The organism is Bacillus sp. AFS031507 (assembly GCF_002584635.1).
GTDB lineage: Bacteria > Bacillota > Bacilli > Bacillales > Cytobacillaceae > Neobacillus.
In genome coordinates this window covers 139,212-196,315 of record NZ_NUOW01000024.1, presented here as the reverse complement: position 1 = coordinate 196,315, position 57,104 = coordinate 139,212, and the positions used below count along the sequence as shown (strand labels likewise).

Genomic DNA, 57,104 nt, shown 5'->3' with positions numbered 1-57,104 from the left:
ATAGAACACTGATGCTTAATCTGTTGGATGCCTTTGCTAGGGATCCAGAGTTTAGAACAACTACAGAGTTAATTATTGCAAGAGATTCTACAGCAGAGGAAATAGTTACTACTCTGACTATTCTCGATAAACTGCCTGTCACCAAAGTCACAAAAGAAATCAAATCTACTGAAGCTATGAAGGGGGAAAATATAAGTGTAAGTATAGATGATATCATTGATGGAATTGTCGACAGTGGGAAAGAGCCTATTCTAAACGGTTATCGACTAATTGGTCAAAAAGAAGAAGCCAATAAAGCAACTAATTTGCAAAAAACAACAACCCATGCTTTCCTCTCAGCTGATGGCTTAGCGGTTATTAAAGAGGGTGCATTGATCGGTTGGATAGAGAGTAACAAGGCTCGTGGAGTGATCTGGGTCTTAGATAAAGCGAAGAGTACCGATATCACACTTAAGTGGAAGGGGAAGAAAAACGCCATTAGTATGGTGCCAATTAGATCAAAAACCAAAGTTTCAACCATCTTTAAAAATGGGAAACCTGTAATAAATATTAAAATTGAGAATGAAGGCTGGATTAGTGAAGCGAATACAGCAATAGAATTGATGGATCCAAAAACGATTGGAAAAATTGAAAAGTTAGCTGAAAAAGAAATTAAAAAGGAAATACAGTCTTCTGTAAAGGAAGCCCAGAAACTAAAGTGTGATATCTTCGGGTTTGGTGATAATGTACATAAAGCTAATCCTAAACTATGGAAGAAGCTTAAAGGGGATTGGAACGATTATTTTGCAGACCTAGAAGTGAATGTTAAGGTAGATTCCTATGTGCGGCGCGAAGGGGTTCGGACAAATCCGTTTTGGTCAGACATTAATAAATAATGCGGTATAAGGAGGGGGGACAATCGTGCATGGAAAAGGCAAAAATAAGTGGATCCCAATTGTTCGTTCTGATCGTTTTGTTTGAAATGGGTAGTGCGATTCTTCTTGGTCTCGGAGCAGAAGTGAAACAGGACGCCTGGATTGCTATTTTGTTCGGTTTAGCTGGGGGAATCATTGTCTTTTTTATTTATTACCGCTTATATATGTACTATCCTGATCTGCCCTTAACTAGTTATCTTCAAAAAATTTTAGGAAAATGGTTTGGCAGGTTTATTGGGTTATTATATATTGTCTATTTTATTTATATTGCGTCAAGGGTATTGCGAGATTTTGGAGAGTTATTAACCACAACGATTTATAATAGCACTCCGCTATTTGTTGTCAATTCCTTAATGATCCTTGTTATTATCTATGGGATCCATAAGGGGTTTGAAGTTTTAGCCCGAGTTGGAGAAATTTACTTTGGAGTTGTCTACCTGACGGCGATTTTAGGCATGCTGCTAATTACCTTTTCGGGTTTAATTCATTTGAGTAATCTAACCCCGATCTTAGAGCATGGATTGAAACCTGTTATTAAAACATTTTTAACCACAACCCTCACCTTTCCCTTTGGGGAAATGGTGGTCTTTACGATGCTGCTCCCATTTTTAAATGATAAAAAGAATGCCAAAATAGTTTGTTTGGGTGGGATGATATTAGCGGGTATAAATATTACAATAACTGCTGTAATAAATATTTCTGTTTTGGGTGCAGGTCTCTTTCAGCGGTCCACTTTCCCCTTATTAACCACAGTAGGAAGAATCCAAATTGCGGATTTTATCGAACGTTTAGATGTATTATTTATGCTCTATTTAATCATTGGTGGTTTCTTTAAAATTTCCATTTATTATTATGCTGCAGTGGCCGGGGCTGCTGATATCTTTCAATTTAAAAACCAACGTAAGCTGGGGTTTCCAATTGGAATGATCGTTTTATTTTCATCAATAACGATTGCATCTAATATTGCAGAATTTCTCAAGGAGGGGCTCGTTATTGTGCCGATTTATTTGTCTTGGCCTTTTCAAATCATCATCCCCTCTATCTTACTAATCATTGCTTTTTTTCTTAATAGGAAGAAACAAACTAGCTCTGCTTAAATAAATAACCCTGTTTAAGGGGGGACAATCGTAGATGGAAAAGGCGAAAATAAGTGCAACCCAATTGTTCGTCCTGGTCGTATTGTTTGAAATGGGAAGTGCTATTCTTGTGGGGATTGCATCAGATGCAAAACAGGATGCTTGGATAGCCATTTTGCTCGGTTTAACTGGCGGTATCATGATCTTTTTTATTTATTACAAATTATATATATATTATCCTGACCTGCCCTTAACGAGTTATGTTCAAAAAATAACTGGAAAGTGGCTGGGACGTTTTATAGGATTATTATATATAGTCTATTTTATTTATTGTGCATCAAGGGTATTGCGAGATTTTGGAGAGTTATTAACAACGACTATTTATAATAGTACTCCGTTATTTGTTATCAATAGCTTGATGATTATTACCATTATCTATGCAATCCATAAAGGGTTTGAAGTCTTAGCCCGAGTTGGCGAAATTTACTTTGGGGTTGTCTACCTGACGGCGATATTAGGAATGATGTTAATTACCTTTTCTGGGTTAATTCATTTGGGAAATCTAAAACCAATCTTAGAGAATGGGTTGAAACCAGTAATAAAAACATTTTTAAGTCAAACCATCAACTTTCCTTTTGGAGAAATGGTCGTCTTTACGATGCTGCTCCCGTTCATAAATGATAAAAAGAAGGCTAAAATAGTCTGTTTAAGTGGAATGATATTAAGCGGAATAAATATTACTATTACAGTTGTAGTAAATATTTCTGTTTTGGGTGTGGAACTCTTCCGTCGATCCAATTTCCCCTTATTAACCACAATAGGGAGAATCCAAATTGCCGATTTTATCGAACGTCTCGATGTATTATTTATGCTCTATCTAGTTATTGGGGGTTTTTTTAAGATTGCAATCTACTATTATGCTGCAGTTGCTGGTGCTGCGGATATCTTTCAAATTTCAAACCAACGTAAGCTTGGGTTTCCAATTGGAATGATCGTCTTATTTGCATCCATTACCATTGCATCTAATTATGCGGAACATATAAAGGAAGGGCTAGTAATTGTACCCACTTATTTACATTGGCCTTTTCAAATCATCATTCCTTCCGTGTTATTAATTATTGCTTTTTTCCGAAATCGGACGAAAAAGAAAAGCCCGTCATAATAGACGAGCTAATCCTAGTTGTTTTCCACTTTTTCAGGTATAGAGTGCTTAATTTTCTTAAGGTCCTTTTGCTTGACCGGTAAGGAAATTTGAACAGATGTCCCTTGTTTTTTCTGGCTTTCAAAACGGATGGTTCCCTGATGTGATTGAACAATCTTGAAACTAACCGTTAAACCTAACCCGGTCCCTTTTTCTTTAGAAGAGTAGAAGGGTTCTCCAATTTTCTCTAATCTCTCTTTTGAAATACCGCAGCCAGTGTCTTTAATGGTAATTAACACATGACTTTGTTCTAATTGCTCTAGAACAATAGAGACTGTTCCACCATTTTGGCTTGCTTCAATCGAATTTTTAATCACATTGATAAACAATTGCTTGAGTTGATTTGGTTCGCATTCAATCCATATGTCGTTTTTTGGAAAAAGAGAATCAATTTGAACATTATATAAACTGGCTTCGGTGTTTAATAATGAAATGACATCCATTAAAAGCTTCTGAAGATCTGCTTTGGTATATTTTAATAGCTGAGGTTTTGCCAATAACAAAAGCTCACCAACAATGTCATTGATACGATTTAATTCGTCGAGCATAATTTGATAAAAAAATTGATGCTTCTCATCTTCCATTTGTAAAAGTTGGACAAATCCTTTTAATGACGTCAGCGGATTCCGAATTTCATGGGCAACGCTGGCAGATAATTCACCAACGATTGATAGCTTTTCTGTCCTGCGAAGACGTTCTTCTGCATCCCTTAAGGTGGTCACATCACTGCCATAGCCAATAATTCCAGCGATATTTCCATTAATAATGATCGGAAGGGAAGTACATTGTAAGATAATCCGATTCCCGTTTGCATGTGGTATATCCAGCTCATACATGACCGGTTTTATTTCTTCCACAACAGTGGAAATGAACTTTGGAAGATATCGTTTATACCTTTTCGGTAATAATTGTTTTACATTTTTCCCAATCGCTTCTTCCCGTTTGAAGCCTGTAATGACATCATACTGTGGGTTTAAATTGGTAATAGTTCCGCCTAAATCCATCATATAAACAATATCTGGACTGTATTCAAATAATGACTTATATTGTTGCTGACTCTCTGCTAATTTTAAGGCCATTTCCTTTTTTTCGGTAATATCACGTCCAATGATGACCAAACCTTGTCGACTGCCATCTTCGTGAAATAGTGGTACTTTAATCGTGTCAAATATTTTTACTGATCCATCTGGAACAGTAAGGACTTCCTCTATTCGAGTGATTTCTCGATTAATCCAAGCTTCTTCATCAGAAGTTTCACAAAATCTGAGAGCATCACCGTAAAAGTCTGTATACTCGGCTAATTCCGAATCCTTTTTCCCCCGATAATCGACATTCTCAAGCTGAAACAATTGTAAACCAAATTCATTTGCTTCAATCCATCTGCCTTCACCGTCTTTAAAGTTAACAAAATCAACCATTGAATTGATTAAAGTAGATAGACGTTTCTGATCTTCCTGGGAAACATCTAACTCCTCTTTTTTACTAATGAAGAAATAAATGAACCCTCCAGTCATGGCAACATAAAAGATCTCTTTTGACCTTAACACCAACTCAATAAGTGAAGAAGGCACATATTGTTCGATTACATAATTGGACCCATATATCCAAATAATACTTGTAAAAAAGTAGAGGATGATGATCTTTATTTTATTCATGGAAATCTCCAGTTCTATTCAAGGAATAAAGTTTATTAAAAACAAGGAGTAGTGAGTATTTATTACTCCTTAGTCTATAGTACTAGATAATCCATTATTTTGGAATAATGCAACGCTTGAAATATTAATAACTATAAAAACTTTTGCTACATTATTATCTGATTGCCTACATGGAAAAGGCTTATGGAGTGTATTCCATAAGCAATCTGTTCTTCGATTTCAAGATTTTTAGAAGAGTCTTTTTCCAAGGATAATTAGATCACGTTCAATGCCATCCAGCTCAGCCACATTCGGAAGCTGTGCCCATTTTTCAAATCCAAAACTTGAGAAAAGTTTAATGCTAGGTTCATTATGACCAAAAATAAAACCAAGTAAGGTTTTGATTTGCAGACTTGGACAGGCATCGATTGCTTTTTGGATTAAATATTTACCAAGTTTCCGACCTCGAAAGTCGGGATGAATATAGATACTAATTTCTGCAGTCGCATTATAGGCAGGCCTGCCGTAAAAAGATTGGAAACTAACCCATGCGCAGATTTCTCCTTGGTTTTCTACAACCCATAATGGACGAAAGGTTGATGAATGTTCGTTAAACCATTGAACTCTGTTTTCTACTGATATTGGTTCAAGATCGGCTGTAACCATCCTACTTGCTATGGTTGTATTGTATATATCAACAATTACAGGCAAATCACACATATCGGCATCTCTAATTGTAAAGTCATCAAACATGTCATGTTCCACTCCCGTTTTTTTTCTTAATAGATTTTATGATATCTTTTGGAACAAACATTATCAATATTGTAATAACAAATTACTTAGAAAAAGAAAAACCTTTTCTCGAAATTGCTATTCGAGAAAAGGTCATTTCTAATGACAGTAATTGTTATGCTGCCATTACTCGTTTCTTTGCCTAAACCCAACGGTGGGCCTTGGCATTGCTCCTTAAGATGATCGTGTTGTGCGTCACTTGAGTTTGCCCATTCACTTGTGAATTTTGACGTTTTGGTCGCGTCGTATGTTGGTGAAAGAGCTCTGAGTGCGGATCTAAATGGTCTTTATAACTCATCTAAAATCACCTCATCAAAGGATTTGAAACGACGATATTCAAATGAATATCACTATTATCTTTTGTAAAATGACAGGAAAATAGTCATCAAACTTGAAATTAATGAGAAATCTCTTCAAAAACGTTAATAAAACGTTCACATGCATAGTCATGGAAATGAGTTAAAATGAATACATCGAATGATTGTGATTTAATTCACAAAGCAAATAATTTTTTAACTGCATGTCAAAACAATAAAAGAGGCGAATTTAAAATGGTTAGTTTATCACTTGGCGGACTGCTTCTTCGATTCCTATTGGGAGGTCTTGCTGTAGTTGCCTGTACTGTCGTAGCAAAGAAGTTAGGGGAGAAAGCTGGGGGAATATTTGCTGCATTTCCTGCTGATTACCTGGCAGCATTACTCACCATTGGTCTTGATTTTCACGGCGGTCAGCTTATTACCCATTCGATCATGTTATCTAAAGGAGCCATTTTTGGAATGGCAATCAATATTCTTGTCGCCATCCTCGCAGGCTATCTGCTTCCTAAGATAGGTTGGAAAAAAGGAATCCTCCATGCAATGGCTTGTTGGTTTACTGTATCAATTGTTGTTGTATTCATTACATCTCATTAAATGAAAAAGGTGGACAACATGAATAAAAAAGACTTATTTATTCGGTTTTTACTAGGTGGGGCAGCAGTCTCCCTAAGTTATCTTATAACTATTATTTCCCCATGGAAGATTCTTGCCGGTATTTTTGCCGCTTTTCCAGCCGTTATGCTGACAGCCGTTATTATGGTGGGAATTGCCTCGGGGACTATGAAAGCAACAAATATTGCTAGAGGCTCCATATATGGAATGATTGGTGGAATCATTTGTGTAATAACAGTTTTAATAACATTGGAAACCAGTGAAAATTGGATTTTTAGTATCATTCTAGGTCTCCTATTTTGGCTTGGAAGTTCACTTACCATTTCCACCTTGAGAGAGCGGGCAGCAAGAAAAGTAATTAGTCATGTATAGTTAACAAAAAATTCTTTGGCGCCATTGCTAGAGAATTTTTTTTATTAGGAAAATATTAACTTGTATTATCTGAAAGTTCGGAATAAAATAAAGTTAACATACCAACCGGTAGGTATGCCTACAAACGGTTCAGCATATTATATTTTAACGGCATTAAATTTGATGTTAAGAATAAGAATGGAGTGAATGGTATGTATTTACGATTGACTGATGAACAAAAAATGGTACAAAAAACAATTAGAAGATTCGTAGAAAAAGAACTTATTCCCCTTGAAAACGATGTACTCCGCAATGAACGAGAAGGTAAACCGAGTCTTCCTGCAAGTAAACTAAAAGAGCTGCAACTTAAAGCAAAGGAAGCTGGTTTTTGGGGAATTAACACTCCAGAGGAATATGGTGGTGCAGATCTTGGTCAAATGATGATGGCAATTGTGTTAATGGAAGTTTCAAAAACCTTTGTCCCATTCCAGTTCGGCGGTGGAGCAGATAATATTCTTTACTATGGTAATGAAGAACAAAAGAAAAAATACTTACTTCCGACGATTAATGGCGAGAAAAAGTCTTGTTTTGCAATGACCGAGCCAGGAGCTGGTTCCGATACCAGAAATATCAAAATGACAGCAGTGAAAGACGGCAGTGAATGGGTTCTAAATGGTGAAAAAACGTTTATTACCGGCGGAAACGAAGCGGACTTCGTTATGGCGATAGCGATTACGGATAAAGAACGACATCAATCAACACAAGGCCGCGAAGGGGTTACATGCTTTATTGTCGATCGCGATATGGGCTGGAAATCAGAGTATATACATACAATGGGAGAATGGGGTCCAGCCGGCTTAGTTTTTGATAATGTCCGTGTTCCGGAGGAAAATATCCTTGGTGAATTACACAAGGGCTATAATCTTGGTCTCGAGTGGATTGGGTTTGCACGCTGGGTTGTTGGGGCAAGAGCAGTCGGTGCCGCAGAACGCTTGCTGCAAATGGCGATTGATTATGCCAAGGAACGGGTTACATTTGGGAAACCCATTGCCGAAAGACAAGCAATCCAATGGCAAATCGCAGATTCTGCGGTTGAAATTGAAGCGGCAAGATGGCTAGTCTTGAACGCTGCCTTTACTCTAGATCATGGGGAAGATAATCGACACGTAGCATCGATGGCAAAATTATATGGTGCAAATATGGGCAACAATGTCGTCGACCGTGTCCTTCAAATTCACGGCGGGATGGGGTATACAAGAGAATTACCAATTGAGCGCTGGTATCGTGAAGCCAGACTATGGAGAATTTACGACGGCACAGACGAAATCCAACGAATGATTATCGCACGTAACCTGATTAAAGGTCATGTGAAGATCGGCCAATACGTGTAAGAAAATAAATGTAAGCGCAATCTATAAATTTATTAAACTCAGGAGGAATAGAAATGGCAGGCAGATTTACGGGAAAAGTTGCTTTTGTTACGGGTGGAAGCCGTGGAATCGGCAAAGGGATTGTCGAGCTTTTTGCACAAGAAGGAGCAAAGGTAGCTTTAATAGATTTGAACGAAGAAGCGTTAAGTGAAACAACCAGTGAATTAAAAGAAAAAGGTTATGACGTTTATTCAAAAGTTGCAAACGTGGTTGATGCCGAGCAGGTTGAAGATGCCATGAAAGAGGTTTATGAGGAATTTGGCTCCGTAGATATCCTCGTGAATAATGCCGGGGTAATCCGCGATAATCTATTTTTTAAAATGACTGATTCAGATTGGGAGACCGTTATGGATGTGCACTTAAAAGGATCATTCAATGCGGCCCGTGCTGCTCAAAAATATATGGTCGAAAATAAATATGGGCGTATCATCAATATTTCTTCGACATCAGCACTTGGAAATCGCGGTCAAGCTAATTATGCGGCGGCAAAGGCCGGCTTGCAGGGCTTTACAAAAACACTCGCAATTGAGTTGGGAAGATATGGGATTACAGTAAACTCAGTGGCGCCTGGATTTATTGAAACAGAGATGACGAAGGAAACCGCTGCCAGAATCGGCATTCCATTTGAGCAATTAATTCAAGCGAGTGTGGCACATATTCCAGTCGGCAGAAGTGGCAAGCCAGAAGACATTGCCAATACAGTAGCCTTCTTTGCTGATGAAAAATCATCGTTCGTGAATGGTCAAGTTATCTATGTTGCCGGCGGACCAAAATGTTAATTAGGTGAGGTGAAGATGAATTGTTTAAAGACCAGATAGGCAAACAATCAAACAAAGTTAAAAATGACGTTGAAAGAGGAGCCGTCAAAAAATTTGCGGAGGCGATTGGTGACCTTCATCCCATTTATTTTGATGAAGAAACTGGAAGAAATTCAAGAAACAAAGCCAACATTGCACCTCCTACCTTTCCAAGAACTTTTGATTATGGTGTCATCGAAGGATTAAATCTTCCCAATAAAGGTTTAATCCACGGAGAACAAACATTTCATTACAAGCGGCCATTAAAGGTTGGCGAAACAATTTACTGTTATACCAAAGTAAAAAGCTACTTTGAGAAAAAAGGGAACTTTGGGGAGATGGGATTCCTGGTTGTGGAAAATTACGGCGAGGATCTATCCGGCGCTTTAATTTTTAGCTCATCCTCAACGATTGTCATCTCTGAAGCTGTGAGGAAGGTGTTGGCACGATGAGTATTCTTTCTGAATTACAAGTTGGAGAATCGGTCAAAGAAATTCAACTGGCGCCTGTATCGCGGCTTGACTTAATCAAGTATGCAGGTGCATCAGGAGACTTTAACCCAATACACACGATTGATGATGAGGCGAAAAAAGCGGGATTACCAGGAATAATTGCCCATGGAATGTGGACAATGGGGAACCTTGCAAAGCTTTTTACTTCTTATTATGAAGAAGGCTTTGTACAGGATTACTCGATCCGTTTTAAAGGAATGGTATTTTTGAATGATGTAATTACGCTGAAAGCGACGCTTAAGGAAAAGCTGGATCAAAATTTGCGCTTTACTGTCCAAGCAGTCAATCAACAAGGAAATGAAGTATTAAAAGGTGAGGTATTGTACCGCCAATATTAATTGCATTAAGTAAATTTAGACCCGGCACCAAGAAGAAAAAACCCTTCTTGTTGCTGAACTATAACCCGAATAATGGACACTTAAAAAAAGTCCCTTATTCGGGTTTTTTGTGTCCCCTGGATTAAAACCCGTTTATATTCATTTAGAGGATATAACCGGAGGAAAGTTGGAATGAGTAAAATTATATTTAACGAGATTCAGATTTTGAAAAAAAGTATCCAATAGCTGCTTGTTTTTTGAAGGAACAGGCAGCTTATTCTTTATTGGTAGAATAACTTCTTCACATTGTTGGTGAAGGTGAACAGGTTATTAATGATTAGCGACGCTTTGGATTATTTAATTAATATGTTTTTAATATATTAATGAAAAAATTGACGAATAATTAGATGTTGAATATTATGAAAATTTTGATATCATTATGGGTATCTACATACCAACTGGTTAGTATTTAGTTGTTGTCTGTAAATTTGAGGGATACGCTGGAAGCTTTTCACCAGTTTCGGTTGTCAAAGGGCTCAATGAATAATGACGCTTTTTAATAGGGGGAACGATCAATGAATGTGAAAGAGTTGTTTGATTTAACGGGTAAAGTAGCAATTGTAACAGGTGGCGGCAGGGGACTTGGCCAGCAGATTGCAGAAGGCTTTGCGGAAGCGGGTGCAAATGTTGTTGTTTGTTCAAGAAAATTGGAAGCGTGTAAGGAAGTAAGCAAAGGTTTAAACAGACTGGGTGTGGAGAGCTTCGCCTTAAAATGTGATGTCACCAACCCGGAGGATATTAAGAATGTCGTTGAGCGGACAATGGAACGATTTGGGAGAATTGACATTCTTGTAAATAATAGTGGCGCCTCATGGGGAGCACCGGTCGAGGAAATGCCGCTCGAAGCATGGAAGAAAGTAATGGATGTCAATGTTACTGGTACGTTCTTAATGTCACAAGCAGTTGGAAAAGTGATGCTCGAACAACAATCTGGAAAAATAATTAACATTGCATCGGTGGCTGGTTTAAAGGGCAGTAATCCAAAGTATATGAATGCAATTGGCTATAACTCTAGTAAAGGGGCTGTGATTACTTTTACTAAAGATTTAGCTGTTAAGTGGGGACCTAGTGGCATATATGTAAATGCAATTGCTCCAGGTTTTTTCCCGACGAAAATGTCAAAAGGGCTGCTTGACCAAGGGGGAGAAGCCATTCTTGAAGGGACACCATTAAGGAAATTTGGTACCGATAATGATCTTAAAGGAGTTGCCTTATTCCTAGCTGCACCAGCGTCGGACTTTGTGACGGGAGATATCGTTGTTGTGGATGGCGGGGCCCATGCAATGTAGATATTGTCACCAAAATGAGCTTCGACGATTGAATTAGCAGATTCGCTGATAGAAGTATGAAAATCGCTGATTGAATACAATAATCTACGGATAGAATCCTATTTTATTTAATAAATAGCTCTTAAATGAGTTCTGCCTACGGAAAAAATCAAAACTTATCCTGAAAAATAATAATATTCAAATCCTAGGGGTGAATAGCGTAATGAAAAGAGATGCAGTCATCGTTTCAGCCGTCAGAACAGCGATAGGTAGGCAAGGTAGTGCACTTGCTGGTGTTCCTGCCCATGTATTGGGAGCAGAGGTCATTAAAGAAGCCGTTAAACGCGCTAAAATTAAACCGGAAATCATAGACGATGTTATATTTGGAAATGTCTTATCTGGCGGTGGAAATATTGCTAGATTAACAGCCTTACAGACAGGGTTAGCAATGGAGTTGCCTGGTTTAACTGTTGACCGCCAATGTGGATCCGGACTCAATGCCATCAATCTTGCTGCCCAAGCCATACGTGCCGGGGATGGCGATGTCTATATTGCCGGCGGGACGGAAAGCATGAGCCGGGCCCCGTATTTGATGGATCGACCAGAAAAACCGTTCAGCCCTGCACCGCCAAGTTTCAGAAAATCGCAGCTGTCACCAAAGGAAATTGGTGATCCGCCAATGGGTATAACAGCTGAAAACCTGGTGGAAAAATATCAGATTACAAGAGAAGAACAGGATCAATTTGCCCTACAAAGCCAACAGCGGATGGCGATTGCGATGAAGGAGGGGCGTTTTGATGAACAAATTGTCCCAATCACGATTCCAGTCAAAAAGGGCGAATCATTTATTTTTAAAATTGATGAGCACCCGCGTCCGCAAACGACCTATGAGACTTTGGCGAAGCTGCAGCCAGCTTTTCTAAAAGGGGGTACAGTTACAGCGGGCAATAGCTCGGGCTTAAATGATGCGGCATCAGCACTAGTGATTATGTCAAGAGAAAAGGCAGAGGAATTAAATCTAACCCCTCTAGCAGTAATTCGCGCCTATGCCGTTACGGGTGTAGACCCGAACATTATGGGAATTGGACCTGTTCCAGCTGTAAAAAAAGTGCTCCAAAAGTCAGGATATTCGTTAAATGATATCGACGTCATTGAAATAAATGAAGCGTTTGCGGCACAGGTATTAGCATGTAATCGCGAACTCGAGATGGACCTTGAAAAAGTAAATATAAACGGTGGTGCCATCGCCCATGGACATCCACTCGGCGCAACAGGTGCCATCCTGGTTACAAAAGCAGTCTATGAATTAAAACGATCAGCTGGAAAATATGCGCTGATCACCGCCTGTATCGGCGGCGGACAAGGAATTGCAACGATCATTGAACGCGAATAATTCGTGCTGTTAGGCCTCTCAGGGGTAGTAGAGGCAGACATGCCTCCTACCTTGTTAAAGAAGTAAAAGGGTTTTCATGAAATGACAGCGTTATGAATTTACAAAGTTTGCCGGGGGCGGTTTTGATGGTGAATTTGAAGTGGCCGCTATTGAGGATGGAAAAATTGTCCCTATTAAGTTGAAAAAATAACAGCTCTTAATGATGAATACCCCCTTGATAAATACGTANNTACGTATTTATCAAGGGGGTTCAGGTGATTAAAACATTTTTTGAAAAAAATAAAAATTTTCATTTTTTGGATGAATCGTATTCATATTTCTAGTGAAAGTGAAATATAGTTTTGATAGTGCTTAGGTCTATCCTCCTGTCAAAGTGATAGTTAAATAATGATTTAGAAGGGAGGGGTATTAAATTGTTTAGAATTGTACCGCTTGAATTAGAAACCCATTTTGCTGAGGGGACGGTAAATGCCTTTTTGGCGATTGGAGATTCCGTTACGTTAATCGACACAGGTAACCCTGGGAAAGTGTCATTTCAACAACTTAAAAGCAAACTACATACGCACGGAGTTAAATTGAAGGAAATTGATCAGATTGTCCTTACCCACATTCATATCGACCATGCGGGTGCAATTCCTTACATTTTGGAAGAAATAGATGTGCCAATCTATGTGCATGAACAGGCGAAAGGTTCGATTAATGTTGGTGTGGACGAGTATCAACGAGTGCAGGCTTTTTTTCACCAGTTTTTAACGAACTGTGGTGCCAACCCACTCAATCACATCATCGAACGGCCATTTAAAGAGGAAAAGTGGCGGAATATTACCTATCTAAATGAAGGTGATGTTATTCCTTTAGGTGGAAAGGAGTTTGAGGTAGTTCATGTTCCCGGCCACAGCCAATCTGATATTTTACTATGGAACCAAGAAACAGGCGATACCTTTGCCGGCGACCATTTATTAAAGTCTTTTTCGGTGAATGCCTTTATCGAACCACCTAATCCGGGCGAGGTCAATCGGCCGAGGCCGTTAATGCAATACCGAAATTCGCTTGAAAAAGTAAGCCGACTGCCGTTAGAAATGATTTACCCAGGTCACGGCGAGGCATTTAGCGATCATTTATCCTTGATCAAAACAAGATTACTAGAACAAGAAAAACGATGTGAGCAAATTCTAGCGGTACTTGCAACCGGAGGAAAATGCATCTATGAAATCTGCAAGCAAATGTATCCGCGATTGCACGGAAATACAGTGTTCTTAGGATTATCACAAATACAAGGTCACTTGGATTTACTTGAAGAAAGACAGCAGGTTAGTTATGAAAAAAAAGATTCAGTTGTTATTTATCGTTCGACCTGGCAATAGTGGTAGTCCTGTGCTTTCTAGTGTTCTTTTAGATTTTGGCTGTGTTAAAGGTCATTGTTTATTTTAAAGCCTACGTTGATTGGAGCGGAAGGCGCGAGATCCTCGAAAATGCTATTTCCTTCGTGGGGTGTTGATTCAACGAAGCTTATTCAATAACCTGCGGGAGGCTTCCCGGACCGCCCGCGAATCGCACGCGCCTGGAGCGGAGATCAACAGCCAAGTTTAAAAGAGCCAAATTTTTAAAAAGGGAGCGGATGGTGTGAAGTTGAAAGACCTGCTGGAAACAAATATCGCCGAATTTGGTGAGTATCCTTTTTTATTTTACAAAGAAAAGACGTACACAAATGTTGAAACGAAGCAATACGCGGACCAATTTGCTCGTGGCTTGCGAAATCTTGGAATTGCTAAAGGCGACAGAGTAATTGTTTGTATGCCCAATTGTCCTGAGGTCCTCTTTGCCTATCAAGGGATTACTAGAGCGGGAGCAACGATTGTCCCAGTTATGTTTACTTTGCATCCAAACGAACTTCACTACATCGCACGAAATTCTGGCGCAAAAGCAGTAATTACCTCCTCCGCATTAAGGAGTAATGTTGAATGTTCATTAGAAGGATTACCGGCTAAACCACAGTTAATCGTTGTTGATCTGCCATCAGATGAGCGGGCGAAAAACTTTTATGAACTGTTTGTCCCCGCCGAAAATCAACTAGACGATGGTGGGAACTCAGATGATAAAGCAGTCATTCTATATACCTCAGGTACGACTGGAAATCCAAAAGGAGTGCTATTAACCCATAAAAACTTATATTCTAATGCCGAGAATTCGGCAAAACATAATGTAACCCAGCGAGGAACAACACTTGGTGTCCTGCCGCTTGCCCATGTATATGGCCTGACGATATCAAATATTTGCTTTTTAACAGGCAGCTCTATTGTTATTTTTTCAAAATTTGATACAAAAGAGGTATTTAAGGCGATTGAAAGATATAAGGTACAGACGTTCTCAGCTGTTCCCGCGATGATTCATGCCTTAGTATCGTATCCACACGCCGACCAATATAACACCTCCAGTCTTGAATCAGTTGGAACCGGGTCTGCACCGCTGCCGGTTGCCTTATTGCATGCTTTTGAACAAAAATTTGGCGCAAAAGTGTACGAGGGCTATGGGTTATCAGAGGCTGCACCGGTTGTTACTGCTCATCGCAAAGGGATCGAAATAAAACCAGGCTCTGTTGGAATACCGATTCCTGGGGTAGAGTTGAAAATCGTCGATGAAAATGGCAAGGAAGTTCAAGCTGGAGAAGTAGGGGAGTTAATCGTCCGAGGTGATAGTGTCACGCCCGGCTACTATCAAAATTCGGAAGAAACCAGCCGTGTCTTAAAAGATTCGTGGTTATTTACAGGCGATATGGCCCGGATCGATGACGATGGCTATGTCTATATTGTTGACCGAAAGAAGGATTTAATTATTCGAGGAGGATTTAATGTGTATCCTCGTGATGTCGAAGAAATATTAAATGCTCATGAACAAGTTTTTGAGGCAGCGGTTGTAGGTGTTCCTGATGAACGAATGGGAGAAGAAATGGTTGCCTGTGTCGTGAAAAAAACCGGTGCACAAGTAACTGTTGAGGAGCTAATTCACTATTGCCAGGAGCATTTAGCAAAAAACAAAACACCGCGAAGAATCGTTTTCCTAGAGGCACTGCCAAGGAATGGTGTTGGGAAAATATTAAAGACGCATCTCCGCAAGCAGGCATCAGAAATTGTAATCAAACCGTAAAGGAAAAAAGGAGGAAAACATATATGGAAAAAAGAACCATATTAACAACTAGCAGTCGAGGATTGCTTGAGGATTCTTTCCCGTACCGCTTATTCCAAAAAGCAAAACGGTTAGGAACCTGGAACCCCGCAGATATCGATTTCAGTCAGGACCAAAAGGATTGGCATACGATGAATGCCGAGCAGCGAGCAGATATTTTGCGGCTTATTTCTCAATTTCAAGCGGGTGAGGAAGCGGTTACGTTAGATCTCCTTCCACTGATCATGGCGATTGCGAAAGAAGGTCGTCTTGAGGAAGAAATGTTTTTGACGACCTTTTTATACGAGGAAGCGAAACATACAGAATTTTTCCGTCTAGTTTTGAATGCAATCGGGGAGCGAGGGGACTTATCTCACTTTCATACCGAAACCTATCAGAAGATTTTCTATGAGATTCTCCCAACAACAATGGAACGGCTGATTTCCGACCAATCCCCAGAAGCGATCGCCGAGGCATCCGTAGTGTACAACATGTTTGTAGAAGGAGTATTAGCAGAAACCGGTTATTATTCTTTCTATCAAACATTAGAAACCGCTAATATCATGCCAGGATTACTTGAAGGTGTCGGCAATTTAAAAAAGGATGAGTCCAGGCATATCGGCTATGGGACATTCCTTTTGCAACGGTTAATTTGTGAACATCCACATCTCTTTGATTTTGTGGCAGCCAAGATGGGCGAGCTGACCCCATTAGCAATTAGGCTAAATCAAGAAGGCATCGCGGGAAGGGAGGTAAGTGCATTCGGCGGGGATCCTGCAGATATCATGAACTTTACCTTAAAACAACTTGCAGTCCGAATGGAAATCTTAGCGCGCGCACAAGGCAAAAAAATCGAAGAGATTTATAGATACACAGATAGTGAGTTAGGAGTGCTATAAATGATTTTAGAAAAGGAGGAATTATCATGACAGTAAAGGTTGATGTGCAAACATTTCCCCATTTTATTAACGGAAAGTGGGAGCCTGCTTCCAGTCAAGAAACGTTTGATGTATTGAACCCGGCAAATGGTGAACTTGTAGCTAGAGTAGCAAAAGGAACTACGGAAGATGTTAACCGTGCTGTAAATGCGGCCCGCGAGGCATTTGATCAAGGTGACTGGAAAGACATGAAGCCAAAAGACCGAGCCAAGGTGTTATATGCCATTTCCTATCAAATTGCCGAGTATGCCGAGGAACTAGCATACTTAGAAGCGATTAGCTCAGGTGGAACAGTACGCCGAATTGGCAATAGTGATATTTTGCAAATGATTGACTTGTTCCAAACATTAGCCAATTTTACAGTTGAGTATCCATTCTCGGAAACACTGCCAGTCCCGCCATTCCCAGGACCAGCACATAATTTTATTTGGCGTGAACCAATCGGTGTATGTGCAGCGATTACTCCTTGGAACTTGCCAATGGTGATTGCTACCTGGAAAATTGCACCGGCATTAGCGATGGGGAATACAATTGTGATCAAGCCAGCCAGCTACACGCCTCTGTCCACTTTGAAGCTAGCAGAAATTATTTCAACCGTGGTCCCTCCAGGTGTAATTAACGTTGTCTCAGGTCCTGGTGCGGAAGTGGGCGAAGCTTTAGTTAACCACCCAAAGGTCGATAAAGTGGCATTCACTGGTTCGACTGAGGTTGGCAGACGAATTATGGGACTAGCTGCAGGGACGATCAAGAAAACCACACTAGAACTAGGTGGGAAATCACCTAATATCCTTTTAGAGGATGCCGATCTTAGTATTGCTCTGCCCGGAAGTCTATTTGGAGTATTTCTCCATTCTGGCCAGCTTTGTGAATCTGGGACACGTTTATTTGTACCGGATAAGCTGTATGACCAAGTGATTGCAGGTTTAGTTGCTCACACAAATAAATTAAAGCTTGGGAATCCCCTTGATCCGACCACCGATGTTGGTCCAGTAATCTCGAAAAAGCAAAAGGAAACCATCCTTTCCTATATTAAAGCAGGTAAACAAGAAGGCGCTACCCTTGTCTGTGGTGGCAATGAAGTTAAGGTTGATGGCTGTGAGGAAGGACATTTCATCGAACCAACGATTTTTACAAATGTCACCCATGATATGAAAATTGCCCAAGAAGAAATTTTCGGCCCAGTCCTCTGTGTGATTCGTTATTCAGAACTGGACGATGCGATTCGAATGGCGAATGATACGATTTATGGCTTAGCTGCAGGAGTTTGGACACGTGATGTCAATAAAGCCTACGCGGTGGCTAGAAAACTGCAGGCGGGCGTGGTCTGGATTAATGACTGGCATATGCTCAGAAGTGATGCCCCGTTTGGCGGGTACAAACAAAGCGGAATTGGCAGAGAAATGGGACAGCAATCACTCGATTCCTATACCCAGGTAAAGCATGTCCACACATCGATGTCGCCTGAACTAGAACGACGCAATTGGTATGGAATTCTGTTTGGTCAAAACTAATGAAAAGGTGAGGATGAAAATGAAAACAACCTTATCACAGTTTATGTTACGTACGGGAATATACAGCGGTTCAAACTCAAGGGCGATGGTCCCAAGTCTCTTTGCTGGTCTGGGTGCCAAACGGGTGCTCCTTTTAAGTGATAGAGGACTAGAAGCAGCAGGAATTGTTGAAAAAGTGGCCGATATTTTTTCGCTGACAGGCCATGGCTCTGGTCCAGAACTTGTCGGTCAATTTCTTGATATCAAACAGGATGCCGAAAGCAGCTGCATAAATGAAGCTGTCCGCTATGCAAGAGAAATAGGTGCAGATTCCTTACTTGCCGTTGGCGGGGGCAGTGTTCTGGATACAGTAAAAGGGGTAAAGTATGCGCTCCACAAAGGATTGACTGATATAAAAGAAGCGATCCCTGGAGGTTTGTTGTACGAGTCATTCCCAAAAGCAAATCACATGCCGATTCCCCATATTGCCATTCCGACTACCGCGGGAACCGGTTCAGAGGTATCACCGATTGCCGTTATTTTTAATGAAGAAATTAAAATGAAGACGAATATCATCAATCCGTTTATTAATGCCGATATGGCGATCTTGGATCCAGATTTAACCGTCGGACTACCACCAGTCATTACGGCATTTACTGGATTTGATGCCTTAACGCATGCCATCGAGGCGCTCGCATCACCAACCGCAACAGGTCTAACCGATGCCTATGCCCTCCATGCAATTCGCCTTATTGAAAAAAATCTACCAGTTGCCGTTTTTGATGGTTCGAACCTTGATGCCCGAATGGATTTATTGCAAGCAAGCTTAATGGGGATCACCGCTTTCAGTTTCGCCTTAAATGCGATTCCTGTTCACAATATGGCTCACGCGTACGGGGCCTTGTTCCGAATTCCACATGGCTTAGCAAATGCTGTCTTTTTACCGGTGGTCATGGAATTGGTTCCTGATTTATATCTGCCTAAGGCTGCTGAATTGGCACAAGCTTTGAACGTGGATGTAAAGGGTGATACCCCACAAACAGCGTTAGCAAAAGTGATTGGGAAAATTAAATTGCTTCAGTATAAGGTAGGATTACCGGCTGATTTCAAGCAATTCAACATTAGCGAAGAGGCACTTCAGTTGGCGATTACAGCCGTCATGAAGGACCCAGCTGCACTAAGCTTCCCAATGCCAAAAGAATTAATTGCGGCAATTGGGCAAAAGGTTGTTCCCTTGCCGGTGAAATAGATTTTTAATGTGACCCAGCCAGCGCGAAGACAAGCTGGCTGGGTTTAATAAATTGCTGAATTTAGTTATACATTCCAAAGGAAGAAGCTAGTCGCCAGTAAAGGGAGGTTATCCGCCAGTAAAAGAAGCTAGTCGCCAGTAAAGGGAGGTTACCCGCCAGTAAAAGAACCTAGTCGCCAGTAAAAAGAGGCCATCCGCTAGTAAAAGGAGGTTATCCGCCAGAAAGGGTTGAAAATATGAAAATTACATTTAAAAGATTAACAGAATGCACCGTCCAAGATACGATAACAGCTTGGAATCGGGGGTTTGAAGGTTATTTTGTGCAAATGGAAATGACTGCCGAATTGTTTTTTAATCGATTGGTTAATGAAGGATTATCTTTGAAGCACTCTTTAGTAGCTTATGATGGAGAAGACCCTGTAGCGATTGTATTAAATGGATTTCGTGTGATCGACGGAAAAAAAACTGCATGGAATGGCGGGACAGGAATCGACTCCAAATATCGTGGAATGGGTGTTTCAAATCTTTTAATGGAGGCAGCCATAAAAGTTTACTCCGAAGAAGAGGTCGAGGTTGCCACACTTGAAGCCATTAAGGAAAATGAAAGGGCCATTCGATTATATAAAAGACATGGCTATGAAATAATTAATTCACTTGTTTATCTAAATGGGACTCTAGAGGCTGATCACACTCCCATTCCCTTTATATCTATCCGGCCCGAGCAACTGCCAACTTTCCATTTTTATAATGATAAGGTTCCATGGCAATGTCAGTGGCAGAGTGCTAAGTCGGGTGAGGCACAAATCTATTTCGACGGTAATGAAAAACCGTTAGGATATTCATTATATAAGAGAGTGTGGAACCAGGACGGGCAACTGGAAAAAGTAATCTTATTTCAGCTTGAACTATTCAATGACATTAAAAAGGAAACGATAAAGTCTATTTTCACTTCTATATCTGGAGAACATCAAAAGCCTGTCAACTTTATGACAATTAATTCCATATTATCAAATCCTGTTATCCCATTCTTACTAGATTTAGGCTTTGAGAAAAAAACGGAGCAAGTCCAAATGATAAAAAAAATGTAATTAAAAAAATTTTTTTGAATCCTAATTCATAATATTATATAATTTTCGTTAGGGCCATTCTCATGTAGATTGGGCTTGACCTACATAAATTCATCGGATTAGGAGAAATAAAATGGAAAAAGTACTTATTTTCGGTCATAAAAATCCTGACACAGATACGATTTGTTCTGCAATTGCCTATGCAGACTTAAAAAAACAATTGGGGATGGATGTTGAACCAGTGCGCTTAGGACAAGTAAATGGTGAAACACAATATGCACTGAACCAGTTTAATGCAGAGGCTCCACGCCTTGTTGAAGCAGTTTCGAATGAAGTGAACGCGGTCATCCTAGTTGATCACAATGAGCGCCAGCAAAGTGCAAATGATATCGCTGATGTTCGTGTATTAGAAGTAATCGATCACCACCGGATTGCTAACTTTGAAACAAGCGATCCGTTATATTACCGTTGCGAGCCTGTTGGGTGTACAGCAACGATCTTAAATAAAATGTACAAAGAAAACAACAAAGAAATAAGCAAAGAAATTGCTGGTCTTATGCTTTCTGCGATTATTTCTGACTCATTATTATTTAAATCCCCAACTTGTACACCAGAAGATGTGGCAGCGGCACGTGAGTTAGCTGAAATTGCTGGTGTCGATGCAGATGCATATGGCCTTGAAATGCTGAAAGCTGGAGCAGATGTTCGTGATAAGTCAATTAATGAACTCCTAAGCCTAGATGCTAAAGGATTTGAAATGGGCTCAAGTAAAGTAGAAATTGCTCAAGTCAATGTGGTTGACACGGCAGATGTGCTTGCTCGCCAAGAAGAATTGGAAGCAGCAATCTCTACGATTATCGAAGAAAAGAACTTAGATTTATTCTTGTTTGTGGTTACTGATATCTTAACAAACGATTCAGTTGGTTTAGCTTTAGGAAGCAAAACAGCTGCAGTAGAAAAAGCTTATAATGTTACACTTGCTAATAACATTGCTACCTTAAAAGGTGTCGTTTCACGCAAAAAGCAAATCGTACCTGTCTTGACTGATATTTTTACTAAAGGGTTATAAGAAGAAAGACCGTCCATAGACATTTCATGGACGGTTTTTTCAATCTCCTTTTGATTAGTTGAAAAATAGTATATTAGGAAACCTAGTCAGAATTGATTTGATTCTCTTCTTGCTTTTTATTCATTACGAAGAATGTCAATGGCTGGTCGGAACCGGTCATCAATTTATACACATAGGAAGAGGTAATCTTATATCCGTCATCTATCTTCGTGGCCAAATAATTCGTCCGTTCAAACAGAATGGAACGGATATGATTGATTTGACGGGAAATTTTGTCCATTAGGGCTTCTTGATTGTCCAAGCGCTGTAAAACTCCGCCTTGAAATTCCTCTTGTTTAGTCATTTTTTTCGAAATTTCTTTTTGTAATTCCAGTTGTTTATTCAGTTGAATGGCAAGGTTATGATTAGCATCTTCATAACGCTCCAACCGACTTTGTAAATCATTTAGTTGATTTCCTACATGGTTCCATTGATTGAGGTGTGTTTCTTCTTGATGCTGTGATTGCATACCTAATTCAGATAAAGTTTTTTTGAGCGCAGTATTCGCTTTTTGCTGTTCATAAATTAATTGAGACAGGAAATCCTGTCTTGATATGACTTGATTCGATGCTTGTGGATTTTGTTTGTTTTTATAAACATCTGGATGGTCACTGTTATTAATGAATAATCCCATACCTCTCTCCGCCTTTTTTTGTATTTGGTTGCAATATTTTATGCTTGAAAAACTAAAGAGGGGACATGATTGGGCTGTTGGAAAGGAAAGAGTGCAAAAAAAAAACAACGCTTGGAAAATTCCATGCGTTGTTTCGATAAAATTTTATTTTCAAACAAGAGCCGGTGTTTTCAATACGAATTTTTCTACGACCTTTGCGACACCATCATTCATATTGCTGTCAGTGACAAAGTTAGCTTTTTCTTTAATATCGTCTGGAGCATTCCCCATCGCAACACCTAAGCCTGCAAACTCAATCATTGCAAGGTCATTATAGCTGTCTCCAATTGCGATGACTTCTTCGCGCTTAATCCCCAGCTGTTGAATCAAATGGCTAAGGCTTGTACCTTTCGTGACGCCATGCTCCGTAAATTCTAGAAAGAATGGTTTGGAACGCATGACACTTAACTGACCAGCTAACTCTTGCTGCAGTTTTTCTTCTACATCTGCAAGTTTTGTTTCATCTTCAAGCATCAGCACTTTTACAACAGGTTCCGATACAGCCTCCACGAAACTGCCGACTTCAATTATTTCTAGGCCAGTAATTTCTCCTTCAATATTTGTGAATTGGTTTCCAGCCTCGGTAACAATATGATCCCCAACATACGTATGAATCCAAACATTTTCACGACGACTTACTTCATATAAATAGTGAACGACATCAGGCGATAAAGTGCTGCTAAACAGTTCTTCACCAGTTTGACAGTTAGTAATTTTAGCGCCATTAAAAGAAAGAATAAAGCTGCCGAAATCATTCAACCGCAGTTCTTCAGCAATAGCATACATGGCTGACGTAGGCCGGCCAGAAGCTAACACCACTTTCACTCCTAATTCTTGTGCATCCATAAGTGCACGCTTTGTGCGGTCAGATATTGTGTGGTCGTCCTGCAATAGTGTATCGTCTAAATCAAGTACAATCATTTTATAAGGCATTCTTGAAGTCTCCTTTAAACATATGTCATCTAACTATCTTACTATAAATCTAGTAAAAATACGTCCTACAATTGAATCCAATTCGTTTTGAGCCGAATAATATATTAAGAAATCCCATTAAATAATAGAAGGTGACAAGCAGTGTCTATTTTTAGTTTTTTTAATAATAAATGTGATATTTGCAAAAGAAAGATCAAGCCCATACGAAAATATATTAATGATAAGGGCGAGACCATGAAAGTCTGTGTTCCATGTTCAAAATATGCTGAATGGAGGGCTTTTCGAATAAAAAGATAATAGTAGTTGTACTATTTTTGTACAATAAAATTACTTATAATGGTAAAAAATAATCCATATGAATATAACCATCAAGTTATCGAATAATAGGGAATCGACCTCTCAATTTTATGATGGGAGGTTCTTATTTTAAAAAAAATGTGTAATACTTAAGTGAACGTAAGTTATGAAATAAGGGGTATTGCTATGATTCACAATAAAAATATAAATTCAATACAGGGAAATGAACTTCTTTCAAAAGTAAGAGAAATTGCGATTCAATTCCCAGAAGTAACAGAAGCGGTTGATAAATTTGGGCATACATCGTTTCGTGTAAAGGATAAACCATTTATTATGATGGGGGAAAACGAAGAAGGTGCTTCCTTAGCAATTAAAACACTAAAAACGACCCAACAGTTACTACTAGAACAGCCAGAAAGGTTTTTTAAAACTCGTTATATCGGGCAGCACGGCTGGACTTCATTATTTACCAATCAAGATCTAAATTGGGAAGAAATTGAGGGCTATATCAAAGAAGCTTATTTACAGACAGCTCCGAAGAAGCTTTCAAATGAAGTACTGGAGGCTTTTAAAAGATGAATCGATGCAGTTGGGTAAATCAGGATCCACTATATATTGATTATCACGATTATGAATGGGGAGTTCCGGTCTATGATGATCGCCTGCTATTTGAGTACTTAAATCTCGAAGGGGCCCAGGCAGGACTAAGTTGGTACACCATTTTAAAAAAGAGAGAGAACTACCGGAAAGCTTTTGATAACTTTGAAGCGGAAAAAATTATTCGCTATGATGAAAAGAAAATCGAAGAATTGATCCTTAATGAAGGGATTGTCCGTAATAAGCTAAAAATCAATGCAGTCATTACAAACGCACATGCGTTTTTGAAGGTTGTAGAGGAGTTTGGCTCGTTTAGTAAGTACATATGGACCTTTGTTGGCGGTAAGCCTATTCAAAACCACTTCCGTGAAATGAAAGATGTTCCTGCAATCACGGATATTAGTGATCAATTAAGTAAGGATTTAAAGAAGCGCGGCTTCAAATTTGTTGGCTCGACCATCTGTTATGCGTTTATGCAAGCAACAGGGATGGTGAATGACCATATCGTGACCTGTGAATGTTATCAAAAAGCACATCAAATAATGAACTAATGAAAAAAGCGATTATCTCAATGAAGAGACATCGCTTTCCTTAGGTTGTGTAAAGAAAAATATAAAGATGGCAATTGACAGTAAAAATAGAAATATCTCTGCTTTAGAGGGCTCGAACGTTGGGAGGTCTGTTAAAGACAATATGGCCACTTCCTTCTTAATTAGATTAGAATTTCAGGATCGATTTCAAAATGTTCAGATACAATCCAGCGAAATTGAGTAAAGACTTTTTCTAAATCAGGCAATGTAGGTTCGTGTTTAGGAACTCCAAAAATAGGTCCTGTAATATTAATGCTAAACCTGCCTGGTCCTAAAAAGATACCTGACACATTTGTCTGATCGCTAATCAATAGTATGGCTAATAGGATATCCCCAATGTCCAATAACAAACTCAATGTTTTATTACCTGATTTACCTTCTAAACGGTCTCTTCCAGTTAGCGGCCCACCAACAGATAGGGCAAATCCTCCTGGTTCTATAACAAGTCTAACAACTGTCACTTGACCTGTTAATAATAAAAATGCCGTTATAATATCAATAGTTCGTTGGATAGATATAACTGTTTGTAGGCCATTTTCTAAGTCACAACTACTTTTCAACGATTTCACAACCTACTCAAATTAAACTCTTCATGTACAACAATAATGACAAGGATAGAAATCTGTGCAGCTAAAGGATTTCTTTTGTATATTATGAAATGAATAGAAGGATGCTCCTAATTTTACAAAAATAAAGCCCATCACAACCGTGATGGGCTTTATTGGCAATTAAAATGGCTTGCTTATTACTGTGCAGGTTTATCAAGCGCGAAATCTGATGTGGGCAATGTAATGATCTTGCCGCCAATTTGGACATGAATGGTGTCGTTGAAAATGGCTTTCACAATTCCCTTTAAGGAGATGGTTGAATTGACAGAGATTTTTTTGGATTCAGCTTGGTTTGCCACAATATCAACGCCTTTCGAAAATTGGTAGAAATATAGGAACTTATAGCAAAAAATTAAAATAAAGATACATTAAATTATTCGGAAAAATATTAGAAACTCCTGCTTTGGCAAGTGGATTTTTATAAAAAAATCGGTCATGTCTTGATCTATCTATATTGCAAAGGGGTGTTTAAACAATAATAGCGACTTAACATGAACCGTAGGTCAAGTATCGCATTTTTGAATTTGTCTGTCAACGAAAACATGAACTGTGGTTCAAATTTTAAAATCGTGGTATGATATATTTGAGGTGATAAAATGCCAGACAGTGATGACCTATTAATTGGCGAATTCCCTTTTCTCCCAAAACAGGAACGGGCGCAACAAAAAAGAAATGCACTGCTCGAAAGTGGACAAATTTTGTTTATTTCTAAGGGGTACGAGCAAACTACTGCTAAGGAAATTGCTGCCCATGCAGGTGTTGCTACCGGTACCTTTTATCGTTATTTTTCAGATAAACGCCAACTTTTAATGTCATTATTAGAAGACAAATTAGACAAGCTTCTCCCACCTGAACCTAGTTGGATTTCCCATGATCCAGTATCATTATTAGCATCACTTTTAGAAGCCCATAATAAACGCCTTAATGAGTTAGGGATACAGCGTGTGTTGCCTGAGCTAGTGATGAAAGATCCTGGTCTTGCTGAATTTTTGGGTGACGCACGAAGGAAAATTCATTCGAGAATTTTGTTAGGGCTAAAACAAGCGGAAGAAAAAGGATTAACCTGGGAGGATCTCGATTTAGAAACTGTCGCGTGGGCAATTTTAGTCTTAGTGGAAAATGGTCATGGGAAAGAGGGACAAACTGGGAAAAGAGCGGATTTTCTAGAAATTTCGAAAGTAATGTGCCGGATGGTTTTTCCACCAGATGTGTTACAGCAATTGCAAAATTCGGATGAAATGAATAATCGAAATAACAGCTAGAGAGGAAGTAACTGGTGAACTTTGAACATAGTATTGACATGAAAGAACTTAAAGCCCTTAAGGTTGAACTGACGAGGTTTATGATGGCTTATAAGTTTGCGTTAGACGAAATGAACACTAAAATTAACATTCTTAAAGAAGAGTTTAATTATATTCATGACTATAATCCAATAGAACACGTGAAGTCACGGTTAAAGTCACCGGAAAGTATATTCAAGAAAGTCTATCGGAAAGGCTATGACTTTTCTTTACCAGTCATTAAAGAAAAGATCAGAGATATTGCTGGTATAAGGGTTACATGTTCTTTTATTTCAGATATATATGAATTAAGTAAGATGCTCGCTAATCAAAAAGACATACGAGTGGTTGATTACAAGGATTATATAAAAAATCCTAAGCCCAATGGCTACCAGAGCCTTCATTTAATTTTAGAAATTCCGATCTTCATGTCTGACCGAGTGGAAACAACGAATGTTGAGGTACAAATTCGGACAATTGCGATGGATTTTTGGGCAAGCTTAGAACACAAAATCTATTATAAATATAACAAGGAAATTCCCGGACATATGCTTGATGAATTAAAAGAAGCTGCCACAATGGCAGCAGGTCTTGATCGAAAAATGGAAAGGCTTCACAGAGAAATAATAGAGATAAAGCATGCTGATCAAGAAGAGGAAGTAGAGCACATGTTATTAAACATGCAAAAAGAAAACATTCATATTCCATTTTTAGAACCACTCCGCCCTAAAAAGTAAAATTTCTAGCGGAATAGTTTAACTAGCAGATATTCTTTAGCATTTTATTAACTAATGGAAGCGGTGTCGATATGATAAATGTTCAGGTAAAGGATTTTATGGTTAAAGATGTTATATCAGCTAGTCCAAGTGCTTCCATTAAAGATGTAATGACATTGTTTGTTGGGAAAAAAATTGGCGGTTTACCAATTATCGATGAGAATGGTGTGCTACGTGGATTTGTAACAGATGGTGACATTTTACGGGCAATCAGTCCATTGGATCGTCGGATTCATGATTATTTCTCTCTTATCACATATGTTGCAGAAGAAGACATGGAGAATCGGCTGAGTGAATTGGCTGACAGGGAAGTCATTAGGATTGCAAAAACCCACGGAATATTAACAGTCCATCCTGAAGATGAAATGAAAAAAGTTGTCTCACTATTGTCTAAGCATCATTTTAAAAAACTACCTGTTGTTGATGAGTCTAATCATGTGGTTGGTGTAATCAGCAGGGGAGATGTCATTCGCAGCATTCAAGAAACGATTATTAATGATTGGCAATGATAGTCATGCCAATGAGACAGCCCTTCACATTAAAGTGTAGGGCTGTCTTTGGAAAAAAAATATACTCCTAATGTTCCATAATAATATACTTTATAAAACAAAACTATTGTAGTGGCTTTTCAAGCAGGAGCTCAGATGCTGGGAGGGTAATTATTTTCCCGCCAATTTGAACATGAACGGTATCGTTGAAAATGGCTTTTACAATTCCTTTTAAAGAAATGGTGGAATTAACTGAGATTTTTTTCGCTTCAGATTGATTTGCCAAATTAACCAACACCCTTCAAAATAGTTATGAAAATATTATATATGAAGAAAAGGAAATTAAGCTAGTATAAATAATCAGAAAAGTTAAAAAATATTTTCCGTTTTGTGAACGCAAAAATAATTTATCTTCTATTCTTATGTGGGATGCAAATGATTGGTGAGTATTTTACGCTACTCCCTTTTTAAAAAGGTAAGATGTATTTGTATGATTTCAGAACGACTGCCAATCCGAAGTGGAGGACCCCAAAAACCATAACCGGATGAAACAATGGAATGAAGCTGACTTTTCTGAAGATAGCCCCAATCATTTTCAAATATCCTTTTTGTAATCAGATGATTCGGTGCCATTTGCCCTCTGTGTGTATGGCCTGATAAAAGTAAGTCGACACGATTTTCTTGCGCTTGAGTTATTTCAGCTGGCTGATGATCCATCATAATAATTGGCAGGGATGGATCAATATCTGTTAGAAAAGCTTCAATCGGTAGCCGATTTCGATCAGATTTGTCTTTTCGACCTGCAAGATAAAAGCTGTCGGCTATTTTGAATACTTGATCCAAAAGGATAGTTATCCCGATTCGTTCCATTTCCTGCAAAAACTTTGGAATTCCGCCACCATAATATTCATGATTTCCTAGGACTCCATAGACACCTAAGGGAGCCGATAACTCCTTCATGACATCACCCATTTTCTTTTGAGTAAATGGCTCGGGATCGTCGTCAATGATATCGCCTGGCAGTAAAATGATATCCGGCTTTAGCGCATTTACGTTACGGACAAGCCGGCGAACATGTCGGATGCCTGAAAGTCTGCCAAAATGCATATCAGAGGCCATGGCAATTCGAAGCTCAGTTAGATTGCCCACCTGTTTTGGAATGACAAGTGAAAAAGTCCGAACGACAGGGCTATATGCATTAAACGTTCCGAAGATAAATAGAATAACAAAAGATATTAACACCGCTCCTCCTACCCAATTGATGACTGATGTTGTGGAAAAATCCGCAAAAATGAGAACAAAGGCAACAAGATTGGAAAGAGGCAGGAAAAGGATGGCATATTGGAATAATCCAAACCAATAAGAGCCGATCATTTTAAATAGAGGCACTTTTTTTGTGAAATGTCCGATGATGTATGAATAGGAAATGAGACTAACGACTAAACCGTATATCCATTTATCCTGCAAATCAAATACTGAATGCAGCCAAACCCAGCCGTTCCAACCGATATAAAATGTTATGGCAGAATAAACAATTATGATGGTCATGAAATTTATCAAGTAGCGTGGTTTCATCGATTGCTCCTTTATTGAGGGAATTTTCCTTAAAACATGAAATGTAGTTCAAGTATTGCATGGGCATGCAAGGGCTGTCAATTAATCCAACCCATGTGGTTAGTTTGCTTTTATGTCTTTCATAAATCTTTTGTAGCAACCGTTCCCGTCACTTTCCTGAGGTATGATATAATATTCCCAAAAAGGAGATGGACCAATGTCTAATGAATTAGGGAAGGTAGATGAACTTTTTGATAATACCTGCTGTTCAGATGAAGGCAGCGATCGGAAGAGTCATCATCCGGATAAAGTAAAAAATAATCTTGTTACGAGACTAAACCGGATTGAAGGGCAAATTCGCGGCATAAAAGGCTTAATTGAAAAAGATACATATTGTGATGATGTCATTAACCAGATATCAGCCACACAATCCGCCTTAAACAGTGTCGCCAAAATCCTGCTTGAAGGTCATATGAAAAGCTGTGTTGTCGAAAGAATTCAACAAGGTGATTTTGAAGTCTTGGATGAAGTTCTCGTCACCATCCAAAAATTAATGAAAAAATAATCTAATCTATTGGTGTTCTAAGGACAATCAAAAAATAATATTTTTCGACGGAGAATGTACCCTGGTACATTCTTTTTTATTTTATAGGAAATTAGGTCTCTACTTCTGGTGGAAAGTTAACAAATGTGGCGGTAACAGTTAAGTAGTTTTAGGACATTGTAAAAATTTGAGAATTGTCAATGTACTAACTTTCATTAATATGAAATAGGTAAATCTAAGCAATCTCTTGCTGGAAAGGTACTAATATTAGTATACTTTCCGGCTTTTTTTATTTGGGATACACCATCTTTAAAGAACGTTCCATTCAAAAGGTGAATATAATATTTACAAGGAAGGGTGGGTGCACATGTTTTTCTGTGGGTTAGTTCTTATTGGGATGGTCATTCCATTCATATTAATGAAAATAGATTCTAGATTGGTAAACTGGATCCCTGCGGTATTCTTTTTAGCAGCAGCAATCATAATGGGTGCGAAGGCGGTATTTTATCCAGGTGAAGGAATGGCTGATTTAGCTGAGAGAATCTATTTTATGATGTTTGGATCCGTTGCGATTGGTTCCATTATTGGTGGGACAATCGTTCACTTTATAAAAAGTAAAAAATAAACGCGCTCTTTCCAAAAGATTGTAGATTCTTAAATTCGCCCATAGAAGCACTAGATTCGCCCATAAAACCCAAAAATTCGCTCATAAAGCCCTCAGATTCGCCCGTAAACCTCAAAAATTCGCCCATGAATGGGATAAGTCGTTAAATAAATCATAAATGCCCAAAATCGGGGTGTAATTTTATACTAAATATCATTTTGATGAGGCTCCCCTTGAGTGATAACAACATGATTTACGAAAAAAGCAGAATAAATAATAAAATTTGAATTTCCTTCAAACCGATTGGGATTTATCCTCGTTACCTTTAACGAAGAACCAATAAGAATGAAGGAGTTGCATGTAAATGAAAAAGCGTTTAAAAGTATTACTTGGGATGTCAATTATGTCGATGTTTTTGTTTGGTGCAGTTGCATTCGCAGCAACAGATTTTACACTACTGGGATTTTCTAAAGTGGTCGCAGAAAGGAAGATTGAGGCAGGGGCAGCTGCAAAACTAAGTCACAGCGGAATTAAAATTCAAATTCCCGAAGGAGCTTTTGCCCACGACGTCACGTTTCAAGTGCTTGAAGGGGATAATAGTAAATTCCAAAAGGTGGCTCCTTCTGGAGAAACCGTTATCATGAATTTCGCGTTTAGAGTCATAGATTTAGAGACCGGTCAGATAATAGATAGATTTAATAATAAACAACTCACGTTCAGCTTTAAAGATAAGGATATTAACAAGGGAAGTATTTACTACAATTTCAAAGGTGATGGGACGATTGCAAATAACAATGCACAATCTGTGATCGATGGAAGAACGTTAACTCATCCGGTCGGAGCTGCACCTGTAGGTTGGTTTATTACATCACCAACGGAAAGTATTAATAAATAAGCAATAAGCAACTTATACTTAAATAAAAAGCCCATGATTCTCAGTCTGAGATTCATGGGCTTTCTTCATTTATGTTCCTAGAACCTTTTTGCCACGTGGTTGGGTTCCATTTGCATCTGGTTCGAGTGAAATTCCTATCGCATCAAAAGATATTTCCTTGTTCAATTGGTAGATCAGGTAGCCATTGCCCTCTTTATCCACATGGAAGGTCCCGGCACTTTTTCTGTTTCCATCATCAATGAGCCACACTTGATAAGCCTCAGAGCCCTTGGTATTCGCCAGTCCTTGGGCCTGAAAAACAAGCTGTTTTTTATCTCCTTGCTTGTAAATTAATGCCTGCCCTTGAGCAGAATCTCCTGCAGGATTTGCTGTTTTTAACGCGTATACCTGGATAACCTCGGCTGGAGTTTCCGTTTGTTCCGTTAATTCTGTTACCTGATCTCGGAGATTTATATTGTTCCAAATGACTCCTCCAAAGCAAAAGAGGAGAGCGGCGGCAGCCAATCCATAAAGAGAGGAGCGAATTCGGACTAATTTCTTTTTTGATCCATTTTGATTATTCCTTACAATCACAGTCTGGGAAGTGTTTTCAGGAGGGAAGATGGCGTTCATCACTTCATCCTTTAAATCAACAGGTACCTCCACTTCATCTAATTCATAAGGGAGCATAGTCCACGCCTCCTGCAGATCTTGCATGTCTTTTTGACAAGACGAACAATTCAAAAGGTGCCTTTCCATCCTAATCCGTTCTTCGTTAGTAGTTTCACTTATCAAGTAAGAGACTAATTCATTGGAAAATGAACAGTTGCTATTTAAACTCATATTTTCATTCCCCCATTTCCACGACAACGTGTTTCCGCAAAACCTTCAGAGTCTGATGCAGCCTGCTTTTTATTGTGCCGATTGGTTCCTTATTCATTTCTGCAATTTCACTAAGCGTGTATCCTTCCCAATATAACCACTGGATTAGTTCGATTTGATTTTTTGATAGATATTGATAGGCTTTCTGTATTTGTTCTCGGACGAGCTTGCGTGATAAAATCTCTGCGGGATTGGAGGATTGATGACCGGGAATCTGCTCCAATTGTTCTTGGTCTATTGAGACGATTGCTTGTTCCTTTTTTTCCTTGCGGTGATGATCAATCGTGATATTACGAGTGATTGTTAGAAGCCAATTGACGAAATGTCCCTTTTCCGGGTTATAACCGGTCTCCGTCGTCCATACTCGTGTAAAGACAGTTTGTACAATCACTCTAGCTTTGTCTGCATCCTTTGTTGATTTGATAACGAAGGAGTATACCAGTTTAATATAGCGGTCATATAATTCTTCTAAAGCCGGACGATGCTTAACTTTAATTAAAAGCATTAACTCGGCATCACTCAATTTTTGCATAAAAAAGGCAGTCCTCCTGTTCATTTCCTGATCCCTATACATAAATAAACGAATTTACAAGAAAATCGGTTTTAATTTTATATAGAAATTTTGAAAGATTATTGGTGTCAGGCACCATTTTAGTAAAAAAAATAGACCTCAAGATGAGGTCTTGAAATTTTTATTGAGTAATAGAATTTGATTGTGATATGGAGGTTGACTCCGGTACGCGAAGGAGGAGGATGCCTCCAAAGATGAAAAGAACAATTAAGCTAAACACACCGCTGTTGGTATTTCCGGTTATCTGTGCGGTGAATCCAACAAGGAATGGCCCTAAAATAGCTGCAAATTTATAAAAAATACTATAGAAGCCAAAGAACTCATTGGCGTTTTCTTTTGGAACTAGTTTCGCAAAGTAGGAGCGGCTTAGGGCCTGGATTCCACCTTGGGAGGAGGCAACGAGCATCGCCAAAATCCAAAAATCTAACGTAGTTTTTAAGAAATAAGCATACGTACAAATGATGATATAAACAAAAATTCCAACTAGCAGCATCGTTTTGCCTTTAAATTTATCGGCAAGCTTTCCAAATAAAATCGCGAATGGTGCAGCAACTACTTGTGTCGCAAACAAGATAATGAGTAGGTTAGTGGAAGTTATTCCTAGGTCAGATCCGTATGCTGTAGACATGGTAATAATCGTATTCACTCCGTCAATATAAAAGAAATAGGCAATTAAAAACAGAAATAATGGACGGTACAATTTAATCTTCTTAAATGTTTTAACAAGCTGTTTAAAGCCATTGGAAATGGGATTTGGAACGGATTCTTTATAATAAACCTGTTTTACATTTTTTAGCATCGGAATCGTGAATAAGCCCCACCATAAGGCGGTAATCGCAAAAGCCGCTTTACTTGCAACCGTAACAGATATTGGGAGGATGTTTTGCTGCGATAATATAATCAGAGCAATGCTGATAATAAAGGGGATTGTACTTCCGATATACCCCATTGCATAGCCTTTTGATGAAATCTGGTTCATCCTCTCCTCAGTCGTTACATCGACAAGAAAAGCATCATAGAAAATATTTGTTCCGCCAAAACCAATCACGGTAATCATGTAACAAATTAATAAAAATAGCCATTGATTACTAGGTACGACAGCAAGCAGCAAGGTAAATACAATTCCTAATGAAAAGAAAAAGGTAAAAAATCGTTTCTTAAACCCCTTGAAATCCCCTATACTTCCTAAAATAGGTGCACAAATCGATATAAGCAGGGTGGCAAACGAATTAGCATAGCCCCAATAGGCAGTGGAAGTGGAAGCTTCAAGTCCCGCCTCGGTAGCTGCTGCTTTAAAATAAAGCGGAAAGATTGCGGTTGTGATTAGGATCGAATAAGCAGAGTTTGCCCAATCATATAACGCCCAGCTCTTTTCTTGCTTTGACATCCGACTCATAGATTTTCCCCCTTTTCATTCTTCAACATTTCTTCTATCGTCCTTCCATCTGTCTGGCCTAAATTCACTCCTAGGAGCCTTGCAAATGTTGGACCTTCATCAATGAGACGGATAGAAGGAAGGGTGATTGATTTTATCCCTTTTCCAGCTGCCATAAAAATGGTTCCATAATTTTCTTTCTCAGGTGAATAGCCATGACAGGCCAAGGTGTATTTATGATCCGCGTTTACGTCCTCCTTCGTGATCGTTTTGATGAACTCCTCTTCGAAGTCTTCTAAAAAGAAATATCCTCTTTGGGCTTCAACCATAAAGGAACATGTTCCATCTGCGCCTTTTTCAGCCGCTTGTTCCCCTGTAAGAACGTTTTCAATCCCGTTTTCAGGATCAACATGTAAGGAATCTAGCAATCGTCTTACGGTATCCTGTGTGGCGAAATCTTGTTTGTCTTTAATGTAAATATATGCAGAGCCATCACAACTTTTACAATATGCCTTCCAATTAATTATTTTTCCTTTTCCATTAGTGGTGATCAGATGTTGCTTACGGAAAAGGACATTTAGGTTGATGGCTTTATTTTCATCTAATGCACTATGATCACCTAGTGCAACTACAGTGGAATTCTCATAGATACCGCTTTCCTTTAAGGCCTCGATAATTCTGCCAAGTCGGCTATTGTGGCGGTCGATTGCCGCGAGTGCTTCCTCCGAAGAAAAACCATGGTAATGCCGCTGGGTATCTAAATCCGTAAAGTGGACCATCAATAAATTCGGCTTCTTGGTTTTAATGGTATCGACGGTTGACTCCAAGACGAAGTCATCCAATTCCGGTTGACTAAGGCCTTTTCGGATATGCCCGTAACGTTTATTTAGATCCCACTGAAAGCGGGGACTTCCACTCATCAGTGAAACAAGAATTTGATTATGCCAAGGGCGGTTCGCAAAAATTTCGGGCATATTATAGTCAATTTTTGCTTTGGCTGTTACTGGCCATAATAAAGCAGCTGTAGTCATATTTGCCTTTCTTACTTCGTCATACAAGGTTGTTCCTCGAATACAATTTCTGAACCAGTTCCAATCAGGAGAAACCATGCCTGGCTGTAGAAGTGTGTTATTAATTACACCGTGGCGGTTCGGATAATTACCAGTGACAATCGTTGCATGACAAGGATAAGTGACGGAAGGGTAAATGGATTCGACTTTTTCTACATAGGTCCCATTTTTTAATAGGGTTTGAAAGTGTGGTAGTTCTTTTAACTTAGGAAAATCTAAAGCTGAAAGGCAATCAAATGAAATGATAATTAAATGGTCAGTCAGTCGTTTCATAAATTGGAAAACCCCCGAAAATATCTACCTCTTACTACAATTGTACTACAGGTAGGAGGAAATGGAAGAATGGTTACAGAATATTTACAATATTGTTGAAAGCATTGATTTAATAGAAGGTTTTTCTAGTATAATGATATTAGCAAATTCTGGATTAATGGGGGTAAGTAGATGCCAAGTATCCGAAGCTATTTTTTTGAAAAAGGGATTAAACTTTCGGTAAAAAGAGCATTAAAGAAGGGGATATCAGACCTGGCGAAGGATGAACAGCGGCAGATGCTCGACACGGCTGCAAGAAAACTGGGAAAACTCCCAAAAAACTGCCAGGTTGAGCAACTTGAAATTGAAGGCTTGTACGTTGAGTGGCTTACTTCCAAAGACATCTTAGAAGATAGGGTGATCCTTTATTTACACGGTGGTGGTTATGCATTTTGCTCAGCCAATACCCACCGCCCACTAGCGGCTCGAATTGGGAAAGCGGCGGGTGTAAAGGTGTTATTTCCGGAGTATCGTCTGGCACCGGAACATCCATTTCCAGCTGCAATCGAGGATGCTGTTACCGTGTACCGCTGGCTATTGCGACAAGGTTATGATTCCTCCAAGATTATTTTGGCAGGAGATTCTGCAGGAGGTGGCTTAAGCATTGCTGCCACTTTGGTCTTAAGGGATCAAAATGAACCGTTACCGGGGGCCATTGTTTGTCTTTCTCCTTGGGTCGATTTAACCAGCAGCGGGGAAAGTTACCGTAAAAACAAGGAAGTTGATCCCTATTTAAGTGTGCAAGGTGTAAGGGATGCAGCACTAATGTATGCGGGGAATGAGAATTCCCTCAACCATCCGCTCGTATCACCTGTCTTTGCAGACTTGACCGGGCTTCCGCCATTATTCATCCAAGCAGGGAATCATGAGATATTGCAAAGCGATGCAGAATTGCTCGCCACACAAGCACGTCATGCAGGTGTTGATGTCACTTTTAAAATATGGGACAAGATGTGGCATGTCTGGCAAATTAGTGGTGATACTTTACCTGAAGCGAAAAAGGCTGTAAGTGAAATAGGGAATTACCTAAAGAAAACCTTCCAATAATTTTTTTAAGCATACCTTGGCCAGACATTGGGTCCAAGTTATAAACGAAAATCTGAGAACTCCTGAGATCCTGAATCAGGAGTTCTTTCACGTGTTGATAACAATAATTCAACCTATGAACTTTATGAACAAAATGGTAGTTAAGTTTTTAATGCTGTTTAAATGAATAATCTATGAAAACCTCAAAATTTTTGTAAAATTAAGAAAACGTTTACAAAGGGGGAAATGAAATGTTTTCTATCAAAAGAATTTCAGCAGTAATGTGTGCAGGAGCATTGGCATTAAGTTTGGGGGCTTGCAGCAGTAAGGAAACAGCGAGTACAAGTAAAAAAGAGGAAGGAACCGGTTATCCAACAAAGGCTATTAGTGTCATTGCACCATCAGGAGCAGGTGGTGGCTGGGATTTAACAGCCCGCTCGTTTACAAAAGTGTTAAGTGAAACAAAGCTAGTTAAGCAGCCGCTAACAGTTGAGAACAAGCCTGGGGGCGGAGGGGCTGTTTTTATGGCCGAATATGCAACCCAGCAAGTGGAAAATAATGACATGCTGTTTGTCAATTCACCGCCGATTATTATCAACAATTTAAAGAAAGAAGGAAACAGTCCGTACGGTTATAAGAATACCACACCATTAGCACAACTTACGAAAGACTATGGAGCAATAGTTGTTAAAGCCGATTCCAAATTTAAAGATTTAAAATCGGTTTTGGAAGAAGTAAAGAAGGATCCTAGTAAGTTGACTTTTGCTGGTGGCTCAGCACCAGGTTCGATGGATCATTTAGTTTCCATTTTACCAGCCTATAAATATGGGGTTGACCCAACCAAAATTAAATACGTTTCCTATGATGGCGGTGGCGAAGCGATTACCGCATTACTTGGAGGAAACGCAGATGTAATTGGGACGGATGCCTCTAGTGTAAAAGAGTTTCTTAAGGCTGGCAAAGTAAGGGTGCTGGCGATTACATCCACTGAACGCTTATCAGGTGACTTTAAAGATGTTCCAACAGCGAAGGAACAAGGTGTCGATGCAGAATTTACGATTTGGCGTGGTGTATTTGGTCCAGAAAAAATGTCCGAAGAAGCAAAAGGTTATTGGGAAAAAACCATTGATAAATTAGTTCAATCATCTGAATGGAAAAAAGAAGTCGAGACACAAGGCTGGGAATTAGAGTATAAAAATGGGGCAGATTTTAAAAAGTTTTTAGAAGATCAGGAATCACAAGTACAACAATTATTAGAAGCATTAGGAATGCAGAAGTAGAAGTAGAAGTAAAAGTAGAAGTAATCCAAGAGGGAAGGAACGACTTTCTCCTTCCCTTTCATTTTAAAAACGCACGGATTGGGGGGATTGCGGATGGACATTAAATTTGATCGCATCGCTGCTATAGTGTTTCTAGCTGTAGGAGTCCTATTTATTATCGGAAGCAGAAATATTGCAAGCTCTTCGTATGGAAGTGTAGTCGGTCCAGATATTTTTCCATTTTTTCTGGGGGTTTTGCTGACGATCTTAAGTATTCGCTTATTTTATGAAACCTTTAATGGAAAAACGCAGGAAAAGAAAAAAGAAAAATTGCAGTATAAGCCTTTTTTAATCATATTGGCAGCCACATTAATCTATATTTTGACGCTGGAATCAGTTGGTTATGTGATCTCAACATTTTTATTTCTTTTTGTCTGCTTTCAGACAATGGAACGTGCTAAATGGCTGACCTCACTAATAATCGCTGGATGTTTTTCGGGCCTTGTCTATTTCATATTTGTCGAAATATTAAAAGGAACGCTTCCAGGCTGGCCAATTTGGTTTTAGTCAATTAAGTTATGGTGTCAGGCACCATGTTTCTTGGAAGGAAAGGGGGATATGTAATGAATACTCTTGATTATTTGATGCACGGATTCGGTTCGGCACTTATTTGGTATAATTTACTTTTTGCATTTGTTGGAGTTTTGATTGGGACAGCCGTTGGGGTGTTACCGGGGATTGGTCCGATGAGCGGCGTTGCTTTGCTTATTCCTGTTACCGCTTCCATTACGGGAGGACTTCCTCCTGAACAAGCCGCAACTAGTGCCATCATTCTACTCGCTGGTGTCTACTACGGAGCCATGTATGGTGGATCAACCACTTCTATTCTATTAAATACTCCTGGCGAGTCATCGTCAGTAGTGACAACATTAGATGGTTATCAGATGGCAAAGAAAGGACGAGCGGGTAGTGCGTTATCGATTGCGGCAATTGGGTCGTTTGTGGCTGGAATCTTCACGTTGGTCGCACTAATTGCCTTAGCGGAACCATTGTCAAATCTAGCACTTAAATTTGGTCCTGCTGAATATTTCTCTCTGATGCTCTTAGGACTAGGCGCTGTTAGCGGATTGGCAGGAAAGTCCGTTACGAAAGCCTTAATTATGACGGTAAGTGGGCTGCTCCTTGCTACGATCGGAATTGACAATGTTTCTGGGATAGGCCGTTTTACCTTTGATATTCCTTGGTTATACCAAGGGATTGAATTTTTGACCATTGCCGTAGGTTTGTTTGCCCTTGGCGAGGTGTTTAAGACAATCTTAGAAAAAGATGAAGAAGATACACAAATGGCAAAGATTAATAATTTACTGCCTTCAAAAGAAGAGTTGAAAGAATCGGCTGGACCGATCGCCAGAGGATCCATCTTAGGTTTTTTTATCGGGATTTTACCCGGAGCAGGGGCTACTCTAGCATCCTTTTTTTCTTACATTTTAGAAAAGAAGATCTCCAAAGACCCCTCAAAATTTGGAACTGGAGCGATTGCTGGTGTGGCAGCACCAGAATCTGCGAATAATGCCGCATCAGGTGGAGCGATGATCCCATTGTTAACATTAGGAATTCCGGGCTCCGGCACAACTGCCATCCTGATGGGGGCACTGATGATGTATAACGTACAGCCAGGTCCGTTATTATTCGAAGATCATCCCCAGGTTGCATGGGGGTTGATTGCGAGTATGTTTATTGGAAATATCATGCTGTTAATACTCAACCTCCCGCTTGTTAAGGTATTTGCAAAAATCATTCAGACACCCAAGCAATATTTGATTCCAATCATTATTGCCATCTCTATTTTCGGAGTTTATGCGGTTCAAGTTTCGATTAATGATCTGTTGCTTCTATTAGGATGCGGTTTAGTTGGCTACTTTCTTAATAAACATGATTACCCGATTGCACCATTGGTGTTAGGACTTGTACTAGGTCCAATGATTGAGAATAACCTGCGAAGAGCCTTAACGATTTCAAATGGAGATTTTGGACCCTTTTTCACACGTCCTATCTCATTAAGTTTCTTAATTATGACCGTTCTTTGGTTGGTTATTCCGGTCATAATGAAGATGAGAGGAAAAAATGTCGTTATTAACGAAGAAGGATAATCTTTTTAAAGTTCTGATTATTGCAAAAAACCCCTTTTTTTAAGGGGTTTTTTTCTATATGATAAATGTAGAGGTGTTTGTATGCGATTACATACGAAATTAATGTTAGGTATTTTTATATTAATCCTCCTAATTGGCGGGATTTTTGAAATAACTTTTAAAAATATTATGGAATCCAATCTTAAGCACGAAAAAGGGACGAAGGCCTTATCGGTGGCACAGTCCATCTCAAATATGCCAGATATTCAAAAAGCCTTTTCTAGTTCCGATCCTGCTGCTAGTATACAACCAATCGCAGAAAAAATTAGAAAACAGGTTGGAGCGGAATTTATTGTTATCGGGAATCGAAAGGAGATTCGCTATTCACATCCAGACCCGAACCGATTAGGACAAAAAATGGTTGGCGGAGATAATGATCGAGTCTTTAAAGGAGAATCGGTTATCTCAGAATCGATTGGAACCCTTGGGCCTTCCTTGAGAGGAAAAGCACCCATATTTAATGATGGCGAAGTTATTGGAGTGGTTTCAGTAGGATATCTTCAAACGGATATTGATAAAGAAGTTTCAAAGATTAGAAGAAAAATCTTTATGGTAACAATGATTATATTACTGGGAGGGTTACAAGCCGCATTATTAATCTCCTTAAATATTAAGCGAGCGATTTTCGGACTAGAACCAAAAGAAATAGCTTGGATGTACCAGGAGAAACATGCCATATTAGAATCCATCCATGAAGGAATTATCGCTGTCGATACGAATGGGCGAATAACTGTAGTCAATGAAACCGCACATAAATTTCTTAATGTTCCGAAAGAGGTCCTGCTTCGTGGAAAAAGAATTGAAGATGTACTTGAAAATACGTATCTATATGAAGTTGTTCGAACGGGTCTTGCGGAGTATGATCGGGAATTTGCCATTTTTGGAGAGGTATTTTTGGTTAATCGTATTCCTATTTTTAATAAAAAGGGAGAAGTAATTGGAGCAGTTGCTAGCTTCAGAAACAAGTCAGAGCTTTCCAATCTGATTCAGGAATTGTCCCATGTAAAAGCATATGCTGAAGGACTAAGGGCACAGACACATGAATATTCCAATCGTCTTTACACACTTCTTGGCTTGATTCAGCTCGGTTCTTATAAAGAAGCGATTGATTTCATTTCAAGGGAAGTGGATGTCGCGCAAGGTTTCATAAGCTTCCTAATGAAGGAAATTCCTGACCCGATCATTGCCGGTTTTATTTTAGGTAAGGTCAGTTTATCGAGCGAGTTAAAAATCAATTTTACAATAGACCGAGAGAGCAGCTTTATGGATGTTCCAGCGGAAATCAGTAGGGATACGTTAGTCACAATTATAGGTAACCTTGTCAATAATGCCTTCGATGCTGTAAGAGAAAATGGTAAGGAAGAAAAAAGAGTTTCTTTGTTTTTAACTGACCTGGGAAAAGAATTGATTATTGAAATAGAAGATAACGGCAAAGGCATTGACCCGATCCTTAGTGAACAAATTTTTCAAGATGGATTTTCAACGAAAAACCGTCAAAGCAATGCGGGGATTGGGTTAAGTCTTGTTAAGAAAGCCATAAAGGACTTAGGGGGATATATCACCTTTTCCTCGAATGAAGGAGCAGGGACCATTTTCACAGTAGCGATACCAAAAAGCAGGGGGTGTTTGAATGAAGCAGAACCCGGATATAGAAGTGTTAATTGTTGAGGATGACTTACGAATTGCAGAAATTCAAAAACGATTTATTGAACAGATTGCTGGTTTTCAAACGATAGGAATTGCGGCAAGTTATCAAGAAGCAAAGACCTATATTGATCTACTACAGCCAGACCTTCTCTTGCTGGATGTATATTTTCCAGACATGAATGGAATTGATTTACTTAAAGAAACAAAGCAGCAAAATAAACAAATGGATGTAATCATGATTACGGCCACAAAAGAGATCCATAAGGTTCAAGAGGCAATTAGTATAGGTGTGTTTGATTATATCATTAAACCAGTGATTTTCGAGAGATTCAAACAATCATTGCTTAGGTATCAGGAATTTCATACCAAGCTAGTTGAATTGAGGAATGAAAATCTCCATGTCACCCAAAAACAGGTGGACAAGCTGCTGCGAAAAGAAATTGATCGATCCCTTAGCGAGAAAGCTTATTTGCCGAAGGGAATTGATCCGCTTACACTTGAAAAGGTTTTGGATGTCCTGTCGAAAGTCGACTTCGGATTAACAGCAGAATTTGTCGCCAAAGAAATAGGCGTAAGCAGGACAACAGCAAGAAGGTATCTTGAACATCTCATGTCAGAGGAAAAAATTGCAGCAGATTTAGCTTACGGAACGGTGGGCCGTCCTGAACGTGTCTATTTGGTTAGAGGTGCATCCAAACAGCATAATCACTAAAAAGGAAGAAGGCTCTATTGGAGAGCCTTCTTCCACAAGAATTACGCAAAAATTCCACGGCAATGGGGTTATTTGGCGGAGAATTTCTCATATCTGAAATGAACTTTTTAGAAAAACAAATTGTAAAAAAAGTGAGCGGTGCAACCATTGATCAATCCAATTTAGATTATGAGGCCATCAAGGAATTTGCGTCCAAATTAAATAATATAAAAAGTCTTGTTTAGTATCAGGTTATTAACTTGAAAATGGAATGAGAGCGTTTCTGCTTTTGCAGAACGTTTTTTTTGTTTTTTAAGGGCTTATAGACAATTTATTCGATGTCCCACATTGGAATATGAATTTTTTGTCAAATTTTGCTTATAAAAACAAGAAACAATGACTATAATGAAAGAGGTCTTAATACAACAAGGAAGAGGATTTAAATGAAGATTTGGTTTAACAGATGGTTTACAACGGTTTCCCATTATATTGATATGATCCGGTTCAATGAAGATAAGCGGAATTTTATCATTTATGGGACACATCCGAACAAAGATGCCCTTTATTTACAAAATTGTGATTACGCCTTTGTCGAGCCAGATATATCTGGTGAAGAATATATTGGTTTTTGTCTTGAATTTTGTCAGAAGCATGGGATCGATATTTTTGTCCCAAGGAAAGAAAATGTCCTCATCTCAAAAAGGCTTAGTGAGTTTGAGGCTTTGGGTGTTAAAGTACTAGTTTGCCCTGAAGCAAAGTTGATGGAGACAATGGATAATAAAGCAGATACCTATCAACTTTTATCCAAAGGAGCAGCAGGATTTTTGATACCGGACTATTATGTCGTCAATAATCTTGAAGATTTTAAGAGGGCGTATGAAAAACTAAAGGAAAAAGGCTATACGGTTTGTTTTAAACCAGTGATTGGTGAAGGTGCCAACGGATTTCGGGTCATAATAGACCAAATTGTGTCCATTGACCAGTTTTTCAATCATGGAATTGGTTTTCGTATTCCCTATGCCCATGCCTGCGAAATTTTGAGCCAGCAAGATACATTCCCTGACTTAATGGTGTTGGAATTCCTAGAAGGAAGAGAATATAGTATTGATTGTTTATCGTCCCATGAAAAGTTGTATGCTGCTATTCCTCGAATGAAGGGGGATGGACGAGTCAGGGAGCTTGTGGAACAATCGGAACTCATTAAATTAGCACATGATTTTCATCACGAGTTCAGATTGCCTTATGTATTCAATATTCAAGTAAAATATAACAACAATGGTGTGCCGAAACTGTTGGAGATTAATCCGCGAATGAGCGGGGGAATGCACATTAGTTGCTTGTCAGGGATTAACTTGCCTTATCAAGCCATCAAGATTTTACTTGGTGAAGAGGTGGAAGTAGTCAAACCAAGGTTTGGAATTCGAGCAAGTCATATTGAGAAGGAAATGATTCTGAAATATGGCGATATTAGTTAAATAAATAAGCAAAAAAAGAAAAGAGCAGGTTTTTTGTATCTACCCGCTCTTTTCTCTATTAGGAAAGTTTATTTATAAAAAACTTTATCGATATTGTATTTTGCATGTAAGGTATTAATGATAAAGGTTTCATAGATTTCTCTCTCCATCGGATCTTCCACAACACATACTGCAATTCTATACACTTCATCTCGATGTAATTTGATCGGCGAAACAGTATCTTCAAAATGTCTTTTTACTCGAGGGCGTAACTTCCTTGCTTTTCCAACAAATAGTAATTCGTCATTTGCGTTTGAAAATAGAATAATCCCGCCTTTGTCTCTAGGGATTTTATTGTAATCAGTAAATCCATAAACGCTGCTTAGCGGCGCCTCAATTTTTTCTCCAACTTGGTTCTTTTTCGTAATCACTATATCAGGATTAGGTATTTCAATTTTTATCATTAAGAAAATCGCTCCTTGCTTAAAATAAACGGTGTCCCCGTTTTGCTAACAGTTCATTATAGCACAAACTTTGTTAATTAGATTTGACTTTCTTATTTTAACCATTTTTCACTCCTCAAAACCAGTTGAGCAGAAACTATTAGATTATATTGGAGTGAGTAAATAAGGGTAGAAAAATATTCCTTATTTTTGTAAACTTAAGGAAAGTGTTGTAATTTTACTGATTTAATTATGTTCGTAAGGTAAATAATTCTTGGTAGGATTCGATTGTTATGAACTTTCTATTTATAATAGAAGGTGATATAAAATAATAAGATTAGAAAGGGTGTTTTTATGGCTATTTCATTGTCTAAAGGGCAAAAGGTTGATTTAACAAAAACAAATCCTGGTTTAACGAAAGTAGTTGTCGGTCTTGGCTGGGATACAAATCGTTATGACGGCGGGAAAGATTTCGATTTAGATGCAAGTATATTCTTATTAGGAGCAAATGGAAAAGTGACTTCTGAAAAGGATTTTGTGTTTTACAATCAGTTAGAGGGCGGAAATGGTTCCGTGGTACATACAGGTGATAACCGCACGGGAGAAGGTGACGGGGATGATGAGCAAGTAAAAGTTAACCTTAGCACTGTTCCTTCTCAAGTGGAGAAAATCTCGTTTGTTATTACTATTCATGATGCAGAAGCGCGCGGTCAGAATTTTGGACAGGTTTCTAATGCATTCTGCCGAATCGTAAACGAAGATTCAAACCAAGAAATCATTCGCTATGATTTAGGGGAGGATTTCTCCGTTGAAACCGCCATCATTGTCGGTGAATTATACCGACACAATGGTGAGTGGAAATTTTCTGCCGTAGGTTCTGGCTACCAAGGTGGACTAGCACGCATCGCAACAGACTTCGGCTTAAATGTAGGTTAAGAAGTTGAAAGAACAAAGGACAAAAAGGTCGATTGACCATTTTGTCCTTTTTTCTTTGTTTAGACTATCTAAATGGACAGGGTTTTTGGTTTGGGGTATTGTGGAGTTAACTATTTTATTTTGATTTGAGGATGGATTTTTTTATGAAATTTTTGTTTAAAACACAGGTTCTTTCAATTATTTTTGCAATCATTTGGGTTGTATGCCTCAATATATTAGCTTTTTTGGACCAGCCAGAACGTGCTCTCCAATACATCAATTGGTTTGTTTACGGATTTGCTGTTTTGTTTGCAATCATTTCTTTTTTATTGACCAAATATGTAATAGGTCACTATTGGCTGGCAGTTCCTTTAGTGCTCGTCCCTTATCTCATCATTTACACACCATTTTTTAAGGGAATTATGTTAAGTCTAGTTAGTAAAAGCTACGGAATGATCATCAATTTTCTGTCGATATCAACAGGAACTATTTTTTTAATGGCTATTTTAATTAGCCTGGTTTTCGGTAATATTTTCTCCAATCGGGGAAATAAGGCGTAGTATTGGCTTCGAAGAAATTAAATATTATGAGTACAGCCTATCGTTTTAAAAATTAATACGAAAGAAAGAGGGACATCACGATGGAAGGAAAGTGGTTGATTGCCGATCGCGATTTGAATGAACGTGAGGGATTGAAATGGCTGTTGAAAACGTCATCCATCCCTGTCACAAACATATTATTGGCTTCTAATTACCAGGAATTTGTCGTTAGGTTTGAACAAGAAAGGCCAGACGTTGTCTTAATCGAACTTGATATGATCTCCAAGGAGGATTGGACAACCTTCCGTGACCTGATGCAGATCTATGATCCGGTCTTACTGTTAACTTCCGCAGAAGGAACCTTTGAAAAAGCTCGGCTTGCCATTGACATGCAAGCGTTAGATTTAATGATTAAACCTTTGTCGGCAACCAAGGTTACATCTTCTTTCCATAAATCCTCACGAAAACTTGGAACCAAAAATCAGGCAGACGGAATCCTTAGTCCCAAAACATATATGGAAATATCATATGAAGCTTTATTTATTTCTCAACCATCTTTATCAGAAAAATTTCATCTAGCGGCTTTTCAAACAGAAGGTATCGGTAAGATAAGTTCATTGCATTCTTTCTTAAGAGAATTTCCTTTCAAGGGTGTCCAAGGTATATTCGCAATGGACGATATGGTTGTGATTTTGTTTAAGGAAACGGGACATCAGTTAACAGAGCAGTGTCAAAAAGCAATGCGAAAATGGGAGGAGGAATTTTCTGACCCTCTTGCCATCGTTGTCCATAAAAGAAATTCTTCGGCAATGAGCTTGAATCAACAATACTTCCAAACCCGAAAAATGCTGGAGTTCACCTATTATAAAGGCTATCGCCAAGTAGCTGAATTTGAAAGCTCACCAGAATGGGTACATATTGACCCTTTTTTAGCCCCTCCTGAACAGAGAGCATGGGTCGACATGCTGACTAATACCGATTTAGAAAAAATAAAGAAGTGGCTGTACGAGGAATTTTTACAATTACAAGAACCATTTCCTGATCCAGGATTGGTTAGAATCCAGCTTACGAGTATCCTCGCCCAGGTTAGAAGATTTATGAAGACCAATAGCTTAGACGAGAACCAAAGCTATGAACTGGAGTACCGTTATATTTTCAATTCAATTTTGTACGATAAGGTCCTTTACCGTACTGTTCAAAATCTCATCTTATTTATTCAAAAATTGTTTATAGGTGCAGAGAATAGCACCAGAAATAATCAAGATCCGATTGAACGTGGCATATCATTTATGGAAACGCATTTTTCCAATAGTTCGCTCAGGCTCGAAGATGTGGCGCTGTATGTTGACCGAAATCCTTCCTATTTCAGCCATATGATGAACACTAAAACCGGTTCAAGCTTTACAGATGTATTGACGGCAATAAGAATGAAGGAAGCAAAACGCTTACTGATTGAAACGAACAAATCAATTAAAGAAATTTCAAACCTTGCAGGCTATCAAAATTCTAATTATTTTAGCAGGATGTTTAAGGAATTAGTAGGTACTTCACCGAGAGAATTTCGTATGAATAAAGTGAATATGTTTAAAAGCGAGAGGGAAACAGACTGATTTTTGTTAATTTATGAGGGGAGATGTGGGAAAAAATGAAGACAGTAATCATTATCTTGGTTTTATTTTTCCTGTTCTCTTCATTACTTCAACTTTTTATTAATAGAAAATGGCAGCTGGTTTACACGGCGTTTGGACATGATCAATATTTTATGATTATTGCTAAGTTAAATGCTGCAGGAGTTAAATATAAAATCAAAACTCCTGTGAATTTTCACAATGACGCTGGGTTTAAGGATCAAACACAATATGATATTTTTGTAAAAAAAGATGAAGAACACAGGGCACATACCGCCCTCCAAAATAAAAATTAATACTTTGTTTGTGTTCCTTAAAATAAAGCCAGAATTGGACCCATCCGGAAAGTGATTGGGTTATTTTTTATGTAATAAAACCTAAAGATAATATCTAATTTATAAAGATATTATAGTTGTAAGGACGAACTATCTAAAAAAAATCTGGTTCAAACGATAAATATTAGCTATTATCTAATGTTCCATTCGTATTTTTCAGAAGATTTTATTTTTATAATAAAAATATACCTAAAACAAAAAGGGAGTGGAAACAATGGAAACAAACACTGCGAAATCAAGAATCATTAAAAATTATAAAGGTACCGAATTACATGCAAAGGGCTGGATCCAGGAGGCGGCACTGCGCATGCTGATGAACAATCTCGATCAAGAGGTTGCCGAAAGACCGGAGGATTTAGTCGTTTATGGCGGAATTGGTAAGGCCGCTCGGAACTGGGAGTCTTATGATGCCATCGTGAAAACGCTCCTAGAATTGGAGAATGACGAAACGTTAATGATTCAATCTGGTAAGCCAGTGGCTGTTTGGAAATCGCATAAGGATGCACCGCGCGTGTTACTCGCCAACTCCAATTTGGTTCCGGCTTGGGCGAATTGGGAGCATTTCCACGAGTTAGATAAAAAGGGCTTGATGATGTATGGGCAAATGACAGCTGGCAGCTGGATTTATATCGGCAGCCAAGGAATTGTCCAGGGAACGTATGAAACATTTGCCGAGCTTGCCCGTCAGGAATTCGGAGGAACATTGAAACACACCATCACTCTAACAGCAGGTCTAGGCGGCATGGGTGGAGCACAGCCTTTATCCGTAACAATGAACGATGGGGTATGTATCGCAATCGATGTGGACGAGACAAGAATCGACCGCCGCATTGAAACCGCTTACCTTGATATTAAAACAAATGACCTTGAGGAAGCATTAAAAATGGCTCAAGAAGCAAAGGTTGCAGGTAAAGCATTATCGATTGGTTTATTAGGTAATGCAGCTGAAATTTTACCAATCATGATTGAAAAAGGCTTTAATCCAGATGTATTAACGGATCAAACATCTGCACACGACCCGCTCAATGGATATGTTCCAGTTGGTTTTACATTAGAAGAAGCGGCAACATTACGAAAAGAAAATCCAACTAAGTATGTAGAACTTTCAAAACAAAGCATGGCTGTACATGTGAAGTCAATGCTTACTATGCAACAAAAAGGTGCGGTAACGTTTGACTACGGTAACAACATTCGTCAAGTTGCGAAGGATGAAGGTGTGGAAAATGCATTTGATTTCCCTGGTTTCGTTCCCGCCTATATCCGTCCATTATTCTGCGAAGGAAAAGGTCCATTCCGCTGGGCAGCACTCTCGGGTGATCCAGAAGATATTCGCAAAATTGATGAAGCTTTGCTACGTGAGTATAAAGATGACGAACATCTTTGTAAATGGGTGAAGATGGCCCAAGAAAAAATCAGCTTCCAAGGCCTTCCAGCTCGGATTTGCTGGCTTGGATACGGTGACCGTGCTCGTTTTGGAAAGATTATCAATGATATGGTTGCTTCTGGAGAAGTTTCAGCACCAATCGTTATTGGTCGTGATCATCTAGATGCAGGCTCTGTTGCTTCACCAAACCGTGAAACTGAAGCCATGAGAGACGGAAGTGATGCCGTTTCTGACTGGCCAATTTTAAATGCGATGATTAATGCTGTTGGCGGTGCGAGCTGGGTTTCCTTACACCATGGCGGCGGGGTTGGCATGGGTTACTCTCAACATTCCGGTATGGTAATTGTTGCAGATGGTACAAAGGATGCGGAAATTCGCTTAGAACGTGTATTAACGACTGACCCTGGAATGGGCGTTGTGCGTCATGCCGATGCAGGGTATGAGATTGCGATTAAAACAGCAAAAGAGAAGGGCATCAAAATGCCAATGCTTAAGCAAGACTAAGACTGAGAGGATGGTAGATTAATGAGTACACCAATTTTTATTAGAAATGCCTCTCAACTTGTGACTTTACAAGGGAGTTCCGATGCTCCTCTTGTAAAGGGCGCGATGTCTGAGCTTGGAATTATTGAGAATGGCAGTGTTTGGATGGAAGAGGGAGTGATCAAAGCTGTCGGGACGGACGAAGAGCTGGTAGAAAAATACGCGGAGCGATTAGGTGAAGCGGAGGTAGTGGATGCAACTGGAAAGCTGGTAACTCCAGGGCTAGTTGACCCGCACACACATCTTGTGTTTGCTGGCAGCAGAGAAAATGAGTTCAATATGCGCTTACAAGGGGCTACTTATATGGAAATCATGAACAGCGGCGGTGGAATCTATGCGACGACTAGACGGACGCAGTCTGCGACACATGAAGAGCTATTTCAAGAAAGCTATGAGCGCTTGAATCAATTCCTGCGCCACGGTGTCACAACGGTTGAAGCGAAAAGTGGCTACGGGATGGAATGGGAAACGGAACTAAAGCAGCTGGAAGTGGCCCAACAGCTTAATGACAAGCATGTGATTGATGTTGTATCAACATTCATGGGAGCCCACGCTGTACCGAAAGAGTACAAACAAAATCCTGATAAGTTTGTAAGCTTGCTGATTGACGAAATGATTCCAAAGGTGGCAGAGCTCGGACTTGCAGAATTTAATGATGTTTTTTGTGAACATGGTGTTTTTACTCCAGAGCAATCGAAGCAAATTCTTGAAGCAGGCCTGCGATATGGCTTGATTCCGAAGATCCATGCGGATGAAATTGAGCCTTATGAAGGGGCAGAATTAGCGGCAGAGGTTGGCGCAATTTCGGCGGATCACTTATTAAAGGCTTCGGAAAAAGGTATGAAGGCAATGGCTGAAAAAGGTGTAGTTGGCGTGTTGCTTCCAGGAACAGCTTACTTTTTAATGGCAGAGTCTGCAAATGGCCGTAAAATGGTAGATTTGGGTGTACCGGTGGCACTATCGACAGATTGTAATCCCGGCTCATCACCAACTGTTTCACTGCCATTCATTATGAATCTAGGCTGTTTAAAAATGGGGATGACACCTGCAGAGGTGATTACTGCTACGACAATTAATGCTGCACATGCCATTAATCGAGGCAAAGAAATTGGCAGTTTAGAGGTCGAAAAAAAAGCAGATGTCACGATTTTTAACGTAGGGAATTATATGAAACTGCAATACTCTTATGGAGTGAATCATACGGATACCGTTGTGAAAAATGGTCAGGTGGTTGTCAGGGGAGGTCAGTTAGTTGAAGAGCTTTCTCTATCCTAAACTGAATCCACCGAGTTTCACATGGGTGAGACCTGATGAAGGGGCAGAGGCTGCGAAGGTTCACGAGTGGATCCAACCTCTGACAGCTGCCTCGGATCCTGAAAAAAGCAAGGACGCCGACTTTGTTATCGTCGGTGTTCCGCTGTCTCGCTCATCAATTAGTGCTTCTGGTGCCTCGGAATTTCCTGAGGCATTCCGGCGCTCGTGGCGGAGTTTTACTACTTATAACCTTGATGAGGATATCGATTTGTCGGAAATGACAGCTGTGGATGTTGGTGATGTGCCGATGCATGTCACGAATATCCAGCGGTGTCATGATAATATCATCGAAGCATCTGCTGCCCTTCATAAACATTTTGATGCCTCAAAGGTGTGTGCCATTGGCGGTGATCATTCGATAACAGCGATGATGGTCAAAGGTCTGCATCAAGTGAGGCCTGATGAAAAAATTGGCATCCTGCAGTTTGATACCCATTTTGATTTAAGGGATATGACCGATAATGGCCCGTCCAATGGGACTCCAATGCGGAACTTAATTGAGAGCGGAGTAGTTGAGGGTAGTAATATGTACAATATCGGCCTGCATGGATTTTTTAATACAAAAGATTTGAAGAACTATGCTGATGAAAAAGGCATCAACTATTTCACGCTTCGTGAATCTCGAAAAAAGGGGATTGAAGAAACGGTTGTTGCCTGTTTAGAAGCGCTCGCTTCAAAGGTGGATACCATTTATTTAACAGTCGATATGGATGTTCTTGATATTGCCTATGCTCCAGGGGTACCGGCCTCAACGCCGGGGGGCATGACAACAGCAGAACTGCTGGAAGGGGTACTAGCGGCAGCCAAGCATCCAAAAGTTAAAGCAATGGACATCGTCTGCCTTGACCCACTAAAAGACACACATGTACAGCCAACAGTAAAACTCGGCACACACGTATTTCTAACCTTTTTAACAGGTGTAATGCTTCGATAAAAAATTAATGGTGTCAGGCACCATCAAAAGACACTTCACTCAATTTATCCATCACGGGTGGACAGCGTTCTTTGAAATCACTTGAGATTAATATAAATGAAAGCAGGCGATCATTATCTTTTGGTGGCCTGCTATTTTTATGCGATAAAATAAATAAATATTCCTCCACAAAAGTTATACCTACTTATTGTATTATAAAAAAACTAAGATAAATACTAACTAAAGATGCTATAACTTGGTATCAAATGTGTATGCCATTAAAGATTCTGGAAAACATTCTTTCTAATGACTTTTTGGAATTATTTAAGATTTATGAGGTGATCAAACACCATGACAATGTTGGATGTGGACGGTATCAGCCTGTATTATAACGTTAAGGGGGAAGGGACTCCTATTGTTTTTATTCATCCCCCACTACTCACAAGCGCGAATTTCAAGTACCAAATAGATGAATTATCTGAAAAGTTTAAAGTTATTACATTCGATATTAGGGGACATGGAAGGAGTTCGTACTCAGTACAACCAATAACGTATCCGCTAATTGTAGAAGATATCAAACGTTTATTGGATCATCTGAAAATCACAAAAGCATTTCTATGCGGATATTCAACCGGAGGGTCTATTGGATTAGAATTTTTATTGACATTCCCCAATCGTTCCATAGGAGGCATTATCATTAGTGGAATGTCTGAAGTCGGAAATTGGAATTTAAAAAGGAGGATTTTTTTAGCAAGGAGTATTTTGAAAGCAGGAGCTGTTCGTTTTCTGGCGTCTGTCATTACATGGGGAAATTCGGATACACAAGAGACGTTCAGGGAGTTGTTAAAAGAGGGGCTAAAAGGGGATGCAAGAAATATCGAGCAATATTATCATTATAGCTTACACTATAATTGTACTAATCTGTTAACCATGATTGAATTGCCGATTTTGCTGGTTTATGGTACGGAAGATAAGTCATTTCATGGTTATGCAAACTTATTACACAAAAAATTGCCATATAGTGAATTAAAGTTCCTTCCAAATGAAAAACATCAACTTCCGACAAAAGCAGCGAAGGAATTAAATCAATTGATAAACCAGTTTATCAATGCTCTTTGTAAATAGCCTTGTCCTTTACTCTTGAGGAACAGGAAATGCAACTGAAGAACAGTTTTTAGGGGTTAAAAATACATAAAGAGGTAATTCCAACCGTAATGGAATTACCCTGATAGCAAATGTGTTAGCGGTATCTAACTAAAGAACAGAAACGATTATAAGAATGGATAACGCGATCAATGAATGGATTCCAAACCTGTCTGGAAATATAAACAATTATTGAAGTTAAACTTCCTAGGAAGGCACTGCCTACAATATCAGAAGGAAAATGTTGACCCATCCAAATGCGTGAGAATCCTGCCGAGAAAGCTAAAATGGACATAATAGAACCCACTACGCGCTTATAAAGTAGTACAGAAGTTGCTGCAGCAAACGCTAGAGTGGTGTGTTTACTTGGAAATGATGAATTCTTTTTTGAGGGGGACGGGGGTAATAAATGCACCCAGAATTTCAAAAATGGACGTGGTTTAAAATAAAACAGTTTAATAAAACAATTGAGAAGTAGAGTTACTACAACAGATATTCCTGCAAATAACGTGACTTTTTTATAAAAGTTGTTTCGAAACCACATAAAGATTAATAAAACCACATACAAATAACGAACTTTTTGAGAAATTATAATCATAATCGTGTCGAAAAGTCGATAACGACCAGCAAATTGGTTTATAGCTCTAAATATTCTGTAGTCCATTCCAATCACTCCTCCAATTTTCCTCCCAATAATATTGCTAGTTTTTCCGAACAAAAAGTAAATATGTATATGGTGTCAGGCACCATGAAAAGACATTTGCTCAATTTGTCCACCACAGGCGGACAGTTTGATTTTAATTCATTAAAACGATTAAAAAATAGCAGGTGGCCTGTGATTTCCTGCTATTTTTTATGAAACGTAAATAAAAAACTGTTGGAATAGATGGGAACAATAAATTCTAATACACACTTGTCCATTCCAAGAATATGGTTGAATCATATACTATTGTAATTCGTTTTTTACGAAGAGATTTGGCAGTTATGAAATGGTGAGTTTCATCACCTGGTGATAAAATGGAGAATAATCTAAACGGATTTCCTTAGTTACTGCTGATGGAAGGAGGGGATAAAATGGCTGCTATTCAAAAAAGTGTGGACTCTTCAAGTTTAGCTGAGGTAATCGACAGGATATTGGATAAAGGTGTAGTTATTGATATATGGGCGCGTGTTTCGTTAGTTGGTATTGAACTGCTAACAATTGATGCGCGTATTGTTATTGCCAGTGTAGATACATGGTTAAGATATGCAGAAGCGGTAGGGCTCCTTAAACATGATAAACATCATCTTGGAGACGAATCTGGATTAGAAGCTGCGTTATAAATAGTTTGTAAAGGAGGAGCCAAGGCCGTTCTAAGCCTTGGCTCCTCTATTGAAAAATAGTCAATGAGCAGGAGGAAACATGTTGAACCGGTCAAAAAAGGAAGATGAAACTGGTGGATTTGTAAAAACTGCATTTTTTGAAGAAATCATTGCTAGGACAATTCAATATATTCAAGCAGGATATCCTGTCCATTTTATTGGACCATCAGGTGTAGGAAAAACTAGCTTAGCTTTATATATTGCCAAACAATTTAACAGGCCTGTTTCGATTATTCGCGGTCACCACGAACTATCGAACAAAGATTTACTTGGCCAATACAATGGTATAAGCAAGAAGGAAATTATCGATAATTACATCCACTCTGTGTATAAAAGCCAACAAGAAATAAGACCGTTATGGGAACATGGTCAGCTCGTTGAGGCAGTGAAAAATGGACATATAGTTATTTATGATGAGTTTTCACGTTCCCGCCCAGATGCGAATAATATATTTTTATCATTGTTAGAGGAAAAGGTTCTCCCTATATATGGCAAAGGGAAAGAAACTTTCATTAAATGTCATCCTGACTTTTCAATGATTTTTACAAGCAATCCGGATGAATATTCTGGAACTTTTCATACACAGGATGCACTTATGGATCGATTGATTACGATTAGTTTAGATTGCTGTGATACCAAAACAGAAATCGAAATTCTACATTTGAAGGCAGGCATAAACAAACAGGAAGCGCAGGAAATAGTGAGGCTAGTTTCAAATTTAAGAGCATTTGGTAAGGGGTTTTGCCCGAGTCTACGAGCATCATTAATGATTGCAACCGTTGCAAAAAAGGGGAACATCCCGATTACTTACGATGATAAACGATACCAGGCACTTTGTGTAGATGTGTTAACCAGGCCGGTCAAACAAATTTCCCCAGAACTCAGTCACAGCGCAGTTCAGAAGCTAATTATAAAGGAAATGCGGAGAAAGGAAGAGCATTGATGAGAAAACAAAGTGGGGTATATGTTTTTTGTGCTATCCGGGAAAAAGAACCAAAGACATTCGACCAGGTCATTTTAAATGGTCAGGAGAATAAGGTATATACGATTCATCATCAAAATATTGCCATGGTGGTATCAAAGGTAAATGGAGAAGTTTTACCAGATCGGAAGAATTTATTTGCCCATCAGGAAACCATTTCGAAAGTGATGAAGGAATATAGCTTAATTCCAATGAGTTTTGGAAATGTATTTCATTCCGAGCAGGATGTTCTCATCATCACGAAACACCTGAACGATGAATTTGAAAAATTGTTTACTCATTTAGAAAACAAAATCGAGGTAGGATTGAAAGTTGTTGTAAAACAAAATTGGGTCGACCAGGAAATGTTAAATGATCCCGTTTTAAGTGAGTGGAAAACGGGGAAAAAAGATATTTCGAATCCCGCATCATTCTATGATCAAATCCAATTAGGGGAGATGGCACAAAAGTTTGTTCTACAGCTAGAGAGTGAAGTAGAGAAGGAAATATATAACCCTTTATTGGAACTGGCCGAAGCAGGTAAGCAAAATAACACGATACCAGGAAAGATTCTTTTAAATGCTGCCTTTTTAATAGATCGTGAGAAGGAAGAAGCATTTGACCAACGTGTTAATGATTTATATGAATTATGGAAGGAAAAAGTGGAATTTAAATATTCGGGTCCATGGCCGTCCTATAACTTTGTAAATATTCGATTAAGGATAGAAGGGAAAATATGATTTTTAAATTGTTTACATTGCCAATCCGTTCGTTAATTAAACTTGGGGAAAAAATCCAAGAAGAGGTTGACCAAGAGCTCTATGATATTCCGTATTTGCAACAACAGCTTGTAGAATTGCATATGATGTTCGAATTGGAGGAATTGGACGAAATTACCTATCTTGAACGGGAACAGGAATTGATTAGGAGATATAAAATAGCCAAAGAACGTGAACAAAATGAGTTTTTGGACGAATAGACTTATAGTTTTTAAGGAGGAGGTACCATGTCACACACAAAAGTTGGAAGTGATTTCCTATACTTGTATGGGGTTATTCTCGCAGAGGAATTAGAAAAGTCAGATATACCCTCAATTTTGGGCATTGATCAAAAGATTGTTACTACGAAAATTGATAATCAATTAGCAGCTGTCATCACCACGGTAAATGCCCAGTATTTTTCCCAAGAACAAATCGACCAGCAGTTAAAAGATGCAGAATGGCTAAAGGAAAAAGCATTTCATCATCATGAAGTTATCTCGATTATTCACCAGCATTTTACTGTCCTCCCGATGTCTTTTTGTACTATTTTTCAAAATGAAAGTAATTTAGAAAATTTACTTGACGTTCAATACGATGTGATTTTTCAAAAACTACTTAGCCTTAAAAGTCAACAAGAGTGGAATTTGAAGGTATTTTGTAATAATGAAAAAGCCTTATCCTTTATTCTACAACATAATGAAGCAGTATTAGATTTGAGAGAGAAATTAGCATTGATGCCAAAAGGAAAACAATTTTTAATGAAAAAAAAGCTAGAACATTTGATTACCTCAGAATTAGAGGTAGAACAATCAAATTGGTGGAGTAAAATCCAACAACATGTAACGTCTGTTGTTTCTGATACAAATCTTCGAAGAAATTGG

At 38.9% G+C, this 57,104-nt stretch carries 62 protein-coding genes (2 of these 62 cut by a window edge); 47 read left to right on the top strand and 15 right to left on the bottom strand.

The window, feature by feature from the left end; translation table 11 throughout:
- The 3 genes in view from COE25_RS21035 to COE25_RS21025 are tightly spaced (at most 34 nt apart) and all read left to right on the top strand, a layout consistent with a single transcriptional unit that may run on beyond the window.
- Positions 1 to 875: the 3' portion of a Ger(x)C family spore germination protein gene (locus COE25_RS21035; protein ID WP_098934000.1), read on the top strand. Its footprint begins 343 nt before the window's first position; only the last 875 of its 1,218 coding nucleotides appear in the window; its start codon lies off the left edge, out of view; it ends in the stop codon at positions 873 to 875.
- Positions 876 to 904: 29 nt separating this feature from the next.
- Positions 905 to 2,011 carry a GerAB/ArcD/ProY family transporter gene (locus COE25_RS21030; protein WP_098933999.1) on the top strand — a complete coding sequence of 369 codons (1,107 nt, stop codon included), beginning with the start codon at positions 905 to 907 and terminating at the stop codon, positions 2,009 to 2,011.
- 34 nt (positions 2,012 to 2,045) lie between these two features.
- Positions 2,046 to 3,152, top strand: coding sequence for a GerAB/ArcD/ProY family transporter (locus COE25_RS21025; protein WP_098933998.1), 1,107 nt, complete (start codon positions 2,046 to 2,048; stop codon positions 3,150 to 3,152).
- A gap of 14 nt (positions 3,153 to 3,166) precedes the next feature.
- Here the strand turns inward: COE25_RS21025 and COE25_RS21020 are convergent, their stop codons facing one another.
- The 3 genes from COE25_RS21020 to COE25_RS21010 all read right to left on the bottom strand — a co-directional run bounded on the left by COE25_RS21020 (position 3,167) and on the right by COE25_RS21010 (position 5,915).
- Positions 3,167 to 4,846, bottom strand: a complete 1,680-nt coding sequence (locus COE25_RS21020) for a PAS domain S-box protein (RefSeq protein WP_098933997.1) — start codon at positions 4,844 to 4,846, stop codon at positions 3,167 to 3,169.
- Positions 4,847 to 5,074: 228 nt separating this feature from the next.
- The gene (locus COE25_RS21015; RefSeq protein WP_088086944.1) at positions 5,075 to 5,578 is read right to left on the bottom strand and encodes a GNAT family N-acetyltransferase; all 504 of its coding nucleotides are present in this window, start codon (positions 5,576 to 5,578) and stop codon (positions 5,075 to 5,077) included.
- A 181-nt stretch (positions 5,579 to 5,759) separates the two neighbouring features.
- Complete coding sequence (locus COE25_RS21010; RefSeq protein ID WP_098933996.1) at positions 5,760 to 5,915, bottom strand: YpzG family protein; 156 nt, start codon at positions 5,913 to 5,915, stop codon at positions 5,760 to 5,762.
- Between the two features lie 253 nt (positions 5,916 to 6,168).
- Here COE25_RS21010 and COE25_RS21005 point away from each other — a divergent pair, with 253 nt between their 5' ends.
- The 15 genes from COE25_RS21005 to COE25_RS20935 all read left to right on the top strand — a co-directional run bounded on the left by COE25_RS21005 (position 6,169) and on the right by COE25_RS20935 (position 21,649).
- The gene (locus tag COE25_RS21005; RefSeq protein WP_098934047.1) at positions 6,169 to 6,528 is read left to right on the top strand and encodes a DUF3147 family protein; all 360 of its coding nucleotides are present in this window, start codon (positions 6,169 to 6,171) and stop codon (positions 6,526 to 6,528) included.
- Positions 6,529 to 6,546: 18 nt separating this feature from the next.
- Positions 6,547 to 6,918, top strand: a complete 372-nt coding sequence (locus COE25_RS21000) for a DUF3147 family protein (RefSeq protein WP_098933995.1) — start codon at positions 6,547 to 6,549, stop codon at positions 6,916 to 6,918.
- 191 nt (positions 6,919 to 7,109) lie between these two features.
- Entirely contained in the window at positions 7,110 to 8,288 is a 1,179-nt protein-coding gene (locus COE25_RS20995; RefSeq protein ID WP_088086948.1) for an acyl-CoA dehydrogenase family protein, read from the top strand.
- Positions 8,289 to 8,341: 53 nt separating this feature from the next.
- Positions 8,342 to 9,106 (top strand): beta-ketoacyl-ACP reductase, encoded by a 765-nt coding sequence (locus COE25_RS20990; protein ID WP_098933994.1) that lies wholly within the window; start codon positions 8,342 to 8,344, stop codon positions 9,104 to 9,106.
- Positions 9,107 to 9,126: 20 nt separating this feature from the next.
- On the top strand, positions 9,127 to 9,576 hold the full coding sequence (locus COE25_RS20985; protein ID WP_098933993.1) for a MaoC family dehydratase N-terminal domain-containing protein: 450 nt from the start codon (positions 9,127 to 9,129) through the stop codon (positions 9,574 to 9,576).
- Positions 9,573 to 9,974 carry a MaoC family dehydratase gene (locus tag COE25_RS20980; protein ID WP_098933992.1) on the top strand — a complete coding sequence of 134 codons (402 nt, stop codon included), beginning with the start codon at positions 9,573 to 9,575 and terminating at the stop codon, positions 9,972 to 9,974. Before COE25_RS20985 ends, COE25_RS20980 begins: the two co-directional genes overlap by 4 nt.
- Positions 9,975 to 10,528: 554 nt before the next feature.
- The gene (locus COE25_RS20975) at positions 10,529 to 11,302 is read left to right on the top strand and encodes an SDR family oxidoreductase (protein ID WP_098933991.1); all 774 of its coding nucleotides are present in this window, start codon (positions 10,529 to 10,531) and stop codon (positions 11,300 to 11,302) included.
- Between the two features lie 202 nt (positions 11,303 to 11,504).
- Complete coding sequence (locus COE25_RS20970; protein WP_098933990.1) at positions 11,505 to 12,674, top strand: thiolase family protein; 1,170 nt, start codon at positions 11,505 to 11,507, stop codon at positions 12,672 to 12,674.
- A 413-nt stretch (positions 12,675 to 13,087) separates the two neighbouring features.
- A complete protein-coding gene (locus COE25_RS20965) occupies positions 13,088 to 14,038 on the top strand; it encodes an MBL fold metallo-hydrolase (protein ID WP_179195787.1) in 951 nt (316 codons plus the stop codon).
- Between the two features lie 259 nt (positions 14,039 to 14,297).
- Positions 14,298 to 15,818 carry a class I adenylate-forming enzyme family protein gene (locus tag COE25_RS20960; RefSeq protein WP_098933989.1) on the top strand — a complete coding sequence of 507 codons (1,521 nt, stop codon included), beginning with the start codon at positions 14,298 to 14,300 and terminating at the stop codon, positions 15,816 to 15,818.
- A 23-nt stretch (positions 15,819 to 15,841) separates the two neighbouring features.
- Positions 15,842 to 16,735 carry a R2-like ligand-binding oxidase gene (locus COE25_RS20955; protein ID WP_098933988.1) on the top strand — a complete coding sequence of 298 codons (894 nt, stop codon included), beginning with the start codon at positions 15,842 to 15,844 and terminating at the stop codon, positions 16,733 to 16,735.
- Between the two features lie 26 nt (positions 16,736 to 16,761).
- The gene (locus tag COE25_RS20950; RefSeq protein ID WP_098933987.1) at positions 16,762 to 18,285 is read left to right on the top strand and encodes an aldehyde dehydrogenase family protein; all 1,524 of its coding nucleotides are present in this window, start codon (positions 16,762 to 16,764) and stop codon (positions 18,283 to 18,285) included.
- Positions 18,286 to 18,304: 19 nt separating this feature from the next.
- Positions 18,305 to 19,513 (top strand): iron-containing alcohol dehydrogenase, encoded by a 1,209-nt coding sequence (locus COE25_RS20945; RefSeq protein ID WP_098933986.1) that lies wholly within the window; start codon positions 18,305 to 18,307, stop codon positions 19,511 to 19,513.
- 236 nt (positions 19,514 to 19,749) lie between these two features.
- Positions 19,750 to 20,601, top strand: a complete 852-nt coding sequence (locus COE25_RS20940) for a GNAT family N-acetyltransferase (RefSeq protein WP_098933985.1) — start codon at positions 19,750 to 19,752, stop codon at positions 20,599 to 20,601.
- Positions 20,602 to 20,713: 112 nt separating this feature from the next.
- A complete protein-coding gene (locus COE25_RS20935) occupies positions 20,714 to 21,649 on the top strand; it encodes a manganese-dependent inorganic pyrophosphatase (protein ID WP_088086959.1) in 936 nt (311 codons plus the stop codon).
- Positions 21,650 to 21,731: 82 nt separating this feature from the next.
- Here the strand turns inward: COE25_RS20935 and COE25_RS20930 are convergent, their stop codons facing one another.
- Both COE25_RS20930 and COE25_RS20925 read right to left on the bottom strand, forming a co-directional pair.
- Positions 21,732 to 22,322 carry a hypothetical protein gene (locus COE25_RS20930; protein ID WP_098933984.1) on the bottom strand — a complete coding sequence of 197 codons (591 nt, stop codon included), beginning with the start codon at positions 22,320 to 22,322 and terminating at the stop codon, positions 21,732 to 21,734.
- 150 nt (positions 22,323 to 22,472) lie between these two features.
- A complete protein-coding gene (locus tag COE25_RS20925) occupies positions 22,473 to 23,294 on the bottom strand; it encodes a Cof-type HAD-IIB family hydrolase (protein WP_088086962.1) in 822 nt (273 codons plus the stop codon).
- Positions 23,295 to 23,777: 483 nt separating this feature from the next.
- On the opposite strand from COE25_RS20925, the gene COE25_RS20920 reads away from it, so the two are divergent.
- Together COE25_RS20920 and COE25_RS20915 are read left to right on the top strand one after the other, a co-directional pair.
- Positions 23,778 to 24,170, top strand: coding sequence for an MmcQ/YjbR family DNA-binding protein (locus COE25_RS20920; RefSeq protein ID WP_098933983.1), 393 nt, complete (start codon positions 23,778 to 23,780; stop codon positions 24,168 to 24,170).
- Positions 24,167 to 24,739, top strand: a complete 573-nt coding sequence (locus COE25_RS20915) for a DNA-3-methyladenine glycosylase I (RefSeq protein WP_088086964.1) — start codon at positions 24,167 to 24,169, stop codon at positions 24,737 to 24,739. The genes COE25_RS20920 and COE25_RS20915 overlap by 4 nt, the downstream gene beginning before the upstream one ends.
- Positions 24,740 to 24,900: 161 nt before the next feature.
- Here the strand turns inward: COE25_RS20915 and COE25_RS20910 are convergent, their stop codons facing one another.
- Positions 24,901 to 25,338 carry a hypothetical protein gene (locus COE25_RS20910; RefSeq protein WP_088086965.1) on the bottom strand — a complete coding sequence of 146 codons (438 nt, stop codon included), beginning with the start codon at positions 25,336 to 25,338 and terminating at the stop codon, positions 24,901 to 24,903.
- Between the two features lie 185 nt (positions 25,339 to 25,523).
- Positions 25,524 to 25,685: a hypothetical protein gene (locus COE25_RS30940; protein ID WP_179195788.1), complete on the bottom strand. Its 162-nt coding sequence runs from the start codon at positions 25,683 to 25,685 to the stop codon at positions 25,524 to 25,526.
- Between the two features lie 297 nt (positions 25,686 to 25,982).
- On the opposite strand from COE25_RS30940, the gene COE25_RS20905 reads away from it, so the two are divergent.
- The 3 genes from COE25_RS20905 (at position 25,983) to COE25_RS20895 (ending at position 27,951) form a co-directional block, all read left to right on the top strand.
- Entirely contained in the window at positions 25,983 to 26,648 is a 666-nt protein-coding gene (locus tag COE25_RS20905; RefSeq protein ID WP_088086966.1) for a TetR/AcrR family transcriptional regulator, read from the top strand.
- Positions 26,649 to 26,686: 38 nt separating this feature from the next.
- A complete protein-coding gene (locus tag COE25_RS20900; RefSeq protein ID WP_088090392.1) occupies positions 26,687 to 27,403 on the top strand; it encodes a GTP pyrophosphokinase in 717 nt (238 codons plus the stop codon).
- A 71-nt stretch (positions 27,404 to 27,474) separates the two neighbouring features.
- Entirely contained in the window at positions 27,475 to 27,951 is a 477-nt protein-coding gene (locus COE25_RS20895; protein WP_098933982.1) for a CBS domain-containing protein, read from the top strand.
- A 103-nt stretch (positions 27,952 to 28,054) separates the two neighbouring features.
- Here COE25_RS20895 and COE25_RS30935 read toward each other — a convergent pair whose 3' ends face one another.
- Complete coding sequence (locus COE25_RS30935; protein WP_168243275.1) at positions 28,055 to 28,216, bottom strand: hypothetical protein; 162 nt, start codon at positions 28,214 to 28,216, stop codon at positions 28,055 to 28,057.
- Positions 28,217 to 28,386: 170 nt separating this feature from the next.
- Complete coding sequence (locus tag COE25_RS20890) at positions 28,387 to 29,505, bottom strand: metallophosphoesterase (RefSeq protein ID WP_098933981.1); 1,119 nt, start codon at positions 29,503 to 29,505, stop codon at positions 28,387 to 28,389.
- Positions 29,506 to 29,701: 196 nt separating this feature from the next.
- Here COE25_RS20890 and COE25_RS20885 point away from each other — a divergent pair, with 196 nt between their 5' ends.
- The 3 genes from COE25_RS20885 to COE25_RS20875 all read left to right on the top strand — a co-directional run bounded on the left by COE25_RS20885 (position 29,702) and on the right by COE25_RS20875 (position 31,527).
- Positions 29,702 to 30,049 carry a metal-sensitive transcriptional regulator gene (locus COE25_RS20885; RefSeq protein ID WP_098933980.1) on the top strand — a complete coding sequence of 116 codons (348 nt, stop codon included), beginning with the start codon at positions 29,702 to 29,704 and terminating at the stop codon, positions 30,047 to 30,049.
- Positions 30,050 to 30,395: 346 nt separating this feature from the next.
- Positions 30,396 to 30,653 (top strand): hypothetical protein, encoded by a 258-nt coding sequence (locus tag COE25_RS20880; RefSeq protein ID WP_098933979.1) that lies wholly within the window; start codon positions 30,396 to 30,398, stop codon positions 30,651 to 30,653.
- Between the two features lie 343 nt (positions 30,654 to 30,996).
- Positions 30,997 to 31,527, top strand: a complete 531-nt coding sequence (locus COE25_RS20875) for a hypothetical protein (RefSeq protein WP_098933978.1) — start codon at positions 30,997 to 30,999, stop codon at positions 31,525 to 31,527.
- A 69-nt stretch (positions 31,528 to 31,596) separates the two neighbouring features.
- On the opposite strand, the gene COE25_RS20870 is transcribed toward COE25_RS20875, so the two are convergent.
- From COE25_RS20870 to COE25_RS20855, 4 genes are all read right to left on the bottom strand, one after another.
- Positions 31,597 to 32,196, bottom strand: coding sequence for an anti-sigma factor (locus COE25_RS20870; protein ID WP_180247561.1), 600 nt, complete (start codon positions 32,194 to 32,196; stop codon positions 31,597 to 31,599).
- 157 nt (positions 32,197 to 32,353) lie between these two features.
- On the bottom strand, positions 32,354 to 32,920 hold the full coding sequence (locus COE25_RS20865; RefSeq protein WP_088086979.1) for an RNA polymerase sigma factor: 567 nt from the start codon (positions 32,918 to 32,920) through the stop codon (positions 32,354 to 32,356).
- 160 nt (positions 32,921 to 33,080) lie between these two features.
- Complete coding sequence (locus COE25_RS20860) at positions 33,081 to 34,355, bottom strand: MFS transporter (RefSeq protein ID WP_098933976.1); 1,275 nt, start codon at positions 34,353 to 34,355, stop codon at positions 33,081 to 33,083.
- Entirely contained in the window at positions 34,352 to 35,677 is a 1,326-nt protein-coding gene (locus COE25_RS20855) for an alkaline phosphatase family protein (protein WP_098933975.1), read from the bottom strand. Before COE25_RS20855 ends, COE25_RS20860 begins: the two co-directional genes overlap by 4 nt.
- 171 nt (positions 35,678 to 35,848) lie before the next feature.
- On the opposite strand from COE25_RS20855, the gene COE25_RS20850 reads away from it, so the two are divergent.
- The 8 genes from COE25_RS20850 to COE25_RS20815 all read left to right on the top strand — a co-directional run bounded on the left by COE25_RS20850 (position 35,849) and on the right by COE25_RS20815 (position 44,003).
- Entirely contained in the window at positions 35,849 to 36,763 is a 915-nt protein-coding gene (locus COE25_RS20850; protein ID WP_098933974.1) for an alpha/beta hydrolase, read from the top strand.
- A gap of 230 nt (positions 36,764 to 36,993) precedes the next feature.
- The gene (locus COE25_RS20845) at positions 36,994 to 38,022 is read left to right on the top strand and encodes a Bug family tripartite tricarboxylate transporter substrate binding protein (RefSeq protein ID WP_098933973.1); all 1,029 of its coding nucleotides are present in this window, start codon (positions 36,994 to 36,996) and stop codon (positions 38,020 to 38,022) included.
- Between the two features lie 93 nt (positions 38,023 to 38,115).
- Positions 38,116 to 38,568, top strand: coding sequence for a tripartite tricarboxylate transporter TctB family protein (locus tag COE25_RS20840; protein ID WP_098933972.1), 453 nt, complete (start codon positions 38,116 to 38,118; stop codon positions 38,566 to 38,568).
- A 56-nt stretch (positions 38,569 to 38,624) separates the two neighbouring features.
- Complete coding sequence (locus COE25_RS20835; RefSeq protein ID WP_088086985.1) at positions 38,625 to 40,151, top strand: tripartite tricarboxylate transporter permease; 1,527 nt, start codon at positions 38,625 to 38,627, stop codon at positions 40,149 to 40,151.
- Between the two features lie 81 nt (positions 40,152 to 40,232).
- Entirely contained in the window at positions 40,233 to 41,858 is a 1,626-nt protein-coding gene (locus COE25_RS20830; RefSeq protein WP_098933971.1) for an ATP-binding protein, read from the top strand.
- A complete protein-coding gene (locus tag COE25_RS20825; RefSeq protein WP_098933970.1) occupies positions 41,821 to 42,549 on the top strand; it encodes a response regulator in 729 nt (242 codons plus the stop codon). The genes COE25_RS20830 and COE25_RS20825 overlap by 38 nt, the downstream gene beginning before the upstream one ends.
- A gap of 17 nt (positions 42,550 to 42,566) precedes the next feature.
- Positions 42,567 to 42,773, top strand: coding sequence for a hypothetical protein (locus COE25_RS20820; protein WP_098933969.1), 207 nt, complete (start codon positions 42,567 to 42,569; stop codon positions 42,771 to 42,773).
- A 198-nt stretch (positions 42,774 to 42,971) separates the two neighbouring features.
- Complete coding sequence (locus COE25_RS20815) at positions 42,972 to 44,003, top strand: ATP-grasp domain-containing protein (protein WP_098933968.1); 1,032 nt, start codon at positions 42,972 to 42,974, stop codon at positions 44,001 to 44,003.
- A gap of 68 nt (positions 44,004 to 44,071) precedes the next feature.
- Here the strand turns inward: COE25_RS20815 and COE25_RS20810 are convergent, their stop codons facing one another.
- Positions 44,072 to 44,446: a nucleotide excision repair endonuclease gene (locus COE25_RS20810; protein WP_088086990.1), complete on the bottom strand. Its 375-nt coding sequence runs from the start codon at positions 44,444 to 44,446 to the stop codon at positions 44,072 to 44,074.
- A gap of 333 nt (positions 44,447 to 44,779) precedes the next feature.
- Here COE25_RS20810 and COE25_RS20805 point away from each other — a divergent pair, with 333 nt between their 5' ends.
- The 8 genes from COE25_RS20805 (at position 44,780) to COE25_RS20770 (ending at position 53,121) form a co-directional block, all read left to right on the top strand.
- A complete protein-coding gene (locus tag COE25_RS20805) occupies positions 44,780 to 45,361 on the top strand; it encodes a TerD family protein (protein WP_088086991.1) in 582 nt (193 codons plus the stop codon).
- Between the two features lie 143 nt (positions 45,362 to 45,504).
- Positions 45,505 to 45,900 carry a hypothetical protein gene (locus COE25_RS20800; protein WP_098933967.1) on the top strand — a complete coding sequence of 132 codons (396 nt, stop codon included), beginning with the start codon at positions 45,505 to 45,507 and terminating at the stop codon, positions 45,898 to 45,900.
- An 80-nt stretch (positions 45,901 to 45,980) separates the two neighbouring features.
- Entirely contained in the window at positions 45,981 to 47,489 is a 1,509-nt protein-coding gene (locus tag COE25_RS20795; RefSeq protein WP_098933966.1) for a helix-turn-helix domain-containing protein, read from the top strand.
- A 35-nt stretch (positions 47,490 to 47,524) separates the two neighbouring features.
- Positions 47,525 to 47,803, top strand: coding sequence for a hypothetical protein (locus COE25_RS20790; RefSeq protein WP_142354495.1), 279 nt, complete (start codon positions 47,525 to 47,527; stop codon positions 47,801 to 47,803).
- 253 nt (positions 47,804 to 48,056) lie between these two features.
- Positions 48,057 to 49,730, top strand: a complete 1,674-nt coding sequence (hutU, locus tag COE25_RS20785) for a urocanate hydratase (RefSeq protein WP_088086995.1) — start codon at positions 48,057 to 48,059, stop codon at positions 49,728 to 49,730.
- Positions 49,731 to 49,751: 21 nt separating this feature from the next.
- Positions 49,752 to 51,044 (top strand): imidazolonepropionase, encoded by a 1,293-nt coding sequence (gene hutI / locus COE25_RS20780; RefSeq protein ID WP_098933964.1) that lies wholly within the window; start codon positions 49,752 to 49,754, stop codon positions 51,042 to 51,044.
- A complete protein-coding gene (locus tag COE25_RS20775; protein WP_098933963.1) occupies positions 51,022 to 52,017 on the top strand; it encodes an agmatinase family protein in 996 nt (331 codons plus the stop codon). Before hutI ends, COE25_RS20775 begins: the two co-directional genes overlap by 23 nt.
- A 330-nt stretch (positions 52,018 to 52,347) precedes the next feature.
- Positions 52,348 to 53,121, top strand: coding sequence for an alpha/beta fold hydrolase (locus COE25_RS20770; RefSeq protein ID WP_098933962.1), 774 nt, complete (start codon positions 52,348 to 52,350; stop codon positions 53,119 to 53,121).
- A gap of 115 nt (positions 53,122 to 53,236) precedes the next feature.
- Here the strand turns inward: COE25_RS20770 and COE25_RS20765 are convergent, their stop codons facing one another.
- Positions 53,237 to 53,803: an undecaprenyl-diphosphatase gene (locus COE25_RS20765; protein WP_098933961.1), complete on the bottom strand. Its 567-nt coding sequence runs from the start codon at positions 53,801 to 53,803 to the stop codon at positions 53,237 to 53,239.
- Positions 53,804 to 54,213: 410 nt separating this feature from the next.
- Between COE25_RS20765 and gvpJ the strand changes: the two genes are divergently transcribed.
- From gvpJ to COE25_RS20740, 5 genes are all read left to right on the top strand, one after another.
- Complete coding sequence (gvpJ, locus tag COE25_RS20760) at positions 54,214 to 54,462, top strand: gas vesicle protein GvpJ (RefSeq protein WP_098933960.1); 249 nt, start codon at positions 54,214 to 54,216, stop codon at positions 54,460 to 54,462.
- Between the two features lie 79 nt (positions 54,463 to 54,541).
- Positions 54,542 to 55,444: a gas vesicle protein GvpN gene (gene gvpN, locus COE25_RS20755; RefSeq protein ID WP_098933959.1), complete on the top strand. Its 903-nt coding sequence runs from the start codon at positions 54,542 to 54,544 to the stop codon at positions 55,442 to 55,444.
- On the top strand, positions 55,444 to 56,202 hold the full coding sequence (locus tag COE25_RS20750) for a GvpL/GvpF family gas vesicle protein (protein WP_098933958.1): 759 nt from the start codon (positions 55,444 to 55,446) through the stop codon (positions 56,200 to 56,202). The genes gvpN and COE25_RS20750 overlap by 1 nt, the downstream gene beginning before the upstream one ends.
- Entirely contained in the window at positions 56,199 to 56,441 is a 243-nt protein-coding gene (locus COE25_RS20745) for a gas vesicle protein GvpG (RefSeq protein ID WP_098933957.1), read from the top strand. The genes COE25_RS20750 and COE25_RS20745 overlap by 4 nt, the downstream gene beginning before the upstream one ends.
- Positions 56,442 to 56,468: 27 nt before the next feature.
- Positions 56,469 to 57,104, top strand: partial view of a GvpL/GvpF family gas vesicle protein gene (locus COE25_RS20740; protein ID WP_098933956.1) — the 5' portion only. 195 nt of this gene lie beyond the right edge of the window; 636 of the gene's 831 nt are visible here — the first part of the coding sequence; its start codon is at positions 56,469 to 56,471; its stop codon lies off the right edge, out of view.

Excerpts from the sequence above, each read along its gene's own strand:
- COE25_RS21030 (WP_098933999.1), top strand. The coding sequence starts at position 905 with ATGGAAAAGGCAAAAATAAGTGGATCCCAATTGTTCGTTCTGATCGTT.
- COE25_RS21025 (WP_098933998.1), top strand. The coding sequence starts at position 2,046 with ATGGAAAAGGCGAAAATAAGTGCAACCCAATTGTTCGTCCTGGTCGTA.
- COE25_RS21020 (WP_098933997.1), bottom strand. The coding sequence starts at position 4,846 with ATGAATAAAATAAAGATCATCATCCTCTACTTTTTTACAAGTATTATT.
- COE25_RS21015 (WP_088086944.1), bottom strand. The coding sequence starts at position 5,578 with ATGTTTGATGACTTTACAATTAGAGATGCCGATATGTGTGATTTGCCT.
- COE25_RS21010 (WP_098933996.1), bottom strand. The coding sequence starts at position 5,915 with ATGAGTTATAAAGACCATTTAGATCCGCACTCAGAGCTCTTTCACCAA.
- COE25_RS21005 (WP_098934047.1), top strand. The coding sequence starts at position 6,169 with ATGGTTAGTTTATCACTTGGCGGACTGCTTCTTCGATTCCTATTGGGA.
- COE25_RS21000 (WP_098933995.1), top strand. The coding sequence starts at position 6,547 with ATGAATAAAAAAGACTTATTTATTCGGTTTTTACTAGGTGGGGCAGCA.
- COE25_RS20995 (WP_088086948.1), top strand. The coding sequence starts at position 7,110 with ATGTATTTACGATTGACTGATGAACAAAAAATGGTACAAAAAACAATT.
- COE25_RS20990 (WP_098933994.1), top strand. The coding sequence starts at position 8,342 with ATGGCAGGCAGATTTACGGGAAAAGTTGCTTTTGTTACGGGTGGAAGC.
- COE25_RS20980 (WP_098933992.1), top strand. The coding sequence starts at position 9,573 with ATGAGTATTCTTTCTGAATTACAAGTTGGAGAATCGGTCAAAGAAATT.
- COE25_RS20975 (WP_098933991.1), top strand. The coding sequence starts at position 10,529 with ATGAATGTGAAAGAGTTGTTTGATTTAACGGGTAAAGTAGCAATTGTA.
- COE25_RS20970 (WP_098933990.1), top strand. The coding sequence starts at position 11,505 with ATGAAAAGAGATGCAGTCATCGTTTCAGCCGTCAGAACAGCGATAGGT.
- COE25_RS20955 (WP_098933988.1), top strand. The coding sequence starts at position 15,842 with ATGGAAAAAAGAACCATATTAACAACTAGCAGTCGAGGATTGCTTGAG.
- COE25_RS20950 (WP_098933987.1), top strand. The coding sequence starts at position 16,762 with ATGACAGTAAAGGTTGATGTGCAAACATTTCCCCATTTTATTAACGGA.
- COE25_RS20945 (WP_098933986.1), top strand. The coding sequence starts at position 18,305 with ATGAAAACAACCTTATCACAGTTTATGTTACGTACGGGAATATACAGC.
- COE25_RS20940 (WP_098933985.1), top strand. The coding sequence starts at position 19,750 with ATGAAAATTACATTTAAAAGATTAACAGAATGCACCGTCCAAGATACG.
- COE25_RS20935 (WP_088086959.1), top strand. The coding sequence starts at position 20,714 with ATGGAAAAAGTACTTATTTTCGGTCATAAAAATCCTGACACAGATACG.
- COE25_RS20930 (WP_098933984.1), bottom strand. The coding sequence starts at position 22,322 with ATGGGATTATTCATTAATAACAGTGACCATCCAGATGTTTATAAAAAC.
- COE25_RS20925 (WP_088086962.1), bottom strand. The coding sequence starts at position 23,294 with ATGCCTTATAAAATGATTGTACTTGATTTAGACGATACACTATTGCAG.
- COE25_RS20920 (WP_098933983.1), top strand. The coding sequence starts at position 23,778 with ATGATTCACAATAAAAATATAAATTCAATACAGGGAAATGAACTTCTT.
- COE25_RS20915 (WP_088086964.1), top strand. The coding sequence starts at position 24,167 with ATGAATCGATGCAGTTGGGTAAATCAGGATCCACTATATATTGATTAT.
- COE25_RS20905 (WP_088086966.1), top strand. The coding sequence starts at position 25,983 with ATGCCAGACAGTGATGACCTATTAATTGGCGAATTCCCTTTTCTCCCA.
- COE25_RS20900 (WP_088090392.1), top strand. The coding sequence starts at position 26,687 with ATGAAAGAACTTAAAGCCCTTAAGGTTGAACTGACGAGGTTTATGATG.
- COE25_RS20895 (WP_098933982.1), top strand. The coding sequence starts at position 27,475 with ATGATAAATGTTCAGGTAAAGGATTTTATGGTTAAAGATGTTATATCA.
- COE25_RS20890 (WP_098933981.1), bottom strand. The coding sequence starts at position 29,505 with ATGAAACCACGCTACTTGATAAATTTCATGACCATCATAATTGTTTAT.
- COE25_RS20885 (WP_098933980.1), top strand. The coding sequence starts at position 29,702 with ATGTCTAATGAATTAGGGAAGGTAGATGAACTTTTTGATAATACCTGC.
- COE25_RS20880 (WP_098933979.1), top strand. The coding sequence starts at position 30,396 with ATGTTTTTCTGTGGGTTAGTTCTTATTGGGATGGTCATTCCATTCATA.
- COE25_RS20875 (WP_098933978.1), top strand. The coding sequence starts at position 30,997 with ATGAAAAAGCGTTTAAAAGTATTACTTGGGATGTCAATTATGTCGATG.
- COE25_RS20870 (WP_180247561.1), bottom strand. The coding sequence starts at position 32,196 with ATGCTCCCTTATGAATTAGATGAAGTGGAGGTACCTGTTGATTTAAAG.
- COE25_RS20865 (WP_088086979.1), bottom strand. The coding sequence starts at position 32,920 with ATGCAAAAATTGAGTGATGCCGAGTTAATGCTTTTAATTAAAGTTAAG.
- COE25_RS20860 (WP_098933976.1), bottom strand. The coding sequence starts at position 34,355 with ATGAGTCGGATGTCAAAGCAAGAAAAGAGCTGGGCGTTATATGATTGG.
- COE25_RS20855 (WP_098933975.1), bottom strand. The coding sequence starts at position 35,677 with ATGAAACGACTGACTGACCATTTAATTATCATTTCATTTGATTGCCTT.
- COE25_RS20850 (WP_098933974.1), top strand. The coding sequence starts at position 35,849 with ATGCCAAGTATCCGAAGCTATTTTTTTGAAAAAGGGATTAAACTTTCG.
- COE25_RS20845 (WP_098933973.1), top strand. The coding sequence starts at position 36,994 with ATGTTTTCTATCAAAAGAATTTCAGCAGTAATGTGTGCAGGAGCATTG.
- COE25_RS20840 (WP_098933972.1), top strand. The coding sequence starts at position 38,116 with ATGGACATTAAATTTGATCGCATCGCTGCTATAGTGTTTCTAGCTGTA.
- COE25_RS20835 (WP_088086985.1), top strand. The coding sequence starts at position 38,625 with ATGAATACTCTTGATTATTTGATGCACGGATTCGGTTCGGCACTTATT.
- COE25_RS20830 (WP_098933971.1), top strand. The coding sequence starts at position 40,233 with ATGCGATTACATACGAAATTAATGTTAGGTATTTTTATATTAATCCTC.
- COE25_RS20825 (WP_098933970.1), top strand. The coding sequence starts at position 41,821 with ATGAAGCAGAACCCGGATATAGAAGTGTTAATTGTTGAGGATGACTTA.
- COE25_RS20815 (WP_098933968.1), top strand. The coding sequence starts at position 42,972 with ATGAAGATTTGGTTTAACAGATGGTTTACAACGGTTTCCCATTATATT.
- COE25_RS20810 (WP_088086990.1), bottom strand. The coding sequence starts at position 44,446 with ATGATAAAAATTGAAATACCTAATCCTGATATAGTGATTACGAAAAAG.
- COE25_RS20805 (WP_088086991.1), top strand. The coding sequence starts at position 44,780 with ATGGCTATTTCATTGTCTAAAGGGCAAAAGGTTGATTTAACAAAAACA.
- COE25_RS20800 (WP_098933967.1), top strand. The coding sequence starts at position 45,505 with ATGAAATTTTTGTTTAAAACACAGGTTCTTTCAATTATTTTTGCAATC.
- COE25_RS20795 (WP_098933966.1), top strand. The coding sequence starts at position 45,981 with ATGGAAGGAAAGTGGTTGATTGCCGATCGCGATTTGAATGAACGTGAG.
- COE25_RS20790 (WP_142354495.1), top strand. The coding sequence starts at position 47,525 with ATGAAGACAGTAATCATTATCTTGGTTTTATTTTTCCTGTTCTCTTCA.
- hutU (WP_088086995.1), top strand. The coding sequence starts at position 48,057 with ATGGAAACAAACACTGCGAAATCAAGAATCATTAAAAATTATAAAGGT.
- hutI (WP_098933964.1), top strand. The coding sequence starts at position 49,752 with ATGAGTACACCAATTTTTATTAGAAATGCCTCTCAACTTGTGACTTTA.
- COE25_RS20770 (WP_098933962.1), top strand. The coding sequence starts at position 52,348 with ATGACAATGTTGGATGTGGACGGTATCAGCCTGTATTATAACGTTAAG.
- COE25_RS20765 (WP_098933961.1), bottom strand. The coding sequence starts at position 53,803 with ATGGACTACAGAATATTTAGAGCTATAAACCAATTTGCTGGTCGTTAT.
- gvpJ (WP_098933960.1), top strand. The coding sequence starts at position 54,214 with ATGGCTGCTATTCAAAAAAGTGTGGACTCTTCAAGTTTAGCTGAGGTA.
- gvpN (WP_098933959.1), top strand. The coding sequence starts at position 54,542 with ATGTTGAACCGGTCAAAAAAGGAAGATGAAACTGGTGGATTTGTAAAA.
- COE25_RS20750 (WP_098933958.1), top strand. The coding sequence starts at position 55,444 with ATGAGAAAACAAAGTGGGGTATATGTTTTTTGTGCTATCCGGGAAAAA.
- COE25_RS20745 (WP_098933957.1), top strand. The coding sequence starts at position 56,199 with ATGATTTTTAAATTGTTTACATTGCCAATCCGTTCGTTAATTAAACTT.